At 35.5% G+C, this 57,671-nt stretch carries 61 protein-coding genes (1 of these 61 only partly in view); 42 read left to right on the forward strand and 19 right to left on the reverse strand.

What is annotated here, in order from left to right; translation table 11 throughout:
- From NK356_RS03535 to NK356_RS03555, 5 genes are all read left to right on the forward strand, one after another.
- Positions 1-172, forward strand: the final stretch of a protein-coding gene (locus NK356_RS03535) for a DUF349 domain-containing protein (RefSeq protein WP_253316261.1). Its footprint begins 1,628 nt before the window's first position; 172 of the gene's 1,800 nt are visible here — the last part of the coding sequence; its start codon lies beyond the left edge, outside the window; its stop codon occupies positions 170-172.
- Between the two features lie 63 nt (positions 173-235).
- Positions 236-1,261 (forward strand): bifunctional diaminohydroxyphosphoribosylaminopyrimidine deaminase/5-amino-6-(5-phosphoribosylamino)uracil reductase RibD, encoded by a 1,026-nt coding sequence (ribD, locus tag NK356_RS03540; RefSeq protein WP_034693441.1) that lies wholly within the window; start codon positions 236-238, stop codon positions 1,259-1,261.
- A 63-nt stretch (positions 1,262-1,324) separates the two neighbouring features.
- Positions 1,325-1,489, forward strand: a complete 165-nt coding sequence (locus NK356_RS03545; RefSeq protein ID WP_167348784.1) for a hypothetical protein — start codon at positions 1,325-1,327, stop codon at positions 1,487-1,489.
- A 34-nt stretch (positions 1,490-1,523) separates the two neighbouring features.
- Positions 1,524-1,706, forward strand: a complete 183-nt coding sequence (locus NK356_RS03550; RefSeq protein ID WP_253316262.1) for a hypothetical protein — start codon at positions 1,524-1,526, stop codon at positions 1,704-1,706.
- Positions 1,707-1,827: 121 nt separating this feature from the next.
- On the forward strand, positions 1,828-2,433 hold the full coding sequence (locus NK356_RS03555; RefSeq protein WP_253316263.1) for a YigZ family protein: 606 nt from the start codon (positions 1,828-1,830) through the stop codon (positions 2,431-2,433).
- Here the strand turns inward: NK356_RS03555 and NK356_RS03560 are convergent.
- Positions 2,430-3,140 (reverse strand): zinc metallopeptidase, encoded by a 711-nt coding sequence (locus NK356_RS03560; protein ID WP_185103647.1) that lies wholly within the window; start codon positions 3,138-3,140, stop codon positions 2,430-2,432. The two genes, NK356_RS03555 and NK356_RS03560, sit on opposite strands and share 4 nt — an antisense overlap.
- 104 nt (positions 3,141-3,244) lie before the next feature.
- Between NK356_RS03560 and NK356_RS03565 the strand changes: the two genes are divergently transcribed.
- The 22 genes from NK356_RS03565 to NK356_RS03670 all read left to right on the forward strand — a co-directional run bounded on the left by NK356_RS03565 (position 3,245) and on the right by NK356_RS03670 (position 27,318).
- A complete protein-coding gene (locus NK356_RS03565; RefSeq protein ID WP_034693438.1) occupies positions 3,245-4,372 on the forward strand; it encodes a GNAT family N-acetyltransferase in 1,128 nt (375 codons plus the stop codon).
- A gap of 50 nt (positions 4,373-4,422) precedes the next feature.
- A complete protein-coding gene (locus tag NK356_RS03570) occupies positions 4,423-4,599 on the forward strand; it encodes a hypothetical protein (protein ID WP_167348785.1) in 177 nt (58 codons plus the stop codon).
- A gap of 273 nt (positions 4,600-4,872) precedes the next feature.
- A complete protein-coding gene (locus tag NK356_RS03575; protein WP_034693436.1) occupies positions 4,873-5,244 on the forward strand; it encodes an NADH-quinone oxidoreductase subunit A in 372 nt (123 codons plus the stop codon).
- A 95-nt stretch (positions 5,245-5,339) separates the two neighbouring features.
- Positions 5,340-5,900, forward strand: coding sequence for an NADH-quinone oxidoreductase subunit B (locus NK356_RS03580; protein WP_002983540.1), 561 nt, complete (start codon positions 5,340-5,342; stop codon positions 5,898-5,900).
- 6 nt (positions 5,901-5,906) lie between these two features.
- Positions 5,907-6,401, forward strand: coding sequence for an NADH-quinone oxidoreductase subunit C (locus NK356_RS03585; RefSeq protein ID WP_034693433.1), 495 nt, complete (start codon positions 5,907-5,909; stop codon positions 6,399-6,401).
- Positions 6,402-6,463: 62 nt separating this feature from the next.
- Positions 6,464-7,687, forward strand: a complete 1,224-nt coding sequence (gene nuoD / locus NK356_RS03590; protein WP_034693431.1) for an NADH dehydrogenase (quinone) subunit D — start codon at positions 6,464-6,466, stop codon at positions 7,685-7,687.
- A gap of 120 nt (positions 7,688-7,807) precedes the next feature.
- Positions 7,808-8,317 carry an NAD(P)H-dependent oxidoreductase subunit E gene (gene nuoE, locus NK356_RS03595; RefSeq protein ID WP_034693429.1) on the forward strand — a complete coding sequence of 170 codons (510 nt, stop codon included), beginning with the start codon at positions 7,808-7,810 and terminating at the stop codon, positions 8,315-8,317.
- Between the two features lie 102 nt (positions 8,318-8,419).
- Positions 8,420-9,778, forward strand: a complete 1,359-nt coding sequence (gene nuoF, locus NK356_RS03600; RefSeq protein WP_034693428.1) for an NADH-quinone oxidoreductase subunit NuoF — start codon at positions 8,420-8,422, stop codon at positions 9,776-9,778.
- A 5-nt stretch (positions 9,779-9,783) separates the two neighbouring features.
- Positions 9,784-10,695, forward strand: a complete 912-nt coding sequence (locus tag NK356_RS03605) for a hypothetical protein (protein ID WP_253316264.1) — start codon at positions 9,784-9,786, stop codon at positions 10,693-10,695.
- A gap of 41 nt (positions 10,696-10,736) precedes the next feature.
- Positions 10,737-11,735: a 2Fe-2S iron-sulfur cluster-binding protein gene (locus tag NK356_RS03610; RefSeq protein WP_034693425.1), complete on the forward strand. Its 999-nt coding sequence runs from the start codon at positions 10,737-10,739 to the stop codon at positions 11,733-11,735.
- 108 nt (positions 11,736-11,843) lie between these two features.
- Positions 11,844-12,908 carry an NADH-quinone oxidoreductase subunit NuoH gene (nuoH, locus tag NK356_RS03615; protein WP_034693422.1) on the forward strand — a complete coding sequence of 355 codons (1,065 nt, stop codon included), beginning with the start codon at positions 11,844-11,846 and terminating at the stop codon, positions 12,906-12,908.
- Between the two features lie 151 nt (positions 12,909-13,059).
- Positions 13,060-13,617, forward strand: coding sequence for an NADH-quinone oxidoreductase subunit I (locus NK356_RS03620; protein WP_034693420.1), 558 nt, complete (start codon positions 13,060-13,062; stop codon positions 13,615-13,617).
- Positions 13,617-14,114 (forward strand): NADH-quinone oxidoreductase subunit J, encoded by a 498-nt coding sequence (locus NK356_RS03625; protein WP_034693417.1) that lies wholly within the window; start codon positions 13,617-13,619, stop codon positions 14,112-14,114. Before NK356_RS03620 ends, NK356_RS03625 begins: the two co-directional genes overlap by 1 nt.
- Positions 14,115-14,118: 4 nt before the next feature.
- Positions 14,119-14,448, forward strand: a complete 330-nt coding sequence (gene nuoK / locus NK356_RS03630; protein ID WP_002983557.1) for an NADH-quinone oxidoreductase subunit NuoK — start codon at positions 14,119-14,121, stop codon at positions 14,446-14,448.
- Between the two features lie 2 nt (positions 14,449-14,450).
- A complete protein-coding gene (gene nuoL, locus NK356_RS03635; RefSeq protein ID WP_034693414.1) occupies positions 14,451-16,364 on the forward strand; it encodes an NADH-quinone oxidoreductase subunit L in 1,914 nt (637 codons plus the stop codon).
- Positions 16,365-16,366: 2 nt separating this feature from the next.
- The gene (locus NK356_RS03640; protein ID WP_142018570.1) at positions 16,367-17,860 is read left to right on the forward strand and encodes a NuoM family protein; all 1,494 of its coding nucleotides are present in this window, start codon (positions 16,367-16,369) and stop codon (positions 17,858-17,860) included.
- A gap of 16 nt (positions 17,861-17,876) precedes the next feature.
- A complete protein-coding gene (locus NK356_RS03645; RefSeq protein ID WP_253316265.1) occupies positions 17,877-19,256 on the forward strand; it encodes an NADH-quinone oxidoreductase subunit N in 1,380 nt (459 codons plus the stop codon).
- Positions 19,257-19,411: 155 nt separating this feature from the next.
- Entirely contained in the window at positions 19,412-20,440 is a 1,029-nt protein-coding gene (locus tag NK356_RS03650) for a LysM peptidoglycan-binding domain-containing protein (RefSeq protein WP_253316266.1), read from the forward strand.
- Entirely contained in the window at positions 20,437-21,285 is an 849-nt protein-coding gene (locus tag NK356_RS03655) for a DUF4280 domain-containing protein (protein ID WP_253316267.1), read from the forward strand. Before NK356_RS03650 ends, NK356_RS03655 begins: the two co-directional genes overlap by 4 nt.
- Positions 21,286-21,297: 12 nt before the next feature.
- The gene (locus NK356_RS03660) at positions 21,298-23,550 is read left to right on the forward strand and encodes a hypothetical protein (protein ID WP_253316268.1); all 2,253 of its coding nucleotides are present in this window, start codon (positions 21,298-21,300) and stop codon (positions 23,548-23,550) included.
- 87 nt (positions 23,551-23,637) lie between these two features.
- Complete coding sequence (locus tag NK356_RS03665; RefSeq protein WP_253316269.1) at positions 23,638-24,696, forward strand: SH3 domain-containing protein; 1,059 nt, start codon at positions 23,638-23,640, stop codon at positions 24,694-24,696.
- A gap of 309 nt (positions 24,697-25,005) precedes the next feature.
- Positions 25,006-27,318, forward strand: coding sequence for a GAF domain-containing protein (locus NK356_RS03670; RefSeq protein WP_253316270.1), 2,313 nt, complete (start codon positions 25,006-25,008; stop codon positions 27,316-27,318).
- A gap of 32 nt (positions 27,319-27,350) precedes the next feature.
- Here NK356_RS03670 and NK356_RS03675 read toward each other — a convergent pair whose 3' ends face one another.
- The 5 genes from NK356_RS03675 to NK356_RS03695 all read right to left on the reverse strand — a co-directional run bounded on the left by NK356_RS03675 (position 27,351) and on the right by NK356_RS03695 (position 32,137).
- Positions 27,351-27,935 carry a hypothetical protein gene (locus NK356_RS03675; protein WP_034693403.1) on the reverse strand — a complete coding sequence of 195 codons (585 nt, stop codon included), beginning with the start codon at positions 27,933-27,935 and terminating at the stop codon, positions 27,351-27,353.
- Complete coding sequence (locus NK356_RS03680; RefSeq protein WP_034693401.1) at positions 27,935-28,342, reverse strand: hypothetical protein; 408 nt, start codon at positions 28,340-28,342, stop codon at positions 27,935-27,937. The genes NK356_RS03675 and NK356_RS03680 overlap by 1 nt, the downstream gene beginning before the upstream one ends.
- Before the next feature lie 6 nt (positions 28,343-28,348).
- A complete protein-coding gene (locus tag NK356_RS03685) occupies positions 28,349-29,845 on the reverse strand; it encodes a hypothetical protein (RefSeq protein ID WP_253316271.1) in 1,497 nt (498 codons plus the stop codon).
- Between the two features lie 175 nt (positions 29,846-30,020).
- Positions 30,021-30,944 (reverse strand): bestrophin family protein, encoded by a 924-nt coding sequence (locus NK356_RS03690; RefSeq protein ID WP_253316272.1) that lies wholly within the window; start codon positions 30,942-30,944, stop codon positions 30,021-30,023.
- Between the two features lie 17 nt (positions 30,945-30,961).
- A complete protein-coding gene (locus NK356_RS03695) occupies positions 30,962-32,137 on the reverse strand; it encodes a Pycsar system effector family protein (RefSeq protein WP_253316273.1) in 1,176 nt (391 codons plus the stop codon).
- Between the two features lie 26 nt (positions 32,138-32,163).
- Here NK356_RS03695 and NK356_RS03700 point away from each other — a divergent pair, with 26 nt between their 5' ends.
- The gene (locus NK356_RS03700; protein ID WP_253316274.1) at positions 32,164-35,880 is read left to right on the forward strand and encodes a metallophosphoesterase; all 3,717 of its coding nucleotides are present in this window, start codon (positions 32,164-32,166) and stop codon (positions 35,878-35,880) included.
- Between the two features lie 309 nt (positions 35,881-36,189).
- Entirely contained in the window at positions 36,190-36,912 is a 723-nt protein-coding gene (locus NK356_RS03705; protein ID WP_253316275.1) for a hypothetical protein, read from the forward strand.
- Between the two features lie 83 nt (positions 36,913-36,995).
- Here NK356_RS03705 and NK356_RS03710 read toward each other — a convergent pair whose 3' ends face one another.
- The 6 genes from NK356_RS03710 to ruvX form a co-directional block, all read right to left on the reverse strand.
- Positions 36,996-37,805: a hypothetical protein gene (locus NK356_RS03710; RefSeq protein WP_253316276.1), complete on the reverse strand. Its 810-nt coding sequence runs from the start codon at positions 37,803-37,805 to the stop codon at positions 36,996-36,998.
- Between the two features lie 33 nt (positions 37,806-37,838).
- A complete protein-coding gene (locus NK356_RS03715) occupies positions 37,839-38,714 on the reverse strand; it encodes an SdiA-regulated domain-containing protein (protein WP_253316277.1) in 876 nt (291 codons plus the stop codon).
- 57 nt (positions 38,715-38,771) lie between these two features.
- Positions 38,772-39,539, reverse strand: a complete 768-nt coding sequence (gene mazG / locus NK356_RS03720) for a nucleoside triphosphate pyrophosphohydrolase (RefSeq protein ID WP_034693382.1) — start codon at positions 39,537-39,539, stop codon at positions 38,772-38,774.
- A gap of 236 nt (positions 39,540-39,775) precedes the next feature.
- Positions 39,776-40,330, reverse strand: a complete 555-nt coding sequence (locus NK356_RS03725) for a DUF5606 domain-containing protein (RefSeq protein WP_253316278.1) — start codon at positions 40,328-40,330, stop codon at positions 39,776-39,778.
- Between the two features lie 74 nt (positions 40,331-40,404).
- Positions 40,405-40,977: a peptide deformylase gene (def, locus tag NK356_RS03730; protein ID WP_034693378.1), complete on the reverse strand. Its 573-nt coding sequence runs from the start codon at positions 40,975-40,977 to the stop codon at positions 40,405-40,407.
- Positions 40,974-41,390 carry a Holliday junction resolvase RuvX gene (gene ruvX / locus NK356_RS03735; protein WP_149388524.1) on the reverse strand — a complete coding sequence of 139 codons (417 nt, stop codon included), beginning with the start codon at positions 41,388-41,390 and terminating at the stop codon, positions 40,974-40,976. The genes def and ruvX overlap by 4 nt, the downstream gene beginning before the upstream one ends.
- 115 nt (positions 41,391-41,505) lie before the next feature.
- On the opposite strand from ruvX, the gene NK356_RS03740 reads away from it, so the two are divergent.
- Both NK356_RS03740 and NK356_RS03745 read left to right on the forward strand, forming a co-directional pair.
- Positions 41,506-41,982: a histidine phosphatase family protein gene (locus NK356_RS03740; protein ID WP_034693375.1), complete on the forward strand. Its 477-nt coding sequence runs from the start codon at positions 41,506-41,508 to the stop codon at positions 41,980-41,982.
- Entirely contained in the window at positions 41,963-42,856 is an 894-nt protein-coding gene (locus tag NK356_RS03745; protein ID WP_253316279.1) for an archaemetzincin, read from the forward strand. Before NK356_RS03740 ends, NK356_RS03745 begins: the two co-directional genes overlap by 20 nt.
- Positions 42,857-43,099: 243 nt before the next feature.
- Here the strand turns inward: NK356_RS03745 and NK356_RS03750 are convergent, their stop codons facing one another.
- Positions 43,100-44,644, reverse strand: a complete 1,545-nt coding sequence (locus tag NK356_RS03750; RefSeq protein ID WP_253316280.1) for a serine hydrolase — start codon at positions 44,642-44,644, stop codon at positions 43,100-43,102.
- Between the two features lie 87 nt (positions 44,645-44,731).
- Between NK356_RS03750 and NK356_RS03755 the strand changes: the two genes are divergently transcribed.
- The 6 genes from NK356_RS03755 (at position 44,732) to NK356_RS03780 (ending at position 48,167) form a co-directional block, all read left to right on the forward strand.
- On the forward strand, positions 44,732-45,199 hold the full coding sequence (locus NK356_RS03755) for a hypothetical protein (protein WP_156106394.1): 468 nt from the start codon (positions 44,732-44,734) through the stop codon (positions 45,197-45,199).
- 58 nt (positions 45,200-45,257) lie between these two features.
- Positions 45,258-45,707 (forward strand): hypothetical protein, encoded by a 450-nt coding sequence (locus tag NK356_RS03760; protein WP_034693367.1) that lies wholly within the window; start codon positions 45,258-45,260, stop codon positions 45,705-45,707.
- A complete protein-coding gene (locus NK356_RS03765; RefSeq protein ID WP_034693364.1) occupies positions 45,707-46,204 on the forward strand; it encodes a metallophosphoesterase in 498 nt (165 codons plus the stop codon). The genes NK356_RS03760 and NK356_RS03765 overlap by 1 nt, the downstream gene beginning before the upstream one ends.
- A gap of 95 nt (positions 46,205-46,299) precedes the next feature.
- Complete coding sequence (locus tag NK356_RS03770; RefSeq protein ID WP_253316281.1) at positions 46,300-46,794, forward strand: Smr/MutS family protein; 495 nt, start codon at positions 46,300-46,302, stop codon at positions 46,792-46,794.
- An 18-nt stretch (positions 46,795-46,812) separates the two neighbouring features.
- Entirely contained in the window at positions 46,813-47,529 is a 717-nt protein-coding gene (locus NK356_RS03775; RefSeq protein WP_253316282.1) for a DUF3822 family protein, read from the forward strand.
- 65 nt (positions 47,530-47,594) lie between these two features.
- Positions 47,595-48,167, forward strand: a complete 573-nt coding sequence (locus tag NK356_RS03780; RefSeq protein WP_034693359.1) for an RsmD family RNA methyltransferase — start codon at positions 47,595-47,597, stop codon at positions 48,165-48,167.
- On the opposite strand, the gene NK356_RS03785 is transcribed toward NK356_RS03780, so the two are convergent.
- Positions 48,164-48,511: a helix-turn-helix domain-containing protein gene (locus tag NK356_RS03785; RefSeq protein WP_034693356.1), complete on the reverse strand. Its 348-nt coding sequence runs from the start codon at positions 48,509-48,511 to the stop codon at positions 48,164-48,166. The genes NK356_RS03780 and NK356_RS03785 overlap by 4 nt on opposite strands.
- Positions 48,512-48,595: 84 nt before the next feature.
- Here NK356_RS03785 and NK356_RS03790 point away from each other — a divergent pair, with 84 nt between their 5' ends.
- Positions 48,596-49,195, forward strand: coding sequence for a nitroreductase family protein (locus NK356_RS03790; protein WP_253316283.1), 600 nt, complete (start codon positions 48,596-48,598; stop codon positions 49,193-49,195).
- A gap of 81 nt (positions 49,196-49,276) precedes the next feature.
- Here NK356_RS03790 and murI read toward each other — a convergent pair whose 3' ends face one another.
- The 5 genes from murI to NK356_RS03815 all read right to left on the reverse strand — a co-directional run bounded on the left by murI (position 49,277) and on the right by NK356_RS03815 (position 54,590).
- Positions 49,277-50,107 carry a glutamate racemase gene (murI, locus tag NK356_RS03795; protein ID WP_034693761.1) on the reverse strand — a complete coding sequence of 277 codons (831 nt, stop codon included), beginning with the start codon at positions 50,105-50,107 and terminating at the stop codon, positions 49,277-49,279.
- 60 nt (positions 50,108-50,167) lie between these two features.
- Positions 50,168-51,292, reverse strand: coding sequence for a radical SAM family heme chaperone HemW (hemW, locus tag NK356_RS03800; RefSeq protein ID WP_253316284.1), 1,125 nt, complete (start codon positions 51,290-51,292; stop codon positions 50,168-50,170).
- A 51-nt stretch (positions 51,293-51,343) separates the two neighbouring features.
- Entirely contained in the window at positions 51,344-52,294 is a 951-nt protein-coding gene (locus NK356_RS03805) for a PorP/SprF family type IX secretion system membrane protein (RefSeq protein ID WP_034693352.1), read from the reverse strand.
- 51 nt (positions 52,295-52,345) lie between these two features.
- The gene (locus NK356_RS03810) at positions 52,346-53,419 is read right to left on the reverse strand and encodes an RluA family pseudouridine synthase (RefSeq protein ID WP_034693350.1); all 1,074 of its coding nucleotides are present in this window, start codon (positions 53,417-53,419) and stop codon (positions 52,346-52,348) included.
- A 73-nt stretch (positions 53,420-53,492) separates the two neighbouring features.
- Positions 53,493-54,590, reverse strand: coding sequence for a PASTA domain-containing protein (locus NK356_RS03815; RefSeq protein ID WP_253316285.1), 1,098 nt, complete (start codon positions 54,588-54,590; stop codon positions 53,493-53,495).
- Between the two features lie 156 nt (positions 54,591-54,746).
- Here NK356_RS03815 and NK356_RS03820 point away from each other — a divergent pair, with 156 nt between their 5' ends.
- From NK356_RS03820 to NK356_RS03835, 4 genes are all read left to right on the forward strand, one after another.
- Positions 54,747-55,730, forward strand: coding sequence for a D-alanine--D-alanine ligase (locus NK356_RS03820; RefSeq protein ID WP_034693347.1), 984 nt, complete (start codon positions 54,747-54,749; stop codon positions 55,728-55,730).
- A gap of 95 nt (positions 55,731-55,825) precedes the next feature.
- Positions 55,826-56,290 (forward strand): pantetheine-phosphate adenylyltransferase, encoded by a 465-nt coding sequence (coaD, locus tag NK356_RS03825; RefSeq protein ID WP_034693345.1) that lies wholly within the window; start codon positions 55,826-55,828, stop codon positions 56,288-56,290.
- 23 nt (positions 56,291-56,313) lie between these two features.
- Positions 56,314-56,685 carry a four helix bundle protein gene (locus NK356_RS03830; protein ID WP_253316286.1) on the forward strand — a complete coding sequence of 124 codons (372 nt, stop codon included), beginning with the start codon at positions 56,314-56,316 and terminating at the stop codon, positions 56,683-56,685.
- A 49-nt stretch (positions 56,686-56,734) separates the two neighbouring features.
- The gene (locus tag NK356_RS03835) at positions 56,735-57,367 is read left to right on the forward strand and encodes a trimeric intracellular cation channel family protein (protein ID WP_253316287.1); all 633 of its coding nucleotides are present in this window, start codon (positions 56,735-56,737) and stop codon (positions 57,365-57,367) included.
- Positions 57,368-57,671 lie beyond the last annotated feature (304 nt).

Below are 57,671 nucleotides of genomic sequence, written 5' to 3' on the forward strand. Positions count from 1 at the left end.
AATCTCTGATCTTGAGGCAGAAATCGTTAAACTGGAAAACAACCTTTCTTTCTTCAACAAACCGTCCAGAGAAAATCCTCTTTTAAAAGACACTTACAACACGATTGATGAGAAAAAAGCTCATCTGGAAACGTTAAAACAAAATCTTCACAGCATTATCAGCGGAGATTAATACACAACAAAATAAATAAAGGCGGAGCAAAGCAATTTGTCTTCGCTTTTTCTTTTTATAAATATGAACAACGACGAATTTTATATTAAAAGATGTATTGAGCTGGCTCAAAAAGCTCTTGGCAACACCTACCCTAACCCTCTTGTTGGAAGTGTGATCGTACACAACGGAGAAATAATAGGTGAAGGATATCATCACAAAGCAGGAGAACACCATGCAGAGATCAATGCCATTAATTCTGTTAAGAATAAAGATCTTATTCCGGAATCTACAATTTATGTATCCCTGGAACCCTGCGCACATTATGGAAAAACTCCGCCATGTGCTTTGAAAATTAAAGAATTAGGCTTTAAAAAAGTAGTAATTGGTGCTATGGATTCTCATGATAAAGTGAATGGAAAAGGAAAGAAAATCATTCAGGATGCAGGAATTGAAGCAGTTTCAGGAATACTTGAAAAAGAATGCATTGAACTTAACAAAAGGTTTTTCACTTATCACGAAAAGAAAAGACCATATATCATTTTAAAATGGGCAGAATCCGGTGATGGATTTTTGGATCAGGATTTTAAACCGACAGCCGTTTCCAATACATTAGTGAACCAGTTTGTTCATCAGTTAAGAGCTGATGAGCATGCCATTTTAGTAGGAACCCAAACTGCTTTGAATGACAATCCAAGTCTTACCGTCAGAAATGCTGAAGGCGTAAATCCTGTCAGAATTCTGATTGATTTTGATTTAAAAGTTCCTGCCAGCTTCAATATTTATAACAATGAAGCAAGAACATTAATTTTAAATTCCGTAAAAGAAGGTACTGAAGGACATATTCATTTCATTAAAATCAATAAAGATAATTTCCTGTCTGAACTCATGGAGGCATTGTATAAAGAACAAATCCAGTCTGTCATTATTGAAGGTGGTCGTTTTACTCTGCAGGAATTTATAAATGCTAGTCTGTGGGACGAAGCCATTGTAATTAAAAATGAGAATTTGATATTAGAAAATGGGACAAAAGCCCCGGAATTCGGTCAAATTCCTGCTACAATTGAAAATTTCAGAGATAATACCGTTTCATTTTTTAAAGCAAAATAATACTTTTTATCACCTTCAAATGAAATAATTTCTTTACATTAGTTTTACAAAATTAAAATTACTATGAAAAATTTAAAGAAAGTTTCGAGACAGAGCTTAAAAAAAGTAAACGGAGGAATTGCTCCTGAATGCTGTTCATTCTATCCGCCTTCACTACAGCACTGCTGTGCAACTCCTTCAAGCATGAGCTGTCCACCGCCTTGGGCAGATGGAACATTCCCTTGCTAGACTTTTTCAATGTAAAATAAAAAGAACTAATATCATGAAAAATTTGAAAAAGCTATCAAGAACCGGTCTAAAAACAATCCAGGGCGGAGCATTTGTAACATGTACCCTACCTACAGGAGAACTTACAAAATGCAGAGATAAATGCCCTCAGGATTTTTGCGGGCCAACAAGTTATATGTGCCTGATCCCAATGGATCTGTGTGGAGATGTAATGTAGGAGCATTATTTTACATCCAAAAAAATAGATAAGCCGTCAAATTCTGACGGCTTAATTTATGATCATGATGCAGAATACTAAAGCATTTAATATTTTTGCATAATTAAAGCCGGAATTCACAATGACGTTTGAATACAAAACCATAGAAAAACCCATAGAAAATACTCTTTTAAAAGAAAAAGGAAGCAAGTTTATAGGATTTGCTTACCCGATAACCAATGAAAGAGAACTAAAGAGTGCACTGGAAAAAATAAGGGAAGAGCACCCGAAAGCTACTCATCACTGTTATGCTTTCAGAATGGGATTAAATGGGGAAAACTATCGCGCCAATGATGATGGTGAACCTTCCGGAAGTGCCGGCTTACCTATTTACAATCAGCTGTTAGCAAACGAGGTCACCAATATTCTTGTGATTGTAGTCCGTTATTATGGAGGAACCAAACTGGGGGTTTCCGGATTGGTAAAAACCTATAAGGAATCTGCAAAGATCACACTGGAAGAGGCCAATATCATTACCCGTGAGCTGGAAACAGAGATAGAGATTCAGTTCAATTTTAATCAGCAGAATACAATATTCACCCTGCTTTCAAAGTTTGATGCTAAAGTTTTGAATTTCGATGCTAATGAAAACTGTATTCTTACGGCATCTTTGAAACTGGCACAAAAAGAAAACATCTCAGAAAAGCTTTCTGAGATGCAATATGTTTCATTTGAATTTAATGATTAATCCCTTCTTCCACCAAGAAGCAAAGATCCCCAGTAAAGAAGTTGTGCCAGAGAACCTAATGCGGCTACCACATAAGTTCTTGCAGCCCATTTCAAACTATCCTGTACTCCAACAAATTCTTCAACAGTTACAGTTCCGGTATCTTTAAGCCACTTCATCGCTCTGTTACTTGCATCGTATTCCACTGGAAGTGTTACAAAAGCAAAGAGTGTGGTCATCGCAAACATTGCAACTCCGATTGCCAGAACAGTAGTATTTCCGTTGGGATTCTCAATCGTTCTTGACGCTGCCATTACCGCAATACCTGCAATAAGGACAAACTGCATCAGATTGGAACTTATGTTTACAATAGGAACCAGTTTTGAACGTAAATTCAACATAGAATATCCTACCGCATGTTGTACTGCGTGTCCGCATTCGTGAGCTGCTACTGCCGCTGCTGCTGCGTTTCTCTGCATATAAACTCCTTCAGAAAGGTTTACTGTTTTATCTGCCGGATTATAGTGGTCCGTCAACTGTCCGGGTACTGATATGACCTGAACATCATTTATCCCGTTATCTCTCAACATCTTTTCCGCTACTTCTTTCCCCGAAAGGCCATTTCGAAGGTGTACATTGGAATAATATTCAAATTTCGATTTCAATCTGGACGAAACCCACCAGCTCACCAACATTGAAATACCAATAATGATATAATAACCCACCATTTTATATAAATTTTGTGTTTAATTTTACCCATAATCATATAAAAACTGTGCCAAAGTATAAGATATTATTATTTATATTTGTCCTTTAATTCCTCTCAAAAAACATGTCTACAGTTTCAATTATTGAAGTAAAAACAGCGGGTCAGCTCAAGCAATTCGTAAGGTTTCCAATGGATTTGTATAAAAACAATCCCTACTATGTTCCGTCCTTTATCAATGACGAAATCAACATTTGGAATGTGGATGAAAATCCTGCGCTTCAATATTCAGAAGCCAAGCAGTATCTGGCTTATAAGAATGATAAGATTGTAGGAAGAATTGCAGTTCTGATCAATCACAAAGAAGAGAGAGAGTTAGGCATTAAAAAAGTACGTTTTGGATGGATCGACTTTATTGATGATGCTGAAGTTTCAAAGGCATTGATTCAAAAAGCGGTTGATTATGCCAAAGAAAAAAATATTGACAAAATTGAAGGTCCAATGGGCTTTACCAATCTTGACAAGGCAGGAATGCTGATCAAAGGTTTTGACCAACTGGCGACTATGATTGGAATTTACAATAATGAATACTATCCAAAACATCTTGAGAACCTGGGATTGACTAAGGAAAAGGAATGGGTAGAATTTGAGATCATCTTCCCTGAAACGTTACCGGACAAAATTCATAAATTTAATCAGCTTATTTCTGAAAAGTACAAGCTGAAGGTTTTAAAATTCAAAACAAAAGAAGAGATTATCCAGTATGTAGATCCTATGTTTGATCTTTTGGATGAGACTTACAAACATCTTTCTACGTATACTCCAATTTCGGATGAACAGCGCAAAACCTACAAAGAGAAATATTTCAAACTTATTGATAAAGATTTCATTGTTTGTATTGCTGATGAACACAATAATCTGGTCTCATTCGCTATTACAATGCCTTCTTATTCCAAAGCCCTGCAGAAGTCCGGTGGAAAACTGCTTCCTTTTGGCTGGTGGCATTTCTTACAAGCAGGAAAGAAAAATGACAGAGCGAACTTCTACCTGATCGGAATTCATCCGGATTATCAGAGAAGAGGAGTAACTTCTATTATTTTCAAAGAAATCTGGGATATTTTCAGAAAAAAAGGAGTAAAGTATCTTGAAACCAATCCGGAGCTGGAAGAAAACAAAAGTATTCAGCTGTTGTGGCAGGATTACAATCCGGTGAATCACAAAAGAAGAAGAACGTATTCAATGGAACTCAAATAATTGATACTGCATTTTGTAAAACACAAACTCACACCCAAACTTTGAACTTTATGAAACCACAGCTTATCATATTTGCTATTTTAATTGCCGGATTTATCGGTTATAATATCTTTTTCCAGTCGCCCGATGACAAAACCAATACGGTAATTAATATTCTTTTTGCCAGTATTCTTTTTGGATATATTTCTTTTATGGCTTACACTCTTTTGAAAAAAATGAAAAAATAAGTGATAAACATAGCTCAATAGGAGCTTTAATCGCTTGCTTTTATTCCCCAATAAATAAATTCAAAATATCCGCAGTGTACATGATGGGATATAATTTTTCCAGAGTTACTACAAAGAAAGGGGAAAAACATCACAAAAAAATAATCATAAAAAGCTAATTTTTATTGATTCTAAATTACCGATTTAGCTGATTTTAATCCGACTTTTAAGCCGATTAATTTCATGCTTTCTTGTTTATTCGCTAAATTTGCAAATTGAGATAATAATGCAAAAATGAATTTACCTGAAAGTTATATTCCAATCCTTATCCAGGCTGGTGTAGCAGTAGGATTTGTAGCTGTTTCTTTGCTTGGAGCACATTTCTTAGGTCCACAGCAGAAAAAAGGAAACTCTGTAAAAAACCAAAGCTGGGAATGTGGAGTTCCTGTAGAAGGAAATGCAAGAACACCGTTTTCTATCAAGTACTTCCTGACTGCGGTATTGTTCGTACTATTCGATATTGAAATCGTATTCTTTTATCCTTACGCTGTCAACTTCAGAGAATTCGGCATGGAAGGTTTCCTTGCTGTGCTTACATTCGTTGCGATCTTCTTCGTAGCGTTTTTCTATGTCTGGAAACGAGGCGCGCTGGATTGGGATAAATAAATTTTAACATTAAAAGATTGAATAATTTAATCATTGAAAAACAGAGATGATTAAATTTTATAAACACTTTAATCTTTAAATATCAACAAAAGAAAATGTCAGATAAAAAACCAGTAATAAGAACAGATGCACCTGCTCCCGAAGGCTATGAAGGAGAAGGGTTTTTCGCAACAAAACTGAGCAGTGTAATCGGGATGGCAAGAAAGTTTTCACTTTGGCCGTTACCCTTTGCAACCTCTTGTTGTGGTATCGAGTTTATGGCTACCCTGAACCCGACTTATGATGCTTCAAGATTTGGTATGGAAAGAAACTCTTTCTCTCCAAGACAAGCAGATATGCTGATGGTTTGCGGAACTATATCAAAGAAATTAGGACCAGTCCTAAAAGAAGTTTACACTCAGATGGCTGAGCCGAAATGGGTGGTAGCAGTTGGAGCTTGTGCTTCCAGCGGTGGTATTTTTGATACGTATTCTGTACTTCAGGGAATTGATAAAATTATTCCGGTAGACGTTTACGTTCCTGGATGTCCTCCAAGACCTGAACAGATCATTGAAGGCGTAATGCAGGTACAGGCTCTTGCAGAAAGCGAAAGCATCAGAAGAAGAGATATGCCTGAATATCAGAAATTATTAGATTCTTACAACATAAGCAACTAAACGGAAATGACAAACGAATTTGTATTAGAAGCCATCACAAGAGAATTTCCGGAATCTGTCATTTCAAGCTCAGAACCGTATGGAATGCTGACTATTGAAGTGAAGAAAGAAGATATTAAGAAAATCATTCACTATCTGAAAGATTCATCACTGGAATTTAATTTCCTTACGGATATCTGTGGTATTCATTATCCTGAATTCCCTGAAAAGGAAATTGGTGTTGTTTACCATTTGCATAATATGATGGCCAATTTCAGATTACGTCTGAAAATCTTTATGTCCAGAGAAAATATTGAAGTAGACTCTCTTGTAGAGCTCTATGCAGGAGCCAACTGGATGGAAAGAGAAACGTATGATTTCTATGGGATTAAATTTAAAGGACACCCGGATCTTAGACCTATTTTAAATATGGAAGATCTTGGATACCACCCAATGTTGAAGGAATATCGCCTTGAAGACGGTACAAGAACCGACAAGAACGATAGCATGTTCGGAAGATAAAAAAGCGAATGGCCAATGGCAGCTAGCCAATAGCCAGAAGCAAATAGCTAAAAGCAATCATTATGAAAGATAACTCATTATCTAATATACTAAACCAGTACGAAAGTAAGGAACAGATTGACGGACAATTATATACCCTGAATCTAGGACCTACCCACCCTGCTACGCACGGGATTTTCCAGAATATCTTAACGATGGACGGAGAAAGAATCCTTCACGCAGAGCAAACAGTAGGATATATCCACAGAGCATTTGAGAAAATTTCTGAAAGAAGAAACTATTCTCAGATCACTACCCTTACAGACCGTATGAATTACTGTTCTGCACCCATCAATAACTTAGGTTGGCACATGACAGTAGAGAAGCTGATTGGCGTGGAAGTTCCAAAACGTGTAGACTATATGCGTGTTATCTTGATGGAGCTAGCCAGAATCGGTGACCACCTGATCTGTAACGGGGTAACCGGAATGGACTCAGGAGCGATTACAGGTCTTACTTATATGTTCATCGAGAGAGAACGTATTTATGATATGTATGAGCAGATCTGCGGAGCCAGAATGACAACCAATATGGGAAGAATCGGAGGTTTTGAAAGAGATTTCACACCTAAGTTTCATGAGTTGTTGAAAGACTTCTTAAAAACTTTCCCACCAAGATTCAAAGAATTCTGTACTCTATTAGAAAGAAACAGAATTTTCATGGACAGAACCATCGGTACAGGAGCTATTTCTGCCGAGAGAGCTTTAAGCTATGGTTTTACAGGTCCAAACTTACGTGCAGCAGGTGTAGATTATGATGTAAGAGTTGCACAGCCTTATTCCTCATACGAAGATTTCGACTTCATTATTCCTGTAGGAACTTCAGGAGATACTTACGACCGTTTCATGGTTCGTCAACAGGAAATCTGGGAATCAATCAAAATTATCAAACAAGCATACGAAAATCTTCCGGAAGGACCATTCCATGCGGATGTTCCTGATTTCTATCTTCCTGAAAAGGCAGATGTATATCAGAAAATGGAAGCATTGATCTACCATTTCAAAATTGTAATGGGAGAAACTGATGTACCGAAAGGAGAAGTTTACCATGCTGTAGAAGGTGGAAACGGAGAATTAGGTTTCTATCTTGTGAGTGACGGAGGAAGAAGCCCTTACAGACTTCACTTCAGAAGACCATGCTTCATCTACTATCAGGCCTACCCTGAAATGATTACAGGTTCTGTAATTTCAGATGCCATTGTAACGATGTGTAGTATGAATATTATTGCGGGAGAATTAGACGCATAATTATAAGATAAAAGAGGAAAGATAAAAGACTTTCTTCATATTTAAATATAAATTGAATTTAGAACACGAATTTCAGAGTCTATTCTCTCTTTTTCTATGTTCTTTAATCTTAGATAAAAAATGAGCGAAACAATAGCTTTTAAACCGGAAAGTTTAGCACAGGTACACAAAATTATCGCAAGATATCCTGAAGGAAGACAGAAATCTGCTCTTCTTCCCGTACTTCACTTGGCACAGAAAGAATTCGGAGGATGGTTAGATGTTCCTGTGATGGATTATGTTGCCGGACTATTAAGTATCCAACCGATCGAAGTATATGAAGTGGCAACTTTCTATACCATGTTCAATATGAAGCCGGTAGGTAAATATGTTTTGGAAGTTTGCAGAACAGGACCTTGTATGGTTTGTGGAAGCGAAAAAATTCTGGATCATATCAGAACAAAACTGAATATTAAGGACGGAGAGACTACTGAAGACGGTATGTTCACCTTAAAGCCTGCTGAATGTCTTGGAGCATGCGGATATGCACCAATGCTGCAGCTTGGAAAATTCTTTCATGAAAATTTAACGATAGAAAAAGTAGATGAAATCCTTGATCTTTGCAGACAGGGACAAGTTGCTTTAGACTAATAGAAATTTTAAATTCTAAATTTTAGATTTTAAATTATTCACTTAACGTTTAATCATAATTAATGCAAGAAGCCAAAAGCCGATTGCAATAAGCAAATAACAATGAGTAAAAAACTTTTACTTAAAGACGCACATATAGAAGGTATTCGCTACTTTGAGACTTACCGTAAACAGGGAGGTTACACTGCAGCAGAAAAAGCCTTGAAAATGACTCCTGACGAAATTCTTGAAGAAGTAAAAGCTTCAGGACTACGAGGTCGTGGTGGAGCTGGATTCCCAACAGGAATGAAATGGAGCTTTTTGGCTAAGCCTGAAGGTGTTCCAAGACACCTTGTTGTGAATGCGGATGAATCTGAACCTGGAACATTCAAGGACAGATATCTGATGGAGTTCCTTCCTCATTTATTGATAGAGGGAATGCTAATTTCTTCTTACTGTTTAGGTTCCAATACTTCTTATATCTACATCCGTGGAGAATATTCATGGATTCCGGATATCCTTGAGGAAGCTATTGAAGAAGCTAAAGCAGCAGGATTTTTAGGTAAAAATATTTTAGGAACTGGTTTCGATCTTGAAATCTATGTACAGAGAGGTGGTGGAGCATATATCTGCGGTGAAGAAACTGCATTGCTTGAATCCCTTGAAGGAAAAAGAGGTAATCCAAGATTAAAACCGCCATTCCCGGCTGTAAAAGGTCTTTGGGAGAGACCAACGGTGGTAAACAACGTTGAATCTATTGCTGCAATTGTTCCGATCATTGATATTACAGGTGCTGAATACGCTAAAATTGGTGTTGGAAGATCTACAGGAACGAAATTGATTTCTGCTTGTGGAAACATCAACAAACCAGGTGTATACGAAATCGATATGACAATCACGGTGGAAGAATTCATCTATTCTGATGAATATTGCGGTGGTATTAAAGATGGTAAAAAATTAAAGGCTTGTATTCCTGGAGGAAGTTCTGTTCCGATTGTTCCGGCTAATTTATTGCTGAGAACCGTGAACGGAGAGCCAAGATATATGAACTATGAATCATTGGCAGATGGTGGTTTTGCTACCGGAACGATGATGGGTTCAGGAGGTTTCATCGTTTTGGATGAAGACCAGTGTATTGTAGATCACACCATGACATTGGCAAGATTCTACAACCACGAAAGCTGTGGACAATGTACTCCTTGCCGTGAAGGAACGGGATGGATGTACAAGATTTTAAAGAAAATCGAGAAAGGAGAAGGAAAAATGGAAGATATCGATCTACTTTGGGATATCCAGAGAAAAATCGAAGGAAATACGATTTGTCCATTGGGTGATGCCGCAGCTTGGCCGGTTGCAGCAGCGATCCGTCACTTCAGAGATGAATTTGAGTGGCACGTGAAAAACCCAGAATTGTCTCAGACACAAAACTATGGATTGGCACATTATGCAGATCCTATCCCGGCTGTTGAAAAGAATGCGTAGGTAAGATGAAAAAATTATTGGTTGTCGGCTTAATGATGTCGAATCTTGTATTTGCACAGAACAAGAAGAGTGATACTGCAAATTATAACAGATCCGTTGAAGAGGATTTGTCATATTTAGTGAGTGAGAAAGAGCAGATTAAAGCTGAAAAAAAGGAAAAACCTTTACCATTAAGCAAAAAAGGTCAGGTTTTCGTATTTTATGGTTGGAACAGAGCAGCTTATAGCAATTCTGACATCCATTTTACAGGAAACGGATACGATTTTCAATTGAATAATGTAACCGCACAGGACCGACCTACAAAATTTGGAATTGTCTATTTTGATCCAAGCTGGTTTACTGTAACACAGTATAATTTCAGAATAGGATATTTCATTAAAGACAATTTAGCTTTGGTACTTGGGATAGACCATATGAAATATGTAATGGATCAAAACCAGACTGTAGGTTTCAAAGGACATATTTCAGATCCTGAATATGCAGCAATGGTTCAAAACGGGCAGGTAAATCTTGCAGATGAGAAGTTCCTTACTTTTGAACATACAGACGGACTTAATTATGAAAACTTAGGTCTTGAAAAATACAAAAATCTTGTTCATAAGAAGAATATAGATTTAGTATGGTCTTATGGAGCCGGAATCGGGTTTATGTTTCCGAAAAGTAACGTAAAACTTTTTGGAAATGAAAGAAGTGACCGTTTTCACGTTGCAGGAATGGGAACCGATATCAGATCCAGTCTTAACTTAGTATTCTGGAAAAACTGGATGCTGAGATTAGAAGGAAAAGCAGGATATATCAATATGTGGGACATCAAAACCACGTTGAATAATAAGCCGGACAAAGCACGTCAGGATTTTGTTTTCGGACAGGTTCTGGGAGGAATTGGATATACATTTAATACAAAGAAATATAAATAACAAAGCCTATTGCTTAACGCATAAAGCTTAAAGCATATCATATGAGCGAAGAAGTTAAAAAATTCAAAATAACTATAGACGGACAGACTACTGAAGTTTTGCCTGGTACTTCTATTCTGGAAGCTGCAAGACAAATCGGTGGTAAATCTGTACCTCCTGCAATGTGCTACTACAGCAAGTTGGAAACCAGTGGAGGAAGATGTAGAACTTGTCTGGTAGAAGTTTCTAAAGGATCTGAAGCAGACCCACGTCCTATGCCAAAATTAGTAGCAAGCTGCAGAACTAATGTAATGGACGGGATGGAAGTAAAAAATCTTACTTCTGAGAAAGCTCAGGAAGGAAGAAAAGCGGTTACCGAATTCTTATTGGTAAACCACCCGCTGGACTGCCCTATCTGCGACCAGGCAGGAGAATGTCATCTTCAGGACTTAGGATATGAGCATGGTGTAGAAAACACAAGAACAGAATTCGAAAGAAATACTTACGAAGCTGATGATCTTGGACCGAACATCAAATTAAATATGAACCGTTGTATTCTTTGCGCAAGATGCGTACTGACAGCTAACCAGCTTACAGAAACAAGAGAACACGGTATCCTTTTCAGAGGAGATCACGCTGAAATTTCAACGTATTTAAATAAAGCCTTAGACAATGACTTCATTGGAAACGTTATCGACGTTTGCCCTGTAGGAGCATTAACAGACAGAACAGCACGTTTTGCAAGCAGAGTTTGGTTTACAAAACCGATGAACGCAACTTGTAAATGTGATAAGTGTTCTGGAAAAGCTGTTGTATGGTTTAAAGGAGACGAAATTGTAAGAGTTACGGCAAGAAAAGACCAGTGGGGTGAAGTAGAAGAATTCATCTGCGATACATGTCGTTTCGAAAGAAAAGCCTTATCAGACTGGAACATCGAAGGTCCTAGACATATCGACAGACATTCTGTAATTTCATTGAACCACTACGAAAAGCCTAAAGATGAGCTAAGAGTTTTAGACAATCCGATGGCTAAAGAAATCAGTGAAAAAGACGAAAAATAAAATTTGAAAATGAGGTAATTTGAAAATGAGAGTCTCTGTTGGTGTGATTGCTATAATTTCCATCTTCCAGCTCCCATCTTCTAACCTTTAACATCTATAAAAATAAAAATGGATTTACTTACATTTAAACTTATACTTGTACTAGCACTTTTCCTGCTATCACTTACGATTGCAGCCTACTCTACCTGGGCAGAAAGAAAAGTAGCCTCTATCATGCAGGATAGAATTGGTCCCAACAGAGCCGGACCTTTCGGATTACTGCAGCCTCTTGCTGACGGTGGAAAATTCTTCTTTAAAGAAGACTTTACGCCAGCCAATGCAGAAAGATTCCTTTTCGTATTAGGGCCAGCTTTGGTAATGTTTATTTCATTGATTACAGGAGCTGTGATTCCTTGGGGTAAAAGTTTAAATATTGCAGGTACTTCTTTTGATCTTCAGGTAGCAAACATCGATGTTGGTGTACTTTTCATCATCGGTATGGCTTCCATTGGGGTTTACGGAATTATGATCGGAGGTTGGGCTTCGAACAACAAATACTCATTATTAGGTGCTATCCGTGCTTCTTCTCAGATGATTTCTTATGAATTGGCGATGGGATTAGCACTTCTTTCTATCATCATGATGTCTGGAAGTTTGGATTTAAAAGAAATCACTGAAAGTCAGACTACCGGAAAATTATGGGGAGTTATTCCTTGGGTTTCAGGATTGAACTGGAACATTTTCTACCAGCCGATTGCATTCCTTGTTTTCTTTGTCGCTGCTTTGGCAGAAACCAACAGACACCCGTTCGATTTACCTGAGTGTGAATCTGAATTGGTAACAGGATACTCTACAGAATACTCTTCCATGAAGTTAGGGTTATATATGTTCGGAGAATATGTGAACATGTTTATTTCCAATGCTTTTATGGTTGTTCTTTTCTTCGGAGGGTATAACTATCCTGGTATTGAATGGGTAACTCAGAACTGGGGAGAAAATGCTGCAGGAATCTTGAGCGTTGTAGCATTCCTTACAAAAACAGTAATCGGAATTCTGATCTTCATGTGGATCAGATGGACACTTCCAAGATTCAGATATGACCAGTTAATGCACTTAGGATGGAAAACATTAATCCCAATGGCATTGGTAAACCTATTAATTACAGGAGCTGTAATTTTAGCATTTGCAAACTAAGAAATTTGAAAATGAGCTGATTTGAAAATTTGATAATGAAATCAAAGTTTTATCTTTAGCGTATCATATTCAATCATCAATATTAAATAATTAAGATAACAGACAAGATTAGTCTAAAATCTAATGTCTAACATCTAATATCTATAATTAAATGAAACTTACAAACAGATCAAAAGTTGTTTCCAATAAAGAAATGACCCTTGCTGAAAAAATCTACCTTCCTGCCATCTTTACAGGGATGGGGATTACATTTAAGCATGCTGTAAGAACCGTGATAAAGGGTGCTCCCGCAGTATATTCGTATCCGGAAGTACAGAAACCAAGAACCACCATCTGGAGAGGTCAGCACGTTTTGAAAAGAGACGAAGAAGGCAGAGAAAGATGTACAGCTTGTGGACTTTGTGCGGTAGCTTGTCCTGCAGAAGCCATTACGATGACTGCTGCTGAAAGAACTAAAGAGGAAAGAGGTCTTTACAGAGAAGAGAAATACGCTTCAGTATATGAAATCAATATGCTAAGATGTATTTTCTGTGGTATGTGTGAAGAAGCTTGTCCTAAATCTGCCATCTATCTTACCGACAGATTGGTAGACGTAGAAACCAACAGAGGTTCTTTCATTTACGGAAAAGATAAATTAGTTGAAAAAATAAATGAAAGGATTGATATCACGACAAGACAATCCGAGAAACAAAAAAATGCGGTAAAATAATGGATCAGTTTTTATTTTTCTTGGTGGCGTTTTTAGCAGTGGCAAGTGCTGTTTACTTTGTATTTGCAAGAAATCCTCTTTATGCTATTTTGTCATTAATTGTTACGATGTTTTCAATTGCCGGAATGTACATTCTTCTCAATGCACAGTTCCTGGCAATCATCCAGATTATAGTGTACGCAGGTGCTATCATGGTACTTTTCCTTTATATCTTAATGATGCTTAACCTTAATAAGCAAGACGAAAGTAAAAAGAACAATACTTTAAAATTTGTTGGAGTTTTTACAGCAGGTCTTCTTTTGGTAGGTGTATTAGGAGTTTTCAGAGGAGTAAAAGACAATCACATTGTTGTTGAAAATGTAGACAGAGGTGTAGGTCTTACCAAAAATCTGGGTAGACTTTTGTTTAATGAATATGTTTTACCGTTTGAGCTTGCTTCCATCCTAATTCTGGCAGGTATTGTAGGCGCGGTATTAATCGGTAAAAAAGATTTATAAAATTATGGGAGAAGTAAATACATTTATACAAAGCATCCCTTTGGACTACTTCATCATTCTTTCATCAGTATTGTTCTGTTTGGGAGTAATGGGAGTATTGCTTAGAAAAAATGCTATTGTGATTCTGGGCTGTGTAGAGCTTATGCTGAATTCTGTAAACCTTTTATTGGCAGCTTTTTCAGCGTATAAAGGCAACGGCGACGGACAGCTTTTAGTTTTCTTCATTATGGTGGTAGCTGCTGCTGAAGTAGCAGTAGGTCTGGCAATTATTGCGATGCTATATAGAAACACCCGTTCTGTAGATGTGAGTATATTTAATAAATTAAGAGGATAAGAATGGAGAATCTAGTATATGCAATAGTACTTTTACCACTTTTAGGGTTTCTTATTAACGGGCTATTCGGGAAAAATCTTCCAAAAATATTGGTAGGATCTTTGGCTACAGCTATGGTTTTCGGATCTTTCTGTATTGCTGTAAGTATTTTCATGAATTTCAATTCTGAAAGCCAGCCTGTTATTGTAAAAGCTTTTGAATGGTTTAGAGTAAACGGAGTTCAAATCAATTTTGGATTCCAGATTGATCAGCTTTCTTTAATGATGGTGATGATCATTACGGGTATCGGTTCACTGATCCACTTATACTCTATCGGATATATGAGTCATGATAAAGGATTCTATAAGTTTTTTACTTACCTGAATCTTTTCATCTTCTCGATGTTACTTTTAGTAATGGGAAGCAACTACCTTATCCTGTTTATCGGATGGGAAGGTGTAGGTCTTTGTTCTTACCTGTTAATCGGATTCTGGTATACTAACGAAGAATACGGTAAAGCAGCAAGAAAAGCTTTCATCATGAACAGAATTGGTGACCTTGCGTTATTGATCGGTATTTTCATGATCGCTTCTCAGACTAATGCTGTAGATTATCTTTCTGTAGCAGAAAACGCTTCAAAATTTGAATTAGACGGAACAGTGATTATCTTTATCACAGCGAGTTTATTCATCGGTGCTACCGGTAAATCTGCTCAGGTTCCATTATATACATGGTTACCGGATGCGATGGCGGGACCAACTCCTGTATCAGCGTTGATCCACGCGGCAACGATGGTAACGGCAGGTATCTACTTAGTGGTAAGATCCAACTTCTTATTTACTTTAGCACCTACAGTACAGGGAGGAATTTTATTCATCGGATTCTTAACGGCTGCTTTGGCAGGATTTTATGCACTACGTCAGAACGACATCAAAAAAGTATTGGCATACTCTACAGTTTCACAGCTTGGATTTATGTTCATCGCTTTAGGTCTTGGAGCATATACAACAGCAATGTTCCACGTAATGACGCACGCTTTCTTCAAAGCTTTATTATTCTTGGGTGCAGGTTCTGTAATCCACGCTATGAGCAACGAGCAGGATATGCGTTTCATGGGAGGTCTTAAAAAATATATTCCTCTTACCCACGCTACATTCCTTATCGGAACATTAGCCATCTCAGGTTTCCCTTTACTATCAGGGATGATCTCTAAAGACGAAATTTTAGTAGCAGCTTTCGCTAAAAACCCTGTTTACTGGGTAATCTTATTTGTTTTAGCGGCAATGACTGCAACTTATATGTTCAGACTATACTACCTGACATTCCACGGAGAATTCAGAGGTACAGAAGAACAAAAACACCACTTACATGAAAGCCCTTCTAATATGACATTACCATTGATCGTATTGGCTATTCTTTCTGTAATCGGAGGTTTTATCAACCTGCCACACTTCATCGGTCACGGCCATTATGCTAAACTGATGGAATGGTTAAAGCCAGTTCTTACGGAACAAAGCTACAGCCAGATGGAAGCTACTCTTTCAGGAGTACCTTTCAATACTGAAATGATCTTATTAGCAGCTACAGTATTAATGTTCTTCACTGTATGGTTCATCGTTAGAAATACTTATGTAAGTAAGAAAAAGATGGCTGTTGCAGAGGAAAACTATACCGGATGGGAAAAGCTTTCTGCTAAGAAATTATACGTTGACGAACTTTACAACGCATTGATTGTAAAAACTGTTGAAGGATTAGGACGCGGAGGAAAAATGTTTGATAAGGGTATCTTAGACCGTTTTGTAAACTTTGTAGGTGATGGTGCTGAAGACAGCGGAAAAGCTATGAAGCGTGTACAGAACGGAAATGTAGAGACATATATCCTTATCATGTCTTTAGCTGTGGGAATTATATTAATTGTTAACTTTTTATTACAATAATAATGTCTTGTTTGTTATTAACATTATTACTATTACCTCTAGTAGGTTCGGGATTAGTTTTTGCCTGGAAGAATAATTCCAGCAAATATTTGGCGCTTGGAATTGCATTGGTACAAATGCTCCTTACGTTCTATATATTATCGGATTTTGATTTTACTCCGACAGTAGACAGCGTATTGCAGCACGAGATCAATTATCCATGGTCACAATTTATGAAGAGCTCTCTTCACTTCGGTATCGATGGGATGAGCATGCTTCTTTTATTATTGACCAACATTCTGGCTCCAATCATTATTTTATCATCTTTCAATGAAAATGTAAACTACAGAAATACATTCTACGGACTGATTCTGTTGATGCAGTTCGGTCTTGTAGGAGTGTTCACTTCTTTAGACGGATTGTTATTCTACATTTTCTGGGAAGTAACTTTGATTCCAATTTGGTTCATTGCCGGACTTTGGGGACAAGAGAATAAAAGGTTCGAGTTCACTACGAAATTCTTCGTATATACATTCGTTGGATCATTATTTATGTTAGCCGGATTGATCTATGTGTACAACCACTCTGCATCATTCGCTTTAACAGATTTATATAATGCTCAGCTGAATGAAGTACAGCAGACTGTGGTATTCTGGTTTATTTTCTTTGCTTTTGCAGTGAAATTACCGGTATTCCCTTTCCATACTTGGCAGCCTGACACGTATACCTACTCTCCTACTCAGGGATCCATGTTATTATCAGGGATCATGCTGAAGATGGCAGTATACGGTGTAATGCGTTATTTACTTCCAATCACTCCACTTCCTATAGCTGGAATTTCCGGACAGATCGTAATTATTCTTGCTATTGTAGGAATTGTTCACGGTGCGTTGATCGCTATTATCCAAACGGATATGAAGAGAATCATTGCGTATTCTTCTTTCTCTCACGTAGGATTGATGGTAGCAGGTATCTTTGCTTCTGCAGTAGTTACTTTAAGAGGAACTTTCAATGTAGAAGGAGCTGAAGGAGCTTTGGTACAGACATTTGCTCACGGTATCAACGTAGTAGGTTTATTCTACTGTTGTGATATTTTATATAAGAGATTTAAATCAAGAGACATCAGACAAATGGGTGGTTTAGCTAAAGTAGCGCCTAAGTTTGCTGTATTGTTTCTGATCATTATATTAGGTTCAATGGGAGTTCCATTAACCAATGGATTCATCGGGGAATTTATTTTGTTGAAATCAGTTTATGATTTTAACGGAACAGCGGCAGTAATTGCTGGTCTTACGGTAATTCTTTGTGCAGTGTATTTATTGAGATTCTACGGAAAAGCGATGTTTGGAGAAGGAGATGAAGCCGTTTTAAGTACAGCAAAAGATTTATCAGGTGTAGAATTTTCTGTATTGGCAAGTTTAGCGGTTTTTGTGATTTTACTAGGTATTTTCCCACAACCGGTAATCGACATGGTGAGTAGTTCGGTGAAGTTTATCTACCAATCAATGGTAAGTTAATTTGATATTTTAAGAAATGAGTGTTTTAATTATTGTTTTCCTAACGGCAGTTATTGCGTTATTTTCAGGAGTTTTTGAACAAGGAAAATTCGCAAGATACATTGGGATTTTGGGATTAATCATTGCATTGTATGTAAGTTTTATGCCGGAATGTTCGTTCTTCGACCATTACAAGCATATGTACGAGTACAGTGACAATACCGCATTATTCACTAAAATATCAATCGTAACAACTTTATTGTTATTCTTCCTGGGAGGTTTTGCTTTCAGCAACCACAGAAGCCACCAGTCAGAATTATATGCATTGATGCTATTCGCATTATGTGGAGGAATCATCCTTTTCGGATACCAGAATCTGGTAACGATGTTCTTAGGAGTTGAGATCCTTTCTATTCCATTATATGTAATGGCTGGAGCTAATAAAACTGATCTTAGATCCAACGAAGCTTCTATTAAATATTTCCTTATGGGTGCATTCGCAACAGGTTTCTTACTGTTCGGTATTGCGTTCATCTACGGAAGTGCAGGAAGTTTTGATTTATACAAAATCCACGATTTCGGGGTAGCTAATTCAGGGAATGTAATGTTCATCTTAGGAGTATTACTAATTCTTTGTGCATTGGCATTTAAGGTAGCTTTAGCACCTTTCCACATGTGGAGTCCTGATGTATATGCAGGTTCTCCTTCATTAATCACAGCTTTCATGGCAAGTGTAGTAAAGATCTCAGGATTCTTTGCTCTGTTCAGATTGATGACGCTTGGTTTCGCAGGAGTAACTCACGAATGGATTAATGTTTTAGGAGTATTCTTAATCATTACATTACTTTTGGCAAACGTTATGGGTCTTGCTCAGACGAATGCAAAAAGAATGTTGGCATACTCTTCAGTATCTCACGCAGGATATATCGGATTGGTATTCTTCGGAATGACAAGCCTTTCTACGTATAACCTGGCATTTTATTTATTTGCTTATTCTTTATCTACAGTAGGTGTTTTCATGTGTCTGATCTGGGTAGAGAAATTAAAGAGAGAAACTTCTTTCGGAGCCTTCAAAGGATTGGCGAAGACTGAACCTTTATTAGCAACAGCAGCAACGATCTCTATGCTTTCAATGGCAGGAGTTCCGTTAACAGCTGGTTTCATGGGGAAATTTGCTTTATTCTCCCAGGCTATGAACGGTGCAGCTTTCTTAGTATTAGTAGCCGTGTTAGGTTCTGCCCTATCTATTGCTTACTATTTAAGACTGATCATTGCGATGTTCTTCTTTAAAGAATCAACATTCAAATCATCAGAAAAAGTAACCCTTACTTACAACATCATTGCAGTGGTTGTTATTGCTTTGATTATCATTCTTGGAGTTTTCCCGGATCTATTTGCAAGAATATTCGGATTATAAAACGACCTTATTATAAATGATATTAAAACCTTCCATTTAATGGGAGGTTTTTTTGTTGATATAATCACTTTAAAATTTAATTATCACTTATCGTAGAATTACTACAGTTTATCTTTTTAAAATTTTATAGATTTACATTATTTGAAAAAAAACTGATGATGAAAAAAGATTTTATCAAATATAAAGTCAAGTCAAATGATAGTCTCAGCTCTATTGCATTTCGTATGAATATGAACAAACACGATCTAAAGGAGTTTCATAATCAGAACTGTGGTAAGATGGATAAGTTGTGGTTTGAAAGCCTGAGGGGAGTCGAGTTTATTTTGATACCTATAGACTATGTTTCTAAAGAAGAACAAGAGGACCAACTACAAAAAAGACTTCCTAGTGTCCAAGATTTAGTCTTGTTTCATGCTGGTGAATATAATATCACAGAGAATATACAAGAATTAAATAAAGATCAACTAGAATTTAATTATAAAGTCAATATTGAAATAGAGCAGAAGACAACCCAGATTATTGCTAAAACGAGACAAAAAAACTTCAAAAAAAACAACTGCACACCAGATGACAAAGTAAGTTCCCTTGCGCTAGCTTGTATGGAAACAGTCTCTCCTATTCCATTTATTATATCACCACATGGAAAAATATCTTCATTTGCCGGTCATAAAACTTTAGTACAAAATTTCAAAGATAATCAAACAGCGATCAGAGATTTTTTTACAGGTGCGCCTTCAAAAGCTTATATTGATTTATTCTATGAAAATATCTCAAATGAAAAATATTTTCTAAAACAGATAAGCTCTACCTTATTAAATGAAGTATTATTTCCTGATATAAATTGGTTTAGCAGAAAATCAAGCTGGGTAGAACGTTTCAAAATATACCACAATTCTTTTTCCTTGAAATTTGATTTTAATGCAGAATATTTTCATGAAAATATAGAATATGTTGAAACAGTAATTAAAGGAATAATTGCAGAAAATTGCAGTCTTCATGAATTAATAAAAGGATCTCGTTTTGAAAATGAAAAACAGGAAGATAGTATAAACACCAGTATAGAAATTCATTATTTCACAAATAAATTTACTAAACAATTAGCGGAAGCAAGCGCCACAATATGTATTTGTAATAGGAATGAACTATTTTATAAACACCACTTAAATCTAAAAACACAAAAATGAAAATTTATATCACAAAGAACAATGATACTTTTGCCGATATTGCCCAAAAGTTCAATATAAAAGATGAGAACTATTTAAAAACTTTTCATAATCTTTCATGTCCGGAAAATGATATTATACATGGACATTTGACAACAGGAAAAAAAATTTGTATTCCTGAAGACCAACAGTTTTTAGTCAATGATAAAAACATCAAATCATACGAAGATAAAAATTCTGATACACAGAAAAATAATACTACAACTCATCCTGATGATAATGAAAAGTCAAACGAAGATTCATCTGAAGAAGGGTTAGGGAATACTTCTTCAAAAAATCAAAAGGAGACTGAAACTAAACGGGAAAATAAAAACTCGAATGAACATACTGGAAAATATTTTGTTATTCAAAAAGGTATATGCCAATGTAATCAGGGGTTCAAATTTCCAAGATTTAAAGTGACAAGTCATCAAAAACATTACTGGAATAGTGCAGAAGGTCAAGATGATTATTTGGCTGTAACAGAAGATGATTTACAATTTGATCCATCTGTGCAACCTTTCGGTCAATGTAAACTAAAGCCGAGTTCTGGAGGATATCTACCTTGTACCTATGCTCCCGCAGGAAAATGGCAGAAAACTTATGAAAAAGTGAGGGTAATGGGAAAAAGTTGTCTAACAGAAATTTCTGAATTGATGTGCACTACCGGCGGAAAAATTACGGTCCTGAAGCATGGGCAACAAAACGGAATCAGCAAAACACAGATTGCCAATGCTGATTCTCAGGAACAGCATATTTATAATCCCGTAGTGAACATTGATGAGCTGAAAGAAGAGATTGATAGTGAAAATAGTTATGCACATTAAAATTATAAGGCAATGTCAAAAAAAGGTGTAGCAAAAATAACAGGTCCCACAAATCCACAAATTGGTGCTTCGGCATCCTATTCAGTTACAGAATGGTATAAGGAAACTCCTGCCAGTCAACGAAATGGAAATAATATCACCTGGGAACTCTTCAGAAAAAGAAATAATGGAAGTTACACTTCTACCAATATTAAAAAGAAAGGAGCAACAGGGACTTTTACTTTTGAAGAAAAGGCTCTTGGACAGGAATTCTTTGTAGAGGGTTATCTGAATTCTCCTGAAAAAAAAGGTAATACTATTATTTACATAAAGCCTACTAAAGGATTACCTAAAATTATATCATTGACACTTCTTGACAGCAATAAAAAAAAGATTACAATAAAACCCAAATATGGCCAGACTATAGTTGCAGAAATAAAAACGCAGAATATGTTTAAAGAAAAGCTGCTTTTGCAGGTCTGGGAACGAGATACAACAGCAGAAAGCGGCCACAACAAAGACGAAAATACACTACTTTATGAAAAAGAAATTGCAGTTAATGCTAATGGAGTAAATGATGAAAATATAGTCCTTACTGAATTGATGATGAAAAAAGCTCAGGGAAGTGGAATATCTTTTATGATAGATGGAGGAGAACATGAATACTATTTGGTAGTTAAACATAATAATATTTCCACTTTCAGTCCACAAACAGTTCAGGTTCTGAATCAAATCATTACAGTAAAAGGAAATGGAATCAACCCTCCACCGGAAAACCCGGAGACCGCCACTAATGTGGGGCAGGATCCAGATCAGCAAGGTTCTGAAGGAAAGTGCCCGAGGTGTGAAAAAGATTTTACTTGGAATGAAATAAAAGAAATATTTGGAGAAAGTGACAAAACTTTCAGAATGGATTGTATTAATTGGATTAATAAATATAAATTAGATTTTGGAATAAATACATGTGCAAAAAAAGCTCATTTTCTAGCTCAAATTGCAGCAGAAACCCATTTTAGAGAAAAAGAAATGGCTGAAGGAAATGTAAAATATATTCCCAGAAATATCCGAGGTGGTACTTTTGGGGAACGTGGTAAACTATTGGATAAAAGAGGACAAATTGAAGAATTCTGTAATGAAAGGCCCGATCAAAAAAAACTCTTCAGTTTTTTATATGCGGCAGAAAACGGATTTGGAAACGGTAATGGAAATGAAGCCAGCGGAGATGGCTTTAACTTCCGGGGAAAAGGCTTGATTCAATTAACGGGCAAAGGTAATTACAAATCTGCAATGGGCTTGATTAAAGAATATGTTCCCGCAAAAATCTATAACGAATTAATATCCACTGAAAAAAGGAGAAAGCACTTTGATAAATTTGAATTTGAAGAAAACAGAAAAGAGAAAACCATAAAAGATGTAGATCTATTCGATTTTATTACTTACTATGACATGCCCACAGAGCCCAAATATGCAGTTCTCAGTGCATTGGCAGATTGGAAAGGTAAAGGATTGAGCAATTCCACATTAATGGTTAATGATGTAAAAAATGTAAGACCCGTTAGAAAAAAAATAAATGTAGGTTTAAAAAATCTGGATGTGGCCACTGATTTCTTTAAAAAAAGTGTGTCTCATTTAAAAGTAAATGAATGTACATTAGGCAAGAACAAATCAATTGCCACTGAAAAAGGGACGGTAATTTTAGTGTCCGGCACCGATAAGAAAAGTGAAAAAGATCCCGCACAAAATATATATTGGATCATGTACAAGACAACAGTTTACAAAGATATTACGCTAGCAACATTCAAAAAACTTAAAGGAGAAAATAAACTACCTAACCCGGACTATACAACATACTTAAGTAGAGATACACATCAAACTTATTCCAAATCTTCTAATGAAACCTTTAAACATTCGGATAAAAGATTTGGAAAATATAATGAAATTCCTCCTGGTGAATATTTCCTGGTTCCAGGTTTAGATAGTCAAAAATATTTAGTTTATGTAATTGATTCTGAATCAAAATCTGCAGGTGATGAAAATGGAATAAATGGACCTGATGGGGCAAGAGGAGGAGTTGCCCTGCATCATTATTGCCCACGCTTTTCAGTAGGTTGTTTCACATTCAATTCTGGAAAAGATACAACACCTGTTAAAAACTTTGTTAAAGAAATATCCGATTTAAATTTAGGCGATAACAGACCTGTACATTTTATTGTTGAGCCGCGTCAAGTAAAAGAATCACAATGGGATAACCCAGCATATGGAACCACAAAATGGACAGGAATTTAAAATAAATTAGTAATGAATAAGAATCTGCCACAAATAGTATTATTAATATTCACATTATCCTGTGGACAAAATAAAACGAACAAACAAATGAATTCACAAAATAAAGCTCCCTATAACCTGGTTGAAGAAGGTGATAACACTAAGTTCAATTATGATAATCTTTCACCAGATATTATCAATTACGGAGCTAAATCTTTAGAAAACTTCAATTATAAATTTCCTGATTCTGAATTATTTTCCAAAAGAATATCAGAAGTTTACGGGGTAAATATTGATGAATATACCAATAGGATTGTCGCCCTAAGAATGTCAGATTTTCCGGAAATTGCTATTAAAAATAAAGCTTACATACTAATACAGGATAGCGATTCAGATGCTAAATATTCTATCACGCCAGATATTTTATATCAGTATAATAAATTTATTATTTATAAAGATAAAACGGCGTTAAAAATCCTGAAAATGAGAGATCCTTATCTTGCAAAAGATCTGGTTTTATATTACGGATATAATGAAGATAAAGATCTTGTAAGTTTTGCTCTAAAAGATTTTGATTTTTCAAACATAACATCTTTCCACGAATTAATTTTCGGAAGAAAAAATAAAAATCAACAATTTGTACTTAGAAACGGCATAGTGAATGATATTGAACAGATTGTTTATAAAGGCAAAACCAAAGAGATACTTTCTGAAGCAAAGGAAGGAAACGGCTACGACTCATTGGGAGAAATCCTGAATATGATGTATAAAAATCAATTCGACTATGCAGAATGTGATAAAAGCATTGCTTTTTTATGTGAGAAATCATTAAATGTAGGTGATATTGGAGATGTTCAGAGTTTTATCAATAAAAACAAAGAATTCATTAGAAAGTTAGAACACAACAGTTTTTATGGTAATGAAAGATTAAAAACATTTTGTGAAAACTTAGAAATATTCAATGGTCAGGAAGACAGTAAAATAATTAGTGATCCTGATGGATATACCAATCTAAGAAAAGATAAAAATACATCTTCTGAAGTTTTACAAAAAATAAAATCAGGTGAACAGATAAAGGTTTTAGATCAAAGTGGAGATTGGTGGCTTGTGGAAACAAAGGATGGAAAACAAGGCTATATTCATAAAAGTAGAATAAAGAATGATTAATACGTAATAAAATATATTTTGGTAATAACATTTAGACGATTTTTCTTTCTTTTCACCATTGTCAACATTTTTAACTATAAAGCTTTTCTATAGTCAATGGAAGCTATTATTTTATTAAAACTAGATTACTATTTAAAAAAAGCTCAGACATATTTATAAAAAGAAACAGAGATTCACTAAATTCAATATTCTTTTTAAGAATTTTACTATAAAACAAAAATAAAGCGAAAGAAAAGGCTATTTTCAATAATTAATAACAAATGTATAAATAGTGATTTTTTCATAACTTTACTTTAAATTTTTCAGCTCTTGGCTAATCTCTATAAAAAAGACTCTCCCTTTCAGGTTTATATATCATTCAAAAAATATTTGGATGTTCTGGAACATATCCGGTATAATGACAGATTGGAATACAGGGTCAATTATGCAGAGTCTTTACTAGAGAGCACCAGAAATTTTAAAGAACTTAGAGAAGGTTTTAATGACACTACCCTTCTTGAAAAACATGAAGACCTCATCAGACTACTTCTTGCTGATCTTTTTCCAACAGGCCTCACCAGAAACGAAATAAAAGCAGCAAGTATTCCGCTTTCCAACATTACTTTCAACTATACCGAAAGGTTTAAAGATATTCTGAAAGACGCAGGAAAAGACTTCGAAATAGAACTCAGGAATATTTCAGATAATGAATTTTATGTATTCTGTTGCTGTCTGATTCTTCAGAGCTACTTCAAAAAAGATATTAAAAGTACCATCCCGTTTTATTATGATATTCCCAATAAGCAGGGAATCATGAAGCATTATAAAATTACGGTCAATTCAGATTTTACAGAAATTACTCCTACAGAAGATGCCAAAATTCCGTCTGATGATGTTCTGGATATGCTGCTGGAAAATCTTGATGACTTTAAGCTTTGGAAGAAATATTTCCCATCTCAATCCTGGATATTGAAAGGATTTACCATTATTTCACTGGTAGACTGTACCTCTGAAGTTGCCCTTTCTGATCTGAAATCAAGCATGATTGAAATTGATCCGGAAAATATGAATCCCAACGAAAATCTCACAGAAATTTTCAAATCTTACTTTGATGTTCCTGAGCTAAGTTTTGGGCTGATGACTTTCAATAAAAAGGAACAGAAACTGGATAAGCTCCCGATTTATGAGAGTCTTCTTACGAATCATATCCTGGATTTCTGGATCAATGCATTTGATGAAGAAACTCGTAAGAGTACTTTTAATAATTTAAATCATAATTCAAAGCCTGTAGTTGTTTCCAATGTAAACAACCTGGACGAGAATGTCAAGCTGCTTCCTTCCTTCAGTATTTTAAAGGATAATAATGTGAACAGTTTCATGGTAATTCCTATCATGAAAGATGGTGAGCTCCTTGCTATCATGGAATTCACCTCTCCTATTGCCGGAAGTTTCAATGGTTTAAAGCTTAAAAAACTGGAGTTTTTCACCGATATGGTTCTTTTCTCTCTGAATAGATTTTACTTTGAGAAAAACTATCAGATAGAAGCTATTATTCAGCGTGAATATACAACCATCCACGACAGCGTGGTGTGGAAATTCAGAAATGAAGCTGAAAAATATTTTACAGCATCGCTTGGAAAAAAAATATATACTTTAAAGCAGATTGCATTTAAAAATCTGACTCCTTTGTTTGGGGTTTCAGATATCCGTTCTTCTTCTGAAAAACGTTTTAATCTGATGCTGCAGGATCTTAATCAACAAATTGAATGGCTGAATGAGGTTTTGGTACTCACCAATTCCGATTCAGAAAAATTTGTACTGGCGCTGGATGTTTTTGAGAATGAGATCAACAATGAGATCAAAGCGGATACAGAACAACGTTTCCAGAGATTATTAAGGGAAGAAATTCATCCTTTCCTCCAGGGTAAACTGGAAGTAAGAACCTCAAGAGAAATAAAAACTAAAATCAAAGACTATTTTTCACACATCTTTACTTCTACAGATCTGTTTTATCACCACAGGAAAAACCTTGATGATTCTATCACTCTGGTCAACCGAAAACTGGCAGATATGCTGGACGAAAGCCAGGTAAAAGCACAGGAAATTTTCCCACATTACTATGAAAGATTCAAATCTGACGGTGTGGAACATAATCTGTACATTGGTACGGCCATCTCTCCTGAGCTTCATTATACATCAAAAGTTGTTCACAAACTGAGGTACTGGCAGCTAAAGACCATCTGTAAAATGGAACTTGAATTTCAGTCGTTCAAAAAATATCTTCCTGTACAGCTGGATATCGCTTCGCTGATCTTTGTGTATAATGAAAAAATAGACATCCGTTTCAGAATGGATGAAAAACGCTTCGATGTAGACGGAGCCTACAATTCCTATTATGAAATTATCAAAAAACGTCTGGACAAGGCGCATGTCAAAGATTCTTCTGAACGCATCACTGCACCCGGAAAAATCACCATCGTCTATTTCGGAATGGAAAATCAAAAGGAATACCTTGACTACATTTCAAAACTTCAGAAAAAGGGAGTTTTACAACATGACATAGAATTTTTAAAAGTAGAGGATCTTCAGGGAATTACAGGATTGCTGGCGTTGAGGGTTTCTTTTACGCTTCCGCAGGAATAAAAAAATCCGGAATATACATCCCGGATGATTATTTATCTTTTCTCTTCAATAAAAATACTGATTTCAAATTCCTGTTTTACAGGATATTTATAAACTTTAGCAGAATACCAGTTGTCAAGTTCTTTTGATTGAAATAAACGTTCTATTTCTTTCTTTGAAGCTTCATCTGTATACTTTATGAAATCAATTTTTTCAATCGCATTTTGTTTTCCTATTGTTACGCGAAGTCTGTTTTCTCCTTTCTGTGCATTTGCCTGAACCTTAAATTTTTCAAATAAGATTTTGCGAAAATTGTCTATTCCGGTCTTAAAACCTGCATAATTAGGCTCAAACAGCTCTATATCATCAATACAGTTCCCATTTATTTTCTGGCATTTTTCCAGAGATGTTACAGCTTCTGATTTTAATGAATCAATTGCTTTTCTTTCTTCTGATGTAGATGGAAGTATTTTTATATTCTCTAATGTTGAAATATAATGAATTAGTGCTTCTGATTTTACAGAGTGTAACGTATCATTTTTAATAACTTTTCTAGTATGTGCTACTCCTTTAATCTCTTGCGAAGATACTTTGGATAGAAAAAGAATTGAGTAAATCAACATTAATTTCTTCATCATTAACGATATACTTTTATCCCTTTTATGATTTTACTTCCATAAAAATTTCTTTCTTCATTGGTGAATAAGGCATTATTTAATTCTTGGAAATATCTGGTTTCATGTCTTAAAATTGGAGTTTCCCATTCTATTGATAAAGTAACTACATTATGAAAAGAAGCTTCTTTATCACAAAAATTAAAATCAGTTGAAAAATTATAATATTTAGTTCTAAAATTTGGGACAGGCCAAACCGTTTTAGGTTGAATTTGTGTCATATCATTTAATAACTTAGAAAAAGGCTTCCCTATATAACTTGTTTTATTAACTTCAAATTGCTTTAAATAATTCAACGTATCTAGTTGAGCAAAACTTTTAATGAATAGACAAAAAGTAATCATTAATAATATTTTTGATATTTTTTTCATTGGTAATTATTTTAAATTGCAGTCTATTGTTTCTTTATATATTATTTTTGTTGGGTCTGTTGGATCAGGTAATTCTTTCACATAAATTGGGCTAAAATTACCCGAACTATCTTTTTTACTTATACCAATTCCCATTCCATATTTTCCTATTACAAAAGCTGTTGCAAGTTCCATTGATTCTTCATCAGATTTTTTTGAAACACTAAAAAAATAATTATATACTAAATTAAAGTCTTTTCCAATATTCATTGATGTATTCCAGTTTTGACTTGTCATATCAAAATAAGTAAGCTCGGGATAAGTTGTTGTAAAATTAGCAAAAGCCGTAGGATTTGTGATCGTATATACGTAAGTTGCTCCTGTATAAGCCCCATTAGTATAGTAATAATTAAAATTAGGATTAATATTATGAACTTTCCAAAACCAATAAATATCTCCAGGGGAAGCTACATCATAAGTTACTGATGTGTGGTTATGTATACCTCCTTCCACAACAAAATCAGGATTTGTTGCAGGCATTGGTACACTAGCCCCAGAAGAGCTTCCTAAAATGATACTTGAAACTTTATAAATACCTGAAGGATTTTTACCAAAAGTAAAAGCTTTTTCAACAGTTGAAGTAGAAATACCTGACTTCATTGTATTATTTTGTAAATCAACTACAGATTCATTTAAAAGGGTTTTTGCTTTTGCATTTTCAGTAATAATTTTTTTACAAGGTCCACTAGGAAGTGGTAAATTAGGGATTGTAGGTGTACCATTATTATTTCCTCCTGATCCTCCAAAAGGTCCACCACCTCCACCAGTTCCATCATCACCCAATCCAGTTGTAGCTGGAAGAGCTTTACATCTATGGACAACTACTGTTACCCGTGTGGAAGGCTGATCTGCTTTACAGGGACCTCCTTGCGTTTTTGGAAGCTCTCCATTGAAATGCTGTCCTTCACTGCAGGAAGTATAATAGGATTCCTCTACCCATTCACAGGAGATATCTGACTTCCCAACTAATCCACCATTGTAAGTTCCCGGATTAAGTTCTTCTACGGTCAGTTTTCCTTTTGTATCCACAGAGCCTCCATTGGCCAGAATTTGCTTTTCCTGTAGGGTAAAGTGATAAGTAATTAAAAGTTCTTTGTAAGTCCCATCAGGAAGTAGACTTAGCACAAGGTTTTCCAAAGGTGCATCCTCAGCAGCATTATCCCTTGTAAGATGAAAAGTATAACTGTGAACATCAGGCCCTCGTTCTATGTAAATCACATCATCTGTATTTACAGAAACCCCATTACTGTACTTTACAGCTTTCCCTGAAACATAGGTTTCTAATGTTTTAAATTTCTCATTGACTTTTTTAAGCTCAGGAATAAGATTAGTCTTGTGCTTACTTTCATCCAGTGAAATTCTTTTGTAAGTATACCGCAGAGCATTCCTGTCATTAGGATTCTCCTGCTGATCTGGGAAATAATCATTCCTGCAGGAATGTATTGCAAGGCTAAAGACTATCATAAGCAGCAGCTATGAAAGTAGTTTTTTCGTCATAATTTTGTGTTTTTAAAATAGTTAAAGTTTCAATACTTAAAAAAGCATGAGCAATATAAAGAAAAAATACTATGAAGCATTACGGGTTTCCACAATTCTTTTATAAATAACAGAAATACCTAATCTAGGAAAAAATTTTGTGCTAATCTACAAAATAAGTATCCGGCTTCTTCAATTCACCTTGCGGAATTCCGGCCTGCTCAAAAATAGAAAACTCAATCGTGCGGCAGATGCTGTTCAGGGCAAGGTCGTTTTCTTCTTCACCGAAAGGTTCTCCAATCTCCTGGATAATGGCATCAAGAGCAATAAAAGTATAGCTGATCAGCAGAACAATTAATGGCATCATCCACCCCAAAGAATCTACCAACCCGAAAGGAAGCCAGAAACAATACAGATAAACGGTGCGATGCAGCAAAACACTATAAGCAAAAGGCAATGGAGTATTATAAATTCTCTCGCAGCCTCCGGAAATATTAGAAAACTGATTCAGCTGATGATCCATAGAAGTCATCACAATGGTGTCAATATTACCTTTTTTATTCTGTTCATTAAGCCAGTCGGCGATAAACCCAAGAATAATACTGGGAATAAATTTTTTATGCTTCACCTGTTCCAATTGTTCAGGAGAAAGCAACCGCTCAAGATGTTCTGTCCCTGTTTTATCTCTCAACTGAAAGTTCAGTGACCAGGAAAATGCAGAAATCAGCTTAATGATTCTTTCTTTTTCCTCTTTAGCTTCAGGAGAAGAATCATTTACTAAGGATAAGATCTGTCTTGTGAGAGATCTGGTCTCAATCACAAGTAATCCCCAGAGTTTCCGTCCTTCCCAGAAACGGTCATAGCTCGCAGAATTACAGAAACCCATAAATATAGCAAGTGCCAATCCTATCAATGTAAAAATGGTAGGATTGAGATGTACTTTATAATCGAATATTCTCCCTTTGAAAAAATAGATAGCCAGGGAAAACAGCGTGATAATGGAAAGCTGAACAACAATTTTCTTTAATACGGAACCTCTCCATATAAATAACATTTTCAGCCAATTGGTACGCTGTCTGACGATCATTTGTGTGTATATTTTAATTAAAGACTAAGAAAAGCCACCCCGAAAGATAAAACGGAAATAATAATCCCCGCCATAAAGATCTTATAGGTAATGGATAAAAGCTTGTATTTTCTGTTAAGAACTTTCCCAAGATAATACAGATCTTTCACCATAGAATCGTAGATATAATCCCTGTCTTTAATAAGGTCTTTCATCGCATTGTTATAATCGTCAAATAACATCTGCTGAAAGTTCCCAAAGAACAGTAGGTTTACTTTTCTGTTAGTAATATCCTCAGAAGTAAATGTTGATTTTGTGACATTCGGTTTTGTGGATAAAATCGCAAATATGATTGTCAGTACGCTAGACAGTAATAATATGAAGCTTGGAAGAATCAGATGCGAATTCTTAGGAGCATCCAGTTTCGGTACCAATACAGAAAGACAAACTGAAATAATAATGGCATTTACCGATAAAAGAATATTGGCTTTGCTGTCTGCAATATCACTTAATCTTGTATGGTTATTCAGCGTCACTCTGAATAAAGTATCCACACTTCTGTCCGATTTTTCTTTTTCTTTTTTACCTTCTGAAACCTCCTTTTTACTTTCTTTTTTCTCTTCTTCTTTTTCCAGCTTCTTCTCGATCTTTTTAATATTTTTCTTTTTCAGCGGTTCCCAGTTTTCTTTGGCGTAATCCGTATAAAAAGTATGCTTATTTTTCAGCATGTCCAGATTTCCGGCATTCCATTCTTCATTGGAAAAACATCTTACATTGGTAAGCTCCCATTCTTTTCTCAAAGCATCGGAAATATCACTGTAATCATGTCCCGCAAAATGGCTGAAGTCTGCATCCTTTACAATTTTTTCCAGTAAATTCTGAGGTTCATACTGTATTTTCGTAGCCAAAATTAGTTTTTCAACGGCTGCAATATAGTCTTCCGGATAGTTTTCCTGGTGTAAAAAGGCTTTCATCACCTCTACACTCCTTTCCTCATGGTTCAGGGCACATTCTATATACCCTGTATCATGAAACCATAATGCAACAAGTACCTTCTCCTGATCCTCTTCAGAAACAGGAGTGTTTTTCATGATTTCCTCAGCCTTATTAACAGTATAGGCAGTATGGATAAAATTATGATAAAAATATACCGAAGATAACTTATCTTTGAATAAGATTTCAACATAATTTTTAGCTTTTTGTAAAATGCTCATCCCTGAAATTTTGTTAATGTAAATTTATGAATTTATCCTTTAAAACTCATCTAAAAAATACTTCTATTGTTCTTCGAACGGTAATGTCCGCAGGAGTCCTTTATTCCTGTGCTACCTATAACGTGCAAAAGGGCAAAAACTTATTTGAAGTAAAAGATTCCGAAATAAAATCTGAAAATGATTTTAAACTCTTTCTGATTGGAGATGCTGGAAACTCAGATGAACCTCAGGCACAAAAAACACTGAATTTACTGAAAAGTAAGCTGGATTCTGCTGACAGTAACTCTATGCTGATCTTTCTGGGCGATAATATCTATCCCAATGGGATGCCTAAAGAAACAGATAAAGATTACCCACTGGCTAAGCAGAAACTGGAAAATCAGCTTGCCATTACCAAAAATTTCAAAGGGAAAACCCTTGTAATTCCGGGAAATCATGACTGGTACAGTGGACTGGAAGGATTGAATACTCAGGAAAGTCTGGTAAAAAAATATCTTGACGATAAAAAAGCATTTCTACCCAAAAACGGATGTCCTATTGACGATATCAATATTTCTAAAGATATTAAGCTTATCGCCATTGATACGGAATGGGTAATTACAAACTGGGACAATCATCCGGGAATTAACAAGAACTGCAATATTAAAACCCGTGAAGATTTTTTCACAGAGTTTAAAGATCTAATCATTAAAAATCAGGGTAAAAAAATAATTGTTGCCCTACACCATCCCATCATCAGTAGTGGAACACATGCAGGTTTTAATTCTGCAAAATCTCATCTCTTTCCCTTAAAGAGTAAAGTTCCTGTACCTGTGGTGGCAAGTGTAATCAATATATTAAGAAGTTCATCAGGAGCCAGCCCTGAAGATATCAACAATCAACATTATGCAGATCTGGCCAACAGATTGAAAAGTATTGTTCAGGATAAAGAAAATATTATTTTCGTATCCGGCCATGACCATAATCTGCAATATCACGAAGATGGAAACTTAAGACAGATCATCAGTGGCGCAGGTTCTAAAACAGATCCTTCTACCATTGTAGAAAAAACAGACTTTTCCTATGGAGGCAGTGGTTTTGCAGTTTTAAATTTCAGAAAAGATGAAAGTACAGATGTGGAGTATTTTTCTACTAAAGATGCTCAACTTCAAAAACTGACTCATATTTCCGTGATTTCCAAACCGGATGTGTTTGTTAATAATTTCCCTAATTCTTTTCCTGCAACATTCTCTTCAACCATTTACCCGGTACCGCTTACCGAAAAAAGAAAGTTTTACCGTTGGCTTTGGGGAGACCATTACAGAAGATATTACGGAATTCCCATTGAAGCTCCAACAGCTAATCTTTCTGAATTGAATGGTGGATACATTCCTTTCAGAGAAGGTGGAGGAAACCAGTCCAACAGTTTGCGATTGAAGTCTGCAGACGGACAGGAATTCGTGATGCGTGGCGTGAAAAAAAGCGCGATCCGTTTCTTAAATAATATGGCTTTCCAGAAAAGCACATTGGGAGAAGAACTTGCAGATACTTATCCTGAAAAATTCTTACTTGATTTTTATACCACCAATCATCCGTTTACTCCATTTACGATTGGAAATATGTCTGAAAAACTGGGCATTTTCCACAGTAATCCTAAACTGTATTATATTCCTAAACAAAAGGCTTTGGGAACCTATAATGAGAATTATGGAGATGAAATGTATATGATTGAAGAACGTTTTTCTTCAGATCCGAAAACACTGGCTTCTCTCGATAATGCAAAAGATATTGTTTCTACAGATGATGTATTAAAAAACCTCAGCAAGAGTAATAAATATTCTGTAGACAGAGAATCTTACATCAGAGCAAGGTTATTTGATATGCTTATCGGAGACTGGGACAGACACTCAGATCAATGGAAATGGGCGCAATATGATGAGGGTGATAAAGTGATCTATAAACCCATTCCAAAAGACAGGGATCAGGCTTTCAGTAAATATGACGGGGCAGCTTTCAGAATTATTATGAATGTTCCGGCCATCCGCCATATGAAAACCTTTACAGAAGACATCAGCAGTGTCAAATGGCTTGCCATGGAACCTTACCCAATGGATCTTGTATTCTTAAAAGGCTCAGACCAGAATGAGTGGGAAACCCAGGCAAAATATATTCAGGAACATCTTACGGATACGGATATTGATGATGCTTTTCATAATCTTCCAAAAGAGGTGCAGGATGAAACGATTGCTGAAATCCAGAGAAAACTGAAAATAAGAAAAACAAAACTTCAGAGCTATGCCGCTCAGTACTATGATGTATTGCTGAAAAAAGTTCCTTTGGCGGGAACGGTAAACCCTGATAAGTTTGTCATCACCAAAAACGGACATTCAGTACTTGTACAGCAATATTATCTGGGTAAGAATAAAGACCAGAATGAACTGGTTTTTGAAAAGACCTATCATGATTCGAAAACAAAAGAATTATGGATCTATGGACTTGAAGATGATGATACTTATGTAGTAACAGGAAGCGGAAATCCTAAAATGAATATCAGACTGATTGGTGGCTATAACCATGATACCTATAACGTTGCAGATGGAAGAAAAGTGAAGATTTATGATTTTAAATCTCAGAAAAACACCTATAATGACGGCAATGCAACAAAGAATATTACGGATGATTATGATATCAACAGCTATAATTATAAGCATCCTAAATATAATTCTGTTGCCGGATATCCAAACCTGGATTACAACCCGGATGATGGTGTTATTGTAGGAGTTCTGGCTAATTATACGGTGAATAATTTTATCCGTGACCCATTTACTCAGAGACATAGCTTAAAAGCTAATTTTTATACAGCAACTGCAGGATTTAGCCTTACATACAAAGGGGTATTTAAAAAGGCAATCTCAGGTTGGGATATCAACCTTGATGCATTTTATACGACTCCGAGATTCTCTCAAAACTTCTTTGGACTTTCCAATGAAAGTGAATATGACAAAGAGGATACGGAAAGAGAATACAACAGAGCCAGAATATCCAAGTTTAACTTCGCACCTTCTATCTCTCAAAAGAGCTGGATGAATCTCAGCCACCAGTTTCAACTGACTTTTGAAGATAATAAAGTACAGAGAAAAGCTGACCGTTTCATCAATCAGTCTCCGGATGTAAGACCTGGCGTATTTAACAGCCAGCAGTTTGTAGGAGCCAATTATACCTTTGGCTATAAAAATGCAGATAATACAGCCTTCCCTACTCTTGGATTGGAGTTTATGTTGAATGCAGACTGGAAAGCAACACTCTCTGATTTTAATAAAAACTTTGTTACCGTAAAAGGAAAACTTGCCATTGACCACAGAATTGATAAAAAGGGAACATTTGTATTCGCCAATTCCAGCAATGTGATGTGGATCAATAATAATAATTTTGAATTCTACCAGGCTGCAGCTATTGGAGGCAATAATGGAATGAGAGCCTTCAGAAATGAAAGATTTTCAGGAAGATCATATTTTACCAATAACTCGGAAATCCGATGGGATTTCGGACGGGTAAGAAATAATATTGTTCCTGCAAACATGGGAATTCTTATCGGATATGATATCGGCCGTGTATGGAATGACAATGAAAACTCCAGAAAATGGCATCAGTCTGCCGGTGCCGGTGTATGGCTGAGTATTGTGGAAATGATGTCTGCAAGATTGAATTATTTTTATGGCTCAGACGGTGGAAGGATTTCTGCCGGAGTGGGAATGAAATTTTAATCTGGTCATTAAAAAAAATCTCATTTTTGAAATGAGTACCGCAGTCAAAAATTTAACATAAAACACTGTTTAACAATATATTAAACTATTTAAAATTAAAAATTTGAAAAAATTTCAATTTTAATAAAATTTAATAATTCAAATTTTCAACTCACACTTTTTACTGATAAAATAAATATGGCTTTTAAATAAAGGCCATATTTTCAGCTATATAAGTCAAAACCAGACATAGTTCAATATGATTATCAATTCCTTAAAAAATAGACATTTTAAAAACATTTTATATTTGTGGCAACAAAAAATCAACAAATGATGAAAAAAAAGCTACTGTATATGGCATTATTTGTCATGTTCATACACTTAAATGCACAGATAGGGATTAAAACTCCAACTCCACAACATACTCTGCATGTAAATGGTTCTCTTCAGGTAGTTAAAGATCTGAATGTAGGCGGAGATGACAGAACAAAGGGAAATTCAGGAAACAAAGGCGAGGTCTTAATGTCCAACGGAGCGGGAAATGCTCCGGTTTGGAAAACGATTGAATCTGAAAACTTTCTAAAGGTGGTTTATGTGGGAAACAAAACAAATATCAGCCCTGCAAGTGGAAGCTATACAGGAACGCATTCTACACCGGTGAACACTCATGAAAGCTATTCGCAAACCTATGTTTTCAATGTGAGTAATAAGATTGATAATGCTTATTTAACGTACAATTCTACAACGGGGCTTTTCACTGTAGTAAAACCTGGATTTTACAATATTGTTCCTTATGCTACCTATGATCTTAATTTAAATCCATCAGGGCAAACTGCAGGAACAGCTAATTCATACATACAAAAAGTTTCCCCTACACTTACAACGCTTGCGGGTATCTCTACAGGCCATGGAGAGCGTACTACAGGATTAAATCATAATCTTTCCTCCATTAACTTTTTTGATACAGGAGAAACCTTTAGGATACGCTGCCGTTATACTCAGGATTTCAGATTATCAAGCGGAAATATTCATATTTCGTATCTGACTCCGTAAACAATACAAACGTCAATCACTTCATTAACATTTCATATATTTAAAAACCCCACAGATTTCTCTGTGGGGTTTTATTTATTCATTTATGGTACTGGAAAGTATAATAATATTTGCCCATTGGCATCGTATTTATAGTTCCATGTTTTTATTGATGTTTTTGGAGGAATACTAAGAACTAAGTTTACAACAGTAGTTTCTTTTTTTCTGAAATTATTAACGGATAAACTTTTCTCAAAAAAAGTATCATTGATCAGATAAAGTTTTTTAAATGGATTAGCTGCACTATCAAAATCAGAATATATAGTGGTGGTCATCTTATTATCTACTCCATTTATTCTTTCCAAAAACTCGCTTTTAGTAAGATTGCTGCTGTTATCATAATAATAGGTTGTGAAATATTCGTAGTTTCCAGGACCAGGAAATACCAAATGGGCACTTTTTAATTTATCCTGTTCATAAGTATAAGTTTTTGCAAAAGATAGAGAACTTGTGCCAGTACTATTATTTACATAATAATGTTCTTTCTTTGAAAGTCTATTATTATCCATTGTATAATGATATTCGTTATGCCCTACAGCATTTGCCTCCTCCAATTGACTTACAACTACTTTATTATTAGTATAAGATAATTTAGTGATATGATCAGCAAAAAACAAATTTTCAAATTGTACATATATTGGATAAAACCTGCCTTTAATATTAGTTAACTTATCATTTTCAAAGGTAAATTCATAAAACTCTTTAGGATTAAGGGTTCCAGCACCATCTGAACAATATGTGTACGCTTTTTCTGTCTGTATAACCGGAGGCGGTGGAGTGTCTGCTGGAGTATCATCACTACTGCTGCATGAAAACAGACTTAATGCAAGTGAAAGGTAAAGTAATTTTTTCATGGTTGGTTAGTTTATTTTTTATAAATATATAATTTAATTTAAAGAAAAAGTATACACATTTCCACCTTCATTCTTCCCTTTCTCATCGGCAATCATTAGCGTTTTATCATCAAAGAATACCATAGCTTCTTTTTGGGAATTATGATTCAAAGGGATTTTCTGAATTTTTGCAGCACTGAAATTGTCTGCTGTAAATCCAGTAAGAACGTGTACATTTTTATGGGTAAGCAATACAATTTTATCTTTTGTACTGTTGATGGTAGCAGAGGTAATAGCTGCATCATTATACCCTCCATTAAGTTTTAATGTTCCTATTAACTTCGCTTCAAAATCACCTTCTTTATTGGGTACCTGGAATACAAGGAAAGTTCCGTCAAAACCTTTGCTTCTGTTTTTGGTGAATAAGTAAAAATTACCATCCTTTTCAACAAAAGCTTCACAGTCATACAAAAGATTTGATTTTTTTGGAGGAAACTCCGTCTGTCCCTGATAATGGAATTTAGTTGTCTGAACAACCTTGGCAGCAATTTGTTTGGTATCTTTTAAATCTGTTTTTAAAATCGCCAGATCCTGCCTGTTATTGTCATTATTTCCAAAATCTCCGATATAAATATTTCCCTGAGGATCAGATATAATATCTTCCCAGTCTGTATTTTCAGCATTTTCTACCGGTATTTTTGCCAGCATATCGCCTTTATCACTCAGCCCGTATATTGCATTTTTATTTCCTCTGTCTTCTATCGCCCAGATTGTTTTCTTATCCTTTGATAAAGTAATTCCGGAAACTTCCTTCAACTTTTTAGGTAAGGTAAACTGAACTTTCAATTCATCCTCGTTAGTGGGAGAATTCTGAGCTTTTGGATTGCAGCTCAATAAAAGCAAGGCGGGTAAAATAAGAAAGCGTAACATATTTATTTTTTATTTTTTTAACTGAATATAAGAAGCATTAATTGTTCCAATCGGCAACTATGAAAGTTTTTTTGCCTTTTCCCAAAGAACATCCATTTCTTCCAGAGACATATCTGCCAGTTTTAAATCCTGATCTTCGGCAAGTCCTTCCATCTTTTGAAATCTTGAAATAAACTTAAGATTGGTTCTTTCCAACGCAGAATCCGGATTAATACCTGAAATTCTTGCATAATTAATCAAAGAGAAAAAAACGTCGCCAAGTTCCTGTTCTTTTTTATCCAAATCCGTCTCCGCATGGAACTCCTGAATCTCTTCATCTACTTTTTTCCATGCATCTTCTGCATCATGAAACTCAAAACCTATTCCCTTCACCTTGTCCTGGATTCTGTAGGCTTTCACTAAACTTGGCAGGCTTTTCGGAACTCCACCCAAAATAGATTTGTTCCCTTCTTTTAATTTTAATTTTTCCCAGTTCTGTTTCACTTCTTCTTCATCTTTCACTTCAACATCTCCATAGATATGAGGATGACGGAAAATCAGCTTTTCATTCAGGGAATTAATCACATCTGCGATATCAAAACTTTCTTTTTCAGAACCTATTTTAGCATAAAAAACCAGATGAAGCAGAACATCACCCAGTTCTTTTTTTACTTCCTGTAAATCTTCCTGTAAAATAGCATCTGAAAGCTCGTAGGTTTCTTCAAGGGTAAGATGGCGAAGTGATTGTAATGTCTGTTTCTGATCCCACGGACATTTTTCACGCAAATCATCCATAATATCCAGTAATCTTCCGAAGGCGTCCAGTTTCTCTTGTTTCGTATTCATAAATAATGGGAAATTCAATCTCATACAAATGTAAGGGATATTCGGACATCATTACAAACGTTGGAAGTAAAAGTTGCGGAGAGCAGAATTCGGATAGATTCGATATATAAACCTAACAGATTTTCGAAACCTGTTAGGTTTGGAATATTAGCACACAATTATCTTTTGTCTGAAAAAACAAAAAACCTTGTCCGGAAATTCCAGACAAGGTTTTGTATTTTTAATTCAAAAATGAATTATCCTTGTTTTCTGTGTGTACTCTTAGGAGCTGATTTTGCAGCGGAAGTAGCTTTTACTTTTGGAGCAGCTGGTTTTTCTGCTTTTGGAGCTTTTTTAGCTTCTTTTTCAATGCTTACTTCTTCAGCTGATTCACCTTCCAAAGTTTCAGGCTCTGCTTTTACAAAGCTATCCGGAGTGATATATCCTGCTTTATGAAGGATGTTGTACCACTGAGCCAATTTCTTGATGTCAGAAGAATATACTCTTTCTGTATCATAGTTAGGAAGTGATTCCAGCATAAAATCTTTCAAATCTGCATCAGAAGATTTGTGAGAAATTGTTTCCTTATAGTCGTTGTTCTTAGCAATATTTTCAAATACTTCAAACAAAGGAACTTCTTTCTCAAATGTAAACATGGCAATATTGTCCAATAAACTTACCTGGCTTGAGTTTCCAATGCTTACTTTTTTCTTGTTGGTAACATCTTCAATGATGAATCCGTTTCTTAATTGAGAAACTAATTTGAAAAGTCCTGGTTTTCCAGAAATTGAAATTATTTTTTCTAACAGCATAATTTTATTTTTTGTAAATTCTGCAATCAGCACTAGCTTTTTGCTTTTTATTATTCGTTTTAATCCTTATTTAATTATTTTGGAAATCTCATTTTGTAACCGATGTTCACGTCACCCTGAGAGATTTTAGTCAGCTTACCTTTTACGAGTTTCTTCTTCAGAGCGCTCAGGTGATCGGTAAACAGAACTCCTTCAATGTGGTCATATTCATGCTGAATTACGCGGGCTCTAATATCGGAAAAAGTTTCTGTATGTTTCACAAAATTTTCGTCATAATATTCAATAACGATTGTTCCTTTTCTTTTCACATCTTCTCTTACATCCGGGATAGAAAGACAACCCTCATTGAACTTCCATTCTTCCCCTGATTCTTCAAGAATCTGGGCATTGATGAAAACTTTTTTGAACTCTGCCAACTCATCTTTAATATCTTCATAATCCTCATCTTCTGCAAGAGGCGTCACATCTATTACAAACAGACGGATATCCAAACCAATCTGTGGCGCTGCAAGACCTATGCCATTTGCGCTGTACATGGTTTCGAACATGTTATCTATCAGTTCCTGTAATTCGGGATAATCTTTGTCTATATCTTTTCCTACTTTTCTCAAAACAGGATCCCCAAAAGCTCTTATCGGTAATATCATCTTAATCTTTGTTCTAAAAAATTCTGCAATATGATTGTTGCACTTACTTTATCTATTAATCCTTTTTCCTGCCTCTTTTTCTTGTTTTTTCCACTTTGGGAAATAAAAAATGAAGCCATTTTGGAGGTAAACCTTTCATCAAAACGATGAACTGCAATATCGGAAAATTCTTTTTTAAATTCTTCTATGAATTTTAAAATATCGGTTTCCACTTCAGAAACATTTCCTTTCAAATCTATGGGAAGCCCAACTACCACTTCATCTACCTTGTTTTCATTGAAATATTTTTTCAAAAATTCCATTAAAGAACGGTTCTCTACAGTCTCCAGCCCACTGGCTATAATCTGCATATCATCGGTTGCAGCGATGCCACAACGAGCCTTTCCGTAGTCTATTGCAAGGATTTGTCCCATAAGTTTGCAAATTTAGTAAAATTTACTGATTTTATTCATAACGCAGTTTTTTTATATAAATCATGTTTTATTCCATTATTTTTTTTATAATTTTAATCTTCCAAAAAACAATTATATGAAGAAACTCATCCTCGTTAGACATGCAAAAAGCGACTGGCCGGAGGAAACGGAGGACTTTGACAGACCTTTGGCAGACAAAGGTTTGGAGGATGCTATGCACATGTCCAGATTCCTGAAAAGCAATAATATTTCTATAGACCATTTTGTATCGAGCCCTGCGGTTCGTGCACTGAATACCTGTAAAATCTTTAATCAGGCCTATCAGCTGAAATGTTCTACTGATGAAAAACTATATAACCCTTCGGAAAGAAGCTTTGAATCTGTAATTTATGATCTGGATGACAACCTGAATTCAGTTGCCTTCTTCTCTCACAATAATGGAATTTCCAATTTTGCCAATTCCATTTCTGAGGATATTTTCCATTTTCCCACTTGCGGAGTTGCCGGTTTTGAAGTAGACTGTGAATCCTGGGCAGAATTCGACGGTGCTAAAAAGAAACTTCTTTTCTTTTATGAACCAGGGAAAATATAATTTCACTTTTCTATTTTTTTATGTCACAATAATTACGCTTCTTTTCTCTTGCCAGAAACAGAAGAAAAGTTACTATGAATCTATTGCACTGAATGATATCAAACTTTCCTCTTCTCCAAAACCCGGAAGCTGGCGGTATAATCATGATGAGCATTTCCAGACATTTGAAGATTTTCAAAAATTAAAAAAGATAAAACCTGTATCTGGAAAAAACACTATTTATCTTCAGCCCATCGGGAAATTTGATGAACTTCAGAAAAAAGAAATAACACTTACTCAACAATATTTGAAAAACTATTATCAGCTGGAGACAAAAGTACTTCCTGTTTTATCAAACAGTATTTTCCCCAGCAATGTCAAAAGAATTTCAAAAGAAGGGAATGAACAGATTCTTGCAGGATATGTACTGGACAGCATTCTGATCAAAAGAAAACCAAAAGACGCTGTAGTACTGATGGGAATTACCGAAAAAGATCTTTTCCCAAAACCGGAGTGGAACTATGTTTTCGGACTGGCTTCTTATGAAAATGGTGTAGGAGTAACTTCGATGTACAGATTTGCAGGTGGTCATTTAACTGATTCTAATTTTAATGAAAGTCTTCTAAGATTAATAAAAATCAGTTCACATGAAATTGGTCACATGTTTGGAATCAGCCATTGTCTGAATGCTAATTGCGTGATGAATGGAACCAATTCATTAACTGAAACTGATTATCATCTTGCCAGAGCCTGTTCGTTATGCCAAAGAAAATTGAATTCAAGCATACATTACAACAATAAAAAAAGATTACTTGAACTAAAAAATTTCTTTGAAAAGCAACATCTTAACACAGAGCTTACTTTAGCAAATCAGGACCTGAATCTTGTGCAATAAACCAATATATCTTTTACCGACTGCTTATTCCCCTCCACCGGAGGGGTGGCAAAAAATTTATTTTTTGACGGGGTGGTTATCTTCAGCTAAAGCCCGTTTCCTATTAAATTATATCAGTTCTAATTTTCAATCATTATTAAAATCAGTGTTATCTGTGAATAAATTAGTGGCATTCGTAGTTAACAAACAAAAAAGAACAGACCGAAGCCCATTCTTTTTAATATTTTTCTAAGATTTTATCTTTTACTTTCTTTTCAAATCCAGATCATCAAAATCAAAACTGAAATCCGTCACATCAGAGATCGCTTTCAATTTTGCAGATTCTGCTTTTCCGTTTTCATCATAGCTGAAAATAATGTAGGCATCCGCATCATAACTTCTGTCGTCCCATTTGATGATGAAAGAATTATTGGAATAAGGAAGCAATTCTCCTTTTAATCTTGGTGAATTTTTACATGAAATTCTGTAGGTATTTCCCTGCTGGGCAATGTCTACATCACCAAACCAAACATCGTTATACGTTCCTGTGAACTGCTCTGCTTTTGGTTGCAGCGCTTTTTCTTTTTTGAAGGCTTCAGACTTTGCAAAAGCATCTTTCTTCTGTTTGTTGAATTCAGCTTCCATTTTAGACATTCTGTCACCATAGGTTTTCAGCCAGTTTCTGTCGGTAACCCCAAGATAAGAATCTTTCACGGTATTGGTAATCGTGTTGAAGGCTGCTCCTGATTGCTGATTTGTCAAGACTACAATTCCCAACTTCATATCAGGAATTAAAGTAAACTGTGTAACCGTTCCAATCAAACCACCGGTATGTTGTACTTGCTTATGCCCTTTTACATCACTCAGAAACCATCCTAAACCATATCCGTAAAAACTTGTATCATATGGATTTTTTGCAGCCACTCTATCTGGAATTTGCAAGCTCCATAACTGTTGTACATTCTTATCAGAAACCAGCTTTTTACCATCTTTTGTAGTGAAGTTATTTAAAAGACATTCTGCCCAGGTTGTCATATCTTTGATATTACTCATGATTCCTCCAGCTGCATTGCCTGTCTCATTCCAGTCATGAGGAACAGCAATTGCTTTTCCGTCTACCGGAGCGTGTGCGTCAATTTTGTTTGCTGTAGCTTTTGCTCTGTTGTAGCTTCCGAAACTTGAAGTCATGCCTACAGGTTTCATAATTCTTTGCTCAATAAACTCTGCCCAGCTTAATCCGGAAACTCTGTGAATGACTTCTCCGGCCACAATAAACATGATATTGTTATAATCTAATTTTGTTCTGAAAGGATTCTCCGGTTTCAGGTATCTCACATTGTGAACGATATCATTAACAGTTAAATTTCCTCCTTCCGGAAAAAACATTAGATCTCCCTGTCCAAGTCCTAATCCAGCTCTGTGAGTGATAAGATCTTTGATCGTTACATTCTGAGAAACGTAAGGATCATACATTTGAAACTCAGGAATATATTTTGAAACTTTATCATCCCAGTTCAGTTTTCCTTCATCTGCTAAGATGGCTAATGCTGTACAGGTAAAGCCTTTTGAGTTGGAAGCAATCCCTACTAGCGTATTGTCATCCATCGGCTGCTTTGTTGTAAGAGAACGTACACCAAACCCTTTGGAATAGATCATTTTTCCATCTTTCACAATTCCTACCGACATTCCCGGTACATCAAAGGTTTTCAGGGTATTTTGGATCAGTTCATCCAGTTTTTTTTCTTCCACCTGCGCATTGGCCAATCCAACGGTCAAAAGAAAAATGAAAAAAGAAAGTTTACGTTTCATTGTTTATTTTAATTTTCCCAAATTTACTAAATATTACGCATGCTAATTTTAGCCGTGCTAAAACTTTACGATAAATCAGCAGTATTCATGAAAAAGCCTATTTGTATCTGTATTTTCTCTCTTTTCGCAATCAGTGGTATCAAAGCCCAGGACAGAACTTCCAATCCTTTACTTTTACAGACCTGGAATCTCAGTAAAATGGACACCTATATTTATACCTATGAAAAACAGGATGGTTTTGAAGCAAGAAGAGAAGGAATAAGATTTCAGAAAAATGGAAAAATCACAGGAAATCTGATTAAATCTACCTTAAGATATGATACCCTGGAAGAACCTGTAAATAAAAAAAATGAAAAGCCAGACCGTTATATCGGGAGCTGGAAAAAAGCTTCAGATTCTACAGTGACGTTAGTTTTCCCTTCTAATACCAATATGACCGGTACTTTTGTTATTTCAAAGCTTACAGAGAATCAACTGAAACTGAAAAAGGTTTTCAGCGCAGATATTGAAAAGAAAATGGATTCTATCAGAAAAACAAAAAATATTACTGATTAGGATCTCCTGTGAATTGATAAAAGCTTCTTTATATTTGCAGTCTTAAAAAAATAGTAAAATGACAGTTAACAGATTATTGACTTTCTTCTTATTGATGATAAGCTGTAATTTATACTTCTCTCAGGATGTAACCATCAAAGACGATAAAGTTTTACTGGATGGAAAACAGATCCTGAAAGCTGAAAAGATCAATGTAGCACAATATTCATTTTTCTCCATGAAAGATGATGAGGAAGTTCTTCTTTACAGATATATGGATAATGAAACGCCAAGTTATGTAAGTGATGATTATTTTATCCTGAATTTTCTGACAGAAAAGGTAAAGGTAGAATCTACTGATATCGGTAAAATTGCCAATTTTATGAATTCTAAAAAAGGGATGGAAAAGCTGGTGAAATGGTTATTGAAAGAAAGAGTCATTAATCATGACGGAGCACTGAATCCCGACCGTGTAGCCATTTTCAAAGATAAATACAACGAAAACATTACTGAAAGAACCCTTAGATAATGACAAAAGTTCTTCTCCTCTCCGACTCTCATTCTTATATTGATGACCGAATTCTGGAATATGCTTCTCAGGCTGATGAAGTATGGCATTGCGGAGATTTCGGAAGTCTGGATGTGATTGAACAGCTTGAAAAAATAAAACCACTGAAGGGTGTTTACGGAAACATTGATGATGCTAAAATTCAGGCTGAATTTCCGGAAGTGAACCGTTTCTTTTGTGAAAAACTGGAAGTTTTGATGATCCATATCGGAGGTTATCCGGGAAAATATACTCCACTTACAAAAAAAGAAATTGCAGAAAAAGCTCCGAAATTATTTATTTCAGGACACTCTCATATTTTAAAAGCAATGTATGACGAGAAAAACAGCCTTCTTCATCTTAACCCGGGAGCTTGCGGTAAACAGGGCTGGCATAAAGTGAGAACTATGATGCGCTTTGTGGTAGACGGTGAGGAAATCAAAGATCTGGAGGTCATTGAACTGGGACCAAGAGCCTGACGGGGTGAGAGGGTTTGAGAATTTGAGAGTTTGTGTTCATCCATTTTACTTTCTACCTTTGCAGAAATATTGGGTTCAGATAAGTCTTAAAAATTATGAAGATCGGCGATAAGGTTTCGGTAGTAGATGAAGATTTAAACGGAGTAATTACTTCCGTGAAGGGAAATATTGTCGTTTTTAAAGATGAATATGGTTTTACTCATCAATACCCTAAAGAAAAACTGGTTCCTAAAGATGCTGATCTTTATGAAAATATCAGAGTCGTAAGAAAAGCGGAACCTAAAAAAAATATTTCTAAGAAACATCAGAAAAATCATTTGGTTTTAGACCTGCATTTTCATAATTTGGTAAAGAATCCCAATGATTATGACAGTTTTGAAAGATTGTTTATTCAAAAGGAAAAACTGATTGAAGTGATTGAGTTTTGCAGAAAAAACAACCTGAAGAGACTGGAAATTGTTCACGGCATTGGTGACGGGACTTTGCAGAGGATGGTTCGGGATGTATTGGAAAGCCAGGTCAATATTGATTTTTATAATAAGGAAATACTTCACCATCAATCGGGTGCGGTAATGGTAGAATTTCACTAAATTTGCAGGAATTGAAATATGAACGTACTTAATTTACTTTTTACCAAAGACGGATTGATTTGCCAGATTGTTAAAAACAAAAACATTCTGGAGGAAAAGTCTTATTTCGTTACTGAAGAGACACCAGCCAATCTTATTGAACAAAAGCTGGACGAGGTTCTTATTAAGCAGCGCTATGAAGAAATCCATGTGATTTCAGCATTGAATCACTTCACCCTGATGCCGGAAGGTTTTTCCGAGCATGATGCAGGATTTGACCTGATTGCTTTCAACGCTCCCACAGACAGAGAAAAGGAAGAACTGATGCTTTCTATCAACAAGAAATTCAACATTCAGTTTTATTATACTTTCCCGAAAAATTACTATAAAAAAATAAAGGAACTGGCGATACCGGCTCATTTTAATTTCTCCGGAGAAAAGTTTCTAAGTTCTGTCAATAATAAAGCAGGTAAAGAAATTCACATCAATCTGTATCATAATCAGTGTGAGTTTTTTGCGATTGATAATAAAAAAATCATTCTTTATAATAATCTGGATGTGAATTCTGAAGTAGATTTCCTTTACTTCATTATGTTTACATTGAGCAAGATCGGTTTCGGAATCAATGAAACCACCTTTTATGCTTATGGAGAAACTACGGAAAATGAAACGTTTATTTCCGAACTTCAGAAATTTGTTAAAAACCTGAAAATTGTTTTTGACAATATTCCCAACAAGAATTTTATACTTAACTAGGTTGCAGGCCGCAGGTAATAGTCACCTGCTCCCTATAATCTACAACCTAAACCCTAACAAAAAATATGTTCAGAATCATATCAGGCAAATGGAAAGCCAAAAAAATTGCCGCTCCTAAAAACTTTGAAGTAAGACCTACAACCGATTTTGCGAAAGAGGCTTTATTCAGCATTCTGGAAAACAAATACGATATGCAGTCGATTTCCGTGCTTGATCTTTTTGCAGGAATTGGCTCTATTACCTTTGAATTTGCTTCCAGAGGATGCCAGAATGTAACGTCTGTGGAATTGAATCCAAAGCATACCGCATTTATCAACTCCACTGCTTCTGAGCTTGACATGGCACTTCAGATCAATGTACAGAGAGGTGATGTTTTTGACTGGTTAAAAAAATTCAGAAATAAAAAATCGTTCGAAATTGTTTTTTCTGATGCTCCTTTTGAAATGGAAGAGAAAAAATACCACGAGCTGATTTCTCTGGTTTTAAACAATAAATACCTGAAAGAAAACGGAATTCTTATTGTAGAGCACCAAAGCCGTATGAAGCTTGAACATCCTAATTTAATAGATACCCGAAAATACGGAAACGTAAGTTTCAGTTTTTTTGAACCAAATAAAGAAGATAATCAGGAACTTTAATTCCTGATTATTTTTTTTGATATTACGGGAGATTCTTCACCCCATTTTGTTATAGCTTCTAACACGGGTAAAAGTGTCTTTCCAAAGTCTGTCAATTCATATTCTACCACTAAAGGAGGTTTTTCCGTAAAAACTTTTCTGTCTACAATTCCGTCTTCTTCCAATTGTTTTAGCTGTAAACTCAACGTTCTTTCCGTAATGGTAGGAATGGATTTTCTTATCTCGTTATAACGCTTAGCTCCACCAATAAGATGGTGTAAAATTACTGCTTTCCACTTCCCTCCTATAAATTTCATTGTCACACTGGTACAGCAGGGATACGATTTATTATCTATTGTATACATTTTTATACTATCATTTTTTACCGTTATTGCAAAGTTAAGAAACTTAAATTACTTTTGTAACTATAAAAATGATAGTATAAAATTATGAACTTTTTAGACCAAATGAAAAACAGGTATACTGTAAAAAAGTATAACCCACAGGGAAAAATCAGTGAAGAACAAATTGCAACACTTCAGGAGATTTTAAATTTAAGTCCTTCATCCATTAACAGCCAGCCATGGAATTTTATCTTTGTGAATGATCCGGAACTGAAAAGGCAATTAGGGGAGAAGTCTTATTTCAATAAAGAAAAAGTGTTGGACAGCAGCCATATTATTGTCTTTCAGGTGATCAAAAATATAGAAAACTTTGAAAAGCAAATTGAAGAAAATCTTCCGGAAGGTTCTGTTAATTATTACCGGACTATGGTAAAACCTAAAGGAGAAGATGCCATAAAATCATGGCTTGGCCATCAGGTCTATTTATCATTAGGAGTACTTTTGTCTGCATGTGCAGCAATGGGAATAGATTCTACGCCAATGGAGGGAATTGAACCTGAAGGATATGACGCTGTTCTGAATAATGAAAAATATGAAACTTTATTTGCTGTAGCCATCGGGGAAAGAGATGAAGCAGATGCCAATCAGCCTAAATTCAATCCTAAGAAAAGACTGGATGCTGAAAAGGTAATTGTGGAGGCATAATTTTAAACACGAATTTCACAAACTATTTCACAAAGAACACAAATAAAAAGTCTGCTTCAATAGAGAGGCAGACTTTTTTATTTATAATACTTTCAATTCTAAATCAATTGTTTTTCCGAAGAACTTCTTTGAAATTTTCTCGAAATTCTTGGTAATATCCGAAAGATAGAAATGATAATTCGGTTTTGAATTGTGATCATTTAGGAGGTTATACTTATCCAAAATGATCTTCAGGTGATTGGCCACAATATTCGGAGAGTCTATTACACGTACTCTGTTTCCGTAGTACTGCTTGATTTCATCAATTAAAAGAGGATAATGAGTACAACCCAGAATCAACGTTTCGATATTCTTTAATTTATTATTACTTAAATAATTATAAATAATAGCATGAGTAATCGGATGATTTTTAAAACCTTCTTCAATGGCAGGAACCAATAATGGTGTTGCCAATTCGTCTACTTTGATCCATTTATTATGTTTTCGGATGCTCTTTTTGTAAAGCCCTGAATTCACAGTTGCTTTGGTAGCAATTACTCCTACATTATTATGGATTTCGTAAGAAACTTTTTCAGCAACAGGATTAATAACATCTATGACCGGAACTTTTCCTGCAACAGACTGCATGACCTCATTCAAAGCATTCGCAGTTGCCGTATTACAGGCAATAACAATGGCTTTGCAATTCTGCTCCAGCAGAAAATTGGTAATCTTTGTAGAATATTCAATAATCGCATCCTTGGATTTTTCTCCGTATGGAAGATGCTTTGTATCTCCAAAATAGATCAGATCTTCGTTAGGAAGAAGTCTTTTAATTTCTTTGGCAACGGTAAGACCTCCTACCCCGCTGTCGAAAATTCCGATAGGCTGGCTTGGTGAAAGATGTGAATAATCTTGTTTTTTCGTTTTCAAATGAGTTGAAATTTTATACAAAAATAGTGAATTTTATGGCATCCTGTATACATCCAGCTATTATACAATAAACAAATCCGAAGCAATTCCGTCTGCCATAAACCAATGTTTTTCAGGAATTTTTAAATGATCGTTCTCTATGATCAAAATACCTTCCTCTATTTTAGATTTAGTTTCTCTCTGAAAGTGTTCTAACATTCTCTCTGAAAATTTAGTTTTTAAACTTTCCAGATCAACGCCCCAAATGGTACGCAAACCAATCATAATCATTTCATTAAACTGATCTTCCTGAGAAAGGATTTCTTCCTCTTTGGCAAGAAGTTTATCATTCAGTTTTTTAATGTACTGCTGATTATTGGCTACATTCCAGCTTCTGACATCAAATCCGTTATAGGAATGTGCTGATGGTCCTATTCCAAGATATTCATTGTATTTCCAATAGGCAGAATTGTGTCGTGAGTAGAAACCAGGTTTGGCAAAATTAGACACTTCGTAATGTTCAAAACCATTGTCTTTTAAAAAGTTGGAGAGATAATAGAATTCTTTGTTTTGCTCTTCTTCTTTGGGACTTTTTATTTTCCCTTTTGAAATCCAGTTTTCCAAAGCTGTTTTAGGCTCAACCGTCAATGCATAAGATGAAATATGAGGAACTTCTAAAGCAATTGTCTTATTCAGGTTTTCTTTCCAGATTTCAAGATTGGAAGTGGGTGAACCATAGATCAGGTCAATACTCAGGTTTTCAAAGCCAAAATCCTGTGCCCGTTTGATGGAACTTTCTGCTTCGGAAGCACTGTGAGCTCTGTTCATCAGTTTCAGATCTTCTTCAAAAAAGCTTTGAGTTCCAATAGAAAGTCGGTTTACAGGTGTTCCTACCAGTTGTTTTAAAAAGTTTTTATCCAAATCATCGGGATTGGCTTCCAGAGTGACTTCAATATCTTTTTCAAAACTGAAATATTTCAGAACATCATCTATTAAAGAACGGATCTCATCCACTGAGAGAATAGAAGGAGTTCCACCTCCAAAATACAGGGATTTCAGATTTTTATTCTGTAACTCATCTTTTCTTAATAGTATTTCAGTTTTCATGGCACGAAGCATTTCATCCTTGAAATTCAGGGATGTTGAAAAATGAAAGTTACAATAACTGCATTTTTGTTTACAGAACGGAATGTGAATATATATCATAAAAAAAGCTCTGAAAAATTTCAGAGCTCAAATTTATTTAAATTAAATTAATTAGTATCTAAATCCTCTAGCATTAATGAAGTTGTCGAAGTTATACCCCAGACCAATCATGAAGCTGTTTCCTCCATAGCTCTGGATGTCAGACAATCCAAGGTTATAAGTAGCTCCGATCATGAATTTGTTGAATCTTACTTTTACAATTGGAGAGATACTCAGGTTCTGATTGTCAAATCTGTTCTGAACCGTTCTGTAGCTTACCCCGAAAGAGAATGCGTTGATATCATTAGAGAATGTCGCCATCAAGTTCCAGTCGACCATTCTCGTTGAGTTTGTATTAAGGTTAATCAATGCTGAAGGTGCTAATGTAATGTTGTCAGCAATGTTCCAGTTGTATCCTAAATTTAAGAAGAATTTAATTGGAGAAGGCTCGTAGTTGTTTACGATAGAAGCATCATTACTTAATGCGATATCATTTACGGAAACACCCCCGAATAAACCTCTGTAGGTAGCAGCCAAACCGAAGTTTGCATATACCATAAAGATATTACTTTCTTCACCTCTTAATAATGGGTCACCACCTTCTTCAGTATTGATTTTTGAATAATCAAAATTCATGTTATAGAAGTTAACACTTGTACCGAAAGAGAACTGGTCTTTTCTGTCTCCTTCACTACTCAGTGGAATAAAATATGAAGCACCAGCCGTGATACCACCCGCAGAGATCGGTCCGTTACTGTCTCTGAACACGGAAATACCAGCACCTACTCTATCAAAGATATTCGCATTCATCCCGATTGACTGAACATTGGGAGAATTACTGAATTTTGAAAATTGTTGTTGATAATTGGCGTTGAGCTGTACGTAATCTGTTTTTCCGTATTGAGCTGGGTTGAACAGGAACTCACCATCCAAAAGATATTGCTGATAGTATGGTAGTGATTCTTGTGCTTTGTATGCATTTGACAAAAGAGCTAAACATACGATAGCATATAGTTTTCTCATAACAAATCTTGATTTCAATTCAACAAATATAAAAAAAATCTCAATATATTTTTAGTTTTCTAAATAATTTCTCCATTTTTTTACAGCATCCGCCATATCTTTGGGCATTGGGCTCTCAAAATATAATTCCTTTTTTGTTGTTGGGTGTATAAATCCAAGGGTATGTGCATGAAGAGCATGTCTTGGCAAAATTTCAAAAACATTTTTAATAAATTGCTTGTATTTTGGAAGATTTACCCCTCTTAAAGGCGTATGTCCTTCATATCTTTCATCATTAAACAAAGTATGCCCTATATGTCTGAAATGCGCCCTGATCTGATGCGTTCTTCCCGTTTCAAGCTTACATTCCACCCAGGTCATATACTTGAATCTTTCGAGCACCTTATAATGGGTCACTGCGTGTTTTCCCTGGCTGCCATCTTCATAAACAGACATCTGCATTCTGTTTTTAGGATGTCTTCCGATATGGCCTCTGATTGTCCCCTCTTCATCCTGCATATTTCCCCATACAAAAGCCCAATACAGTCTTTTCGTAGTTCGGTTAAAGAATTGTTTTGCCAGGAAGCTTAATGCATATTCATTCTTGGCAATCACCAACAGTCCGGAGGTATCTTTATCAATTCTGTGAACAAGCCCTACTCTGTCAAGATCGGATTTCTCACCATTCTTCTCAAAATGGAAGGCCAGTGCATTCACCAATGTTCCGTCCCAGTTTCCAAATCCTGGGTGTACCACCATTCCCGCTTCTTTATCCACTACAACAAGGTCATCATCTTCATAAATGATATTTACAGGAATATCCTGCGGAATAATAACATTTTCTCTCGGAGGATGGGTAAGCAGTACAGAGATCTGATCTCCCGGTTTTACACGGTAATTCTGCTTCACCGCCGTTCCGTTCACTATCACATTTCCGGCTCTGCAGGTCTGTGAAATTTTATTCCTTGAAGAATTCTGTCTGTAAATTAAAAGGAACTTATCAATTCTTAATGGTTCCTGCTTGCTGTCAACAGTGATATTAAGATGTTCATACAAACCTTTATTTTCCTCGTCAATATCGATGTTCTCAATACTGTTGGAATCTAATAATTCTTCATCTAAAAAATCGTCGTTATCTTCTGACATTGTTTTATATTTTTTACACAAAAGGCTTCAACATTTTATAGTTGAAGCCTGTATTTTTGATATTAGTCTGATCTTATTCTACGACAACCTTCTTAGCTTTTGGCTTTTGAGCAGGCTGTTGTGTTGTTGTTGCTGTGGCAGGTTTAGCTGTACTTCCAGCTGTATGAGTACCGTTCCCTGCAGATGTTTTAGGTTTTTCAACAGTTGCAGCAGCTGGTTTAGCTGCTGTAGTCTGAGTTTTAGGGGTCTCTGTCTTCGGAACTTCCGGTTTTGGAGTTTCTCTTTTAGGAGCTGGAGCGGGTACTACCGGAGCATCATAACTTGGCTCACTATGCACTTCTTCATATCGTACCGGAGGAAGTGAAGTATCCACTTTCATACGATAAATAGAATTCAACTGCTCTACTTTTGCTCTTAATTCTGCCGGAGTTTTCTTACTTGCCCAAAGGTCAATCTGCATTCCCTGATCACGAACATCTCCGGAAGCCGGATCCTGATAATAAATAATATCAGATTCATCTTTACTTCCATCTTCATGCTCTACCAGTCCTACTTCAAACATACTCTTGGCAATTACAACTCTTGCTTCTTTTACCGTAAGTCCTACAACATTCGGAATAGAAATATTTCTCATTGGCCCCGATCCTACCACAACATCAATCGTAGAGAATCTTGGTAAACGGGTACCTGGGTTCACAGCGTTTCCTTTATACAATATTCTTAAAAGGGCATCTTTCTGAATACTAGGCTCATAAATCGTATCACCGATTTTAAGACCTACCTGATCCAATCTCTGGAATGCCAGTCCTGAATATTTATTAATAACATTCGGCACCGCAATAGGAGCCCATGTTCTCGGATTTACTTTAAGCGTTACAGTTCTTCCGTCTTTTACACGGGAACCTGGCGCAGGATATACCTGCAATACCTGGAATGGTCTGTATTTCGGGTCGTAATTGGCACTGTCTACTTCATATTCCAGTCCTGTATCATCTAATATTTTAACGGCATCATGTACCGATTTATTTACAATATTGGGAACAGGAATTTCCTGACCGTGGTTAGTATGGTACTCCAACCAGCGAAATGTGAGCCATACCAGCCCAACGAAAACACCGATGGCTACTACTAAATTCAGTAAAACTTTCCAATTGAAAAGTGATTTAAGCATACTTAAAAATACTTTAATTATAACCGCAAATATAGCTAATAATTTTAGAATGGACTTTTTATTTAACACAATTCATTTTTGATTTTAAAATTTGCCGATTTCCCATATTGCATTGCATAAAATGATTAAATTTGCCTTAATTGATACTATATGGTTATGAATAAAAAAAGTGTTGCCGTAGTGATGGGAGGCTATTCTGATGAATACGTCGTTTCTTTAAAAAGCGGACAATTGATTTATGATTCTCTGGACAGAAATCTCTATGACGTATATAAAGTAGTAGTCCTTAAAGATGAATGGTATTTTTTAGGTGAAAATGATAAAAAACATGCCATCAACAGAGGTGATTTTTCTGTGACTTTAGATAATGGTGAAACCTTAAAATTTGATGCCTGCTTCAATATTATCCACGGAACTCCGGGAGAAAATGGAATTCTTCAGGCATACTGGGATGCAATCGGCCAAAAATATACAGGTTGTGATTTTTACCAGAGTGCACTTACTTTCAATAAAAAAGACACTCTTGCTGTATTATCAAAATACGGAATTCCTTCCGCAAAAAGTATTTATTTAAGAAAAGGCGAAGACATCAATGTAGATGAAATTGTATCAGAGCTTAACCTTCCCCTGTTTGTAAAACCAAACCAATCCGGATCTTCTCTGGGAATTTCCAAAGTAAAAGAAAAATCTGAATTGATTGCTGCTACTGAAATTGCCTTCAAAGAAGATAATGAAATCCTGATCGAAAGTTTCCTGGATGGAATGGAAGTTTCTGTGGGAGTTATTGATTTTAAAGGAGAAACTATTGTATTAGGGATTACGGAAATTGTTCCTACCAATGAGTTCTTCGATTATGAAGCGAAGTATGAAGGTGCTTCTGAAGAAATTACGCCTGCAAGAATTGATGAAGAAACTACAAAAAGAGTGGAAGAAATTGCCAAAAGAGCTTACAATTCATTAGGAATGAGTGGTTTTTCAAGAAGTGAATATATTCTGATGAACGGAATTCCTTACATGCTGGAAATGAATACCAACCCAGGATTCTCTCCTGCCAGTATTCTTCCTCAGCAGGCAAGACATTATGGAATTTCCATCATGGATCTTTGTGGAAATGAAGTAGAAAAAGCACTTAATAAGTAAATATAGAAGTTAGAAATTAGAGGTTAGAAGTTAGAAATAATAAATACATAGCTTTTAACTCATAATACACTACTCAAAATCATAACTCGTACAACATGAAAATTGCTGTTTTTCCAGGGTCTTTTGACCCGATTACACTAGGACATTACGACATTATAGAAAGAGCGGCACCGCTATTTGATAAATTAATCATCGCTATCGGGCAGAACTCTCAGAAAAAATATATGTTCCCTCTTGAAAAAAGAATGGAATTTATTCAGAACTCTGTAGCAGAATTTCCCAATGTGGAAGTAGACTCCTTCGAAGGCTTAACGGTAGATTACTGTTTTGAAAAAAATGCACAGTATATCATCAGAGGATTAAGAAACCCGGCTGATTTTGAATTTGAAAAAGCAATTGCCCATACCAACAGAACTTTAGCTCACAAAAAACTGGAAACCGTATTCTTACTGACTTCTTCAGGAAAATCTTTCATCAGCAGCAGCATTGTAAGGGAAGTTATTAACCACGGCGGCGAATATGAACTGATGGTTCCGGACTCTGTGAGAGTGGAAAGATAAATATAAGTAATGAGCAATAAGTAATGAGTAATTTTGATAGGGTAGATTTTAACCAAATTTTCCGGGAAAGAACCAAAAACTTTTCTATTGCTATCATTAAAACTCTTTCTTCATTACCTTTTTCGGATGACATTTCAATAATTAGAAAACAAATTATCAGATCTTCAACTTCTGTGGCAGCCAATTACAGAGCGGTATCCAGAGCAAGATCGGAGAAAGAGAAATCTGCTAAAATATGCATCGTAGTCGAAGAAATTGATGAAACTCAACTTTGGCTTGAAATTATTGAAGAATTAGAATATGTAAGTCCGGAAAAAATTTTACATTTAAAAACAGAATGTGAAGAACTTGTAAAAGTTATGACTACCTATAAGTTTAAATTATCTCAAATTTAAATGGCATAATTTTTATTACTCATTGCTCATTACTTATCATTCATAATATATGCACGAACAGTTCAATTTTGCGATAGAAGTCCTTGGGACCATTGCCTTTTCCATGTCCGGAAGTTTTGCAGCGATGCAGAAACGGCTTGATCCGTTCGGAGTGCTTATTATTGCATTTGTAACTTCTGTGGGAGGAGGAACTGTAAGAGATCTGTTACTGGATATCCCTGTATTCTGGATGCATGATATTCTTATGTGTACCCTGATTCTGGCGACCAGTATTTTTTCCATGATATTCAAATCTCTTGAAAAGAACTTTAAGGTAACCTTATTTATTTTCGACAGCTTCGGGCTTGGACTATTTACCATTATCGGAGTTCAGAAAGGATTAAATGCTGGAATTCATCCTATGATCTGTATTGCATTAGGAACTATTACAGGCTGTTTCGGAGGGATTATCCGGGATATATTACTCAATAGAATTCCATTAATTTTCAGAAAGGAAATTTATGCCACAGCATGTATCGTAGGTGGAGCAGCATTTTTGCTGATGACCCAATATACCACACTGTCATACACTTTCATTCAGATTTTCACCATTTTACTCATCGTTGCCATTCGAACTTTCGCAGTGAAATACCACTGGCAGATGCCAAAATTTTACGGATATGATCAAAACTCGGAAATGTAATTTAAAAACCATTCTTGTTCGATAAAATTTAAATAGAATTAACAGGTCGCTCCTCCGGAGCTTTATTTTATGGGGATTTCATTTTTCTACTAACAGCAGATCCCGATGGGATCAAATTTAGCTCCAATGGGAGCTGACTGTTAATAGAACGTATTTGTTTTAAAATGAGAGCTCCGGAGGAGCGACCTGCTAATTCATAGCGTAAATATTAATATTTTCAATGTATTTATACTTTTTATCGGACAGTAATGGGTCGTACAAAAAAGACTGTCCTTTTAGGACAGCCTCTTTTATATTATTTGTT

Origin of the sequence: Chryseobacterium sp. S0630 (assembly GCF_024158915.1) — a bacterium.
Taxonomy (GTDB): domain Bacteria; phylum Bacteroidota; class Bacteroidia; order Flavobacteriales; family Weeksellaceae; genus Chryseobacterium.

Bases quoted from the DNA above. Each gene is read 5' to 3' on its own strand.
- ribD (WP_034693441.1), top strand. From the start codon at position 236: ATGAACAACGACGAATTTTATATTAAAAGATGTATTGAGCTGGCTCAA.
- NK356_RS03545 (WP_167348784.1), top strand. From the start codon at position 1,325: ATGAAAAATTTAAAGAAAGTTTCGAGACAGAGCTTAAAAAAAGTAAAC.
- NK356_RS03550 (WP_253316262.1), top strand. From the start codon at position 1,524: ATGAAAAATTTGAAAAAGCTATCAAGAACCGGTCTAAAAACAATCCAG.
- NK356_RS03555 (WP_253316263.1), top strand. From the start codon at position 1,828: ATGACGTTTGAATACAAAACCATAGAAAAACCCATAGAAAATACTCTT.
- NK356_RS03560 (WP_185103647.1), bottom strand. From the start codon at position 3,140: ATGGTGGGTTATTATATCATTATTGGTATTTCAATGTTGGTGAGCTGG.
- NK356_RS03565 (WP_034693438.1), top strand. From the start codon at position 3,245: ATGTCTACAGTTTCAATTATTGAAGTAAAAACAGCGGGTCAGCTCAAG.
- NK356_RS03570 (WP_167348785.1), top strand. From the start codon at position 4,423: ATGAAACCACAGCTTATCATATTTGCTATTTTAATTGCCGGATTTATC.
- NK356_RS03575 (WP_034693436.1), top strand. From the start codon at position 4,873: ATGAATTTACCTGAAAGTTATATTCCAATCCTTATCCAGGCTGGTGTA.
- NK356_RS03580 (WP_002983540.1), top strand. From the start codon at position 5,340: ATGTCAGATAAAAAACCAGTAATAAGAACAGATGCACCTGCTCCCGAA.
- NK356_RS03585 (WP_034693433.1), top strand. From the start codon at position 5,907: ATGACAAACGAATTTGTATTAGAAGCCATCACAAGAGAATTTCCGGAA.
- nuoD (WP_034693431.1), top strand. From the start codon at position 6,464: ATGAAAGATAACTCATTATCTAATATACTAAACCAGTACGAAAGTAAG.
- nuoE (WP_034693429.1), top strand. From the start codon at position 7,808: ATGAGCGAAACAATAGCTTTTAAACCGGAAAGTTTAGCACAGGTACAC.
- nuoF (WP_034693428.1), top strand. From the start codon at position 8,420: ATGAGTAAAAAACTTTTACTTAAAGACGCACATATAGAAGGTATTCGC.
- NK356_RS03605 (WP_253316264.1), top strand. From the start codon at position 9,784: ATGAAAAAATTATTGGTTGTCGGCTTAATGATGTCGAATCTTGTATTT.
- NK356_RS03610 (WP_034693425.1), top strand. From the start codon at position 10,737: ATGAGCGAAGAAGTTAAAAAATTCAAAATAACTATAGACGGACAGACT.
- nuoH (WP_034693422.1), top strand. From the start codon at position 11,844: ATGGATTTACTTACATTTAAACTTATACTTGTACTAGCACTTTTCCTG.
- NK356_RS03620 (WP_034693420.1), top strand. From the start codon at position 13,060: ATGAAACTTACAAACAGATCAAAAGTTGTTTCCAATAAAGAAATGACC.
- NK356_RS03625 (WP_034693417.1), top strand. From the start codon at position 13,617: ATGGATCAGTTTTTATTTTTCTTGGTGGCGTTTTTAGCAGTGGCAAGT.
- nuoK (WP_002983557.1), top strand. From the start codon at position 14,119: ATGGGAGAAGTAAATACATTTATACAAAGCATCCCTTTGGACTACTTC.
- nuoL (WP_034693414.1), top strand. From the start codon at position 14,451: ATGGAGAATCTAGTATATGCAATAGTACTTTTACCACTTTTAGGGTTT.
- NK356_RS03640 (WP_142018570.1), top strand. From the start codon at position 16,367: ATGTCTTGTTTGTTATTAACATTATTACTATTACCTCTAGTAGGTTCG.
- NK356_RS03645 (WP_253316265.1), top strand. From the start codon at position 17,877: ATGAGTGTTTTAATTATTGTTTTCCTAACGGCAGTTATTGCGTTATTT.
- NK356_RS03650 (WP_253316266.1), top strand. From the start codon at position 19,412: ATGATGAAAAAAGATTTTATCAAATATAAAGTCAAGTCAAATGATAGT.
- NK356_RS03655 (WP_253316267.1), top strand. From the start codon at position 20,437: ATGAAAATTTATATCACAAAGAACAATGATACTTTTGCCGATATTGCC.
- NK356_RS03660 (WP_253316268.1), top strand. From the start codon at position 21,298: ATGTCAAAAAAAGGTGTAGCAAAAATAACAGGTCCCACAAATCCACAA.
- NK356_RS03665 (WP_253316269.1), top strand. From the start codon at position 23,638: ATGAATTCACAAAATAAAGCTCCCTATAACCTGGTTGAAGAAGGTGAT.
- NK356_RS03675 (WP_034693403.1), bottom strand. From the start codon at position 27,935: ATGATGAAGAAATTAATGTTGATTTACTCAATTCTTTTTCTATCCAAA.
- NK356_RS03680 (WP_034693401.1), bottom strand. From the start codon at position 28,342: ATGAAAAAAATATCAAAAATATTATTAATGATTACTTTTTGTCTATTC.
- NK356_RS03685 (WP_253316271.1), bottom strand. From the start codon at position 29,845: ATGATAGTCTTTAGCCTTGCAATACATTCCTGCAGGAATGATTATTTC.
- NK356_RS03690 (WP_253316272.1), bottom strand. From the start codon at position 30,944: ATGATCGTCAGACAGCGTACCAATTGGCTGAAAATGTTATTTATATGG.
- NK356_RS03695 (WP_253316273.1), bottom strand. From the start codon at position 32,137: ATGAGCATTTTACAAAAAGCTAAAAATTATGTTGAAATCTTATTCAAA.
- NK356_RS03700 (WP_253316274.1), top strand. From the start codon at position 32,164: ATGAATTTATCCTTTAAAACTCATCTAAAAAATACTTCTATTGTTCTT.
- NK356_RS03705 (WP_253316275.1), top strand. From the start codon at position 36,190: ATGATGAAAAAAAAGCTACTGTATATGGCATTATTTGTCATGTTCATA.
- NK356_RS03710 (WP_253316276.1), bottom strand. From the start codon at position 37,805: ATGAAAAAATTACTTTACCTTTCACTTGCATTAAGTCTGTTTTCATGC.
- NK356_RS03715 (WP_253316277.1), bottom strand. From the start codon at position 38,714: ATGTTACGCTTTCTTATTTTACCCGCCTTGCTTTTATTGAGCTGCAAT.
- mazG (WP_034693382.1), bottom strand. From the start codon at position 39,539: ATGAATACGAAACAAGAGAAACTGGACGCCTTCGGAAGATTACTGGAT.
- NK356_RS03725 (WP_253316278.1), bottom strand. From the start codon at position 40,330: ATGCTGTTAGAAAAAATAATTTCAATTTCTGGAAAACCAGGACTTTTC.
- def (WP_034693378.1), bottom strand. From the start codon at position 40,977: ATGATATTACCGATAAGAGCTTTTGGGGATCCTGTTTTGAGAAAAGTA.
- ruvX (WP_149388524.1), bottom strand. From the start codon at position 41,390: ATGGGACAAATCCTTGCAATAGACTACGGAAAGGCTCGTTGTGGCATC.
- NK356_RS03740 (WP_034693375.1), top strand. From the start codon at position 41,506: ATGAAGAAACTCATCCTCGTTAGACATGCAAAAAGCGACTGGCCGGAG.
- NK356_RS03745 (WP_253316279.1), top strand. From the start codon at position 41,963: ATGAACCAGGGAAAATATAATTTCACTTTTCTATTTTTTTATGTCACA.
- NK356_RS03750 (WP_253316280.1), bottom strand. From the start codon at position 44,644: ATGAAACGTAAACTTTCTTTTTTCATTTTTCTTTTGACCGTTGGATTG.
- NK356_RS03755 (WP_156106394.1), top strand. From the start codon at position 44,732: ATGAAAAAGCCTATTTGTATCTGTATTTTCTCTCTTTTCGCAATCAGT.
- NK356_RS03760 (WP_034693367.1), top strand. From the start codon at position 45,258: ATGACAGTTAACAGATTATTGACTTTCTTCTTATTGATGATAAGCTGT.
- NK356_RS03765 (WP_034693364.1), top strand. From the start codon at position 45,707: ATGACAAAAGTTCTTCTCCTCTCCGACTCTCATTCTTATATTGATGAC.
- NK356_RS03770 (WP_253316281.1), top strand. From the start codon at position 46,300: ATGAAGATCGGCGATAAGGTTTCGGTAGTAGATGAAGATTTAAACGGA.
- NK356_RS03775 (WP_253316282.1), top strand. From the start codon at position 46,813: ATGAACGTACTTAATTTACTTTTTACCAAAGACGGATTGATTTGCCAG.
- NK356_RS03780 (WP_034693359.1), top strand. From the start codon at position 47,595: ATGTTCAGAATCATATCAGGCAAATGGAAAGCCAAAAAAATTGCCGCT.
- NK356_RS03785 (WP_034693356.1), bottom strand. From the start codon at position 48,511: ATGTATACAATAGATAATAAATCGTATCCCTGCTGTACCAGTGTGACA.
- NK356_RS03790 (WP_253316283.1), top strand. From the start codon at position 48,596: ATGAACTTTTTAGACCAAATGAAAAACAGGTATACTGTAAAAAAGTAT.
- hemW (WP_253316284.1), bottom strand. From the start codon at position 51,292: ATGATATATATTCACATTCCGTTCTGTAAACAAAAATGCAGTTATTGT.
- NK356_RS03805 (WP_034693352.1), bottom strand. From the start codon at position 52,294: ATGAGAAAACTATATGCTATCGTATGTTTAGCTCTTTTGTCAAATGCA.
- NK356_RS03810 (WP_034693350.1), bottom strand. From the start codon at position 53,419: ATGTCAGAAGATAACGACGATTTTTTAGATGAAGAATTATTAGATTCC.
- NK356_RS03815 (WP_253316285.1), bottom strand. From the start codon at position 54,590: ATGCTTAAATCACTTTTCAATTGGAAAGTTTTACTGAATTTAGTAGTA.
- NK356_RS03820 (WP_034693347.1), top strand. From the start codon at position 54,747: ATGAATAAAAAAAGTGTTGCCGTAGTGATGGGAGGCTATTCTGATGAA.
- coaD (WP_034693345.1), top strand. From the start codon at position 55,826: ATGAAAATTGCTGTTTTTCCAGGGTCTTTTGACCCGATTACACTAGGA.
- NK356_RS03830 (WP_253316286.1), top strand. From the start codon at position 56,314: ATGAGTAATTTTGATAGGGTAGATTTTAACCAAATTTTCCGGGAAAGA.
- NK356_RS03835 (WP_253316287.1), top strand. From the start codon at position 56,735: ATGCACGAACAGTTCAATTTTGCGATAGAAGTCCTTGGGACCATTGCC.